Consider the following 55925-nt stretch of genomic DNA (forward strand, 5'->3'; position numbering starts at 1 on the left):
GGACAAACCGATGAACTGGATCTTGCCGCGCTGGCTGCCGCAGGGACGTTTTCGCCGCAGCTTCCTGGCCTGTTTCACGACGCTGAGCACCACGGTGACGCTCGGCATCAGCATGCAGCTGCTGTGCTATATCTTCACACGTTTGCCAGACACGTCCCGTCTGGTGCTGGATTTTGCCGATCAGCTGGTAGAGCTGACCTATTTCTCGGCGGTGATTGCCGGGCTGGGTATCGCGCTGCTGTCGAACAGCCATCCGTCGTGGCGTCTGCCGGGTATCGCCGATTCACTGGCGAAAACGCTCGCCTCGTTCCCGATCCTGCTGGCGGCGTTTATCTTTATCTTCGGCATTATCGAGCAGCTCAACGGGCTGGTCGGGTCGAGCATTGATGCAACGCTGTTCGGCAACGGCTTGTCAGCGCTGCTGGTGGCGCTCAACTGCCTGATCGCCCCCATCCGCGTTAACCGTATGCGCCGTAAAATGCGCGCCGAAGGCGAGCAAACCGAGGCGCGCTCGACGATGGCGGGGCTGATCCACCTGGTGATCAGCCTGACGGCGTTTGTCATTCTGATTGCCCTGCTGATCGGCTACATCCCGCTGGCGCGATTTGTTACCTTCGAACTGCTGTGGATTGGCCTGGTGGTCAGCTGCCTGTACCTGCTGATTCATTTCGTGGTGGATTTGTGCGAGGCCGTGTTCTCGCCCACGACCCACAGCGGCAAGATTTTACAAAGCACCCTCAGCCTCAATGAGCGCCATCTGTCGCTGGCCTCCACTCTCTTCTCTGCGCTGGGTAAAACCACGCTGCTGCTGATGGCCGTGGTGGCGCTGCTGAACGGCACTTTTGGCACCACCACGCCGCTCGAATTAGTCAGCAAAATCGCGGATATCTGGGGCGGTAAGGGCCTCGAGAGCATGAATATTATCCCGGCGCACGCAGTGAATGCCGTGGTGTGCCTGGTGGTCGGGTGGTATATCCTGCGCTCCTCGCGCCGCTGGTTGGATCACGATTTCCTGCCGAAAACCACGATGGACAGAGGGCTTCGCGCCTCGCTGGTGACGCTCTTTACCAACGTCGGCTACGTGCTCCTGATTATGCTCACCCTGTCGATGCTCGGCATTGAGTGGAACCGTCTGGCGTGGATCGTCAGCGCTCTGTCGGTCGGTATCGGTTTTGGCCTGCAGGAGATTGTGAAGAACTTTATCTCCGGCCTGATTCTGCTGACGGAACGCCCGGTGAAAGTGGGGGATCTGGTGAGTATCAGCGGCGTCGAAGGGGATATTCGCCGCATCAACGTTCGTGCGACAGAGATTCAGCTCGGCGATAAATCAACGGTGATCGTGCCGAACTCGCAGCTGATTTCCCAGAACGTGCGTAACGCTACCATGGGCAATGCGCAGGGCGTGGCGACCATCACGCTGACCTTCCCGCTGGATATCGATCCGGAGCAGGTGCGCAATTTGCTGCTGGAGGCCTATAGCCTGCATGAGTCGATTCTGGAAGCGCCCGCGCCGTCGGTCAGTTTCAAGGAACTGGGGCCGAACGGGATTGTGCTCAGCGTGACCGGGTATGTAAACAGCCCGCGCATGGTCAGCTCCACGCGCAGCGATTTGCTGTATGAGATCCTCAAAATGCTGCGTGCGGCGGGCATTAGCCTGAGCCAGACTCAAACGATGGTGCTGGAGCAGCCGCATAAAATCACGCCAGTGGAAGAGGCGTAAACTCTCATTTATCCCGTCGCAGCCTGACGGTGATAAACTTCTTCAGGGCCGGCAACGGCCCACTTTTCAATTTGTCTGTTTTTTGAATTCTGCATGGTGTGTGTTTTGTTCTTAAAAAGGGTTGTGTAATGACATCTGCTCATCTCGGTTTCCCGACGGAAACCGTTGTTGTATTCGTGGTGATGGCGGTGGGGGCGATGTTTATCGATCTCTTCATGCATCGTCACGACAAACCGGTCTCGCTGAAAAGCGCTGTGATGTGGTCCATTTTCTGGCTCATGTTAGCAATGGCGTTTGCCGGATTCCTGTACGTTCACCACGGCGCCGAAATGGCGAGCCTGTTCCTCACCGGTTATGCGCTGGAAGAGGTGCTGTCCGTCGATAACCTGTTCGTGATGATGGCGATTTTTGCTTGGTTTGGCGTACCGGATAAATACCGGCACCGCGTGCTCTACTGGGGCGTGCTCGGGGCGATTGTCTTCCGTGGAATTTTCGTGGTGATCGGCACCAGCCTGTTGAGCCTTGGGCCGTATGTCGAAGTGATTTTTGCGCTGGTGGTAGGCTGGACCGCGCTGATGATGCTCCGTCGTAACGAAGAGAGCGACGAGGTCGAGGACTATTCTCACCATCTGGCCTATCGGCTGGTTAAACGCTTTTATCCGGTCTGGCCGAAGATCAGCAGCAACGCGTTTCTGCTGACCCAGAAAGAGGTGGACGCCGAGCTGGAAAAACCGGAAAACCAGGATGTGATGGTGGGCCGCGTGAAGAAAGCGAAGCGCTACGCCACGCCGCTGCTGCTGTGTGTGGCGGTGGTGGAGCTGTCGGACGTGATGTTTGCCTTCGACTCCGTGCCCGCGATTATCGCCGTCAGCCGTGAACCGCTGATTATTTACAGCGCCATGATGTTTGCGATCCTCGGCCTGCGTACGCTCTATTTCGTGCTGGAAGCGATGAAACAGTATCTGGTCCATCTGGAGAAATCGGTGGTACTGCTGCTGTTCTTCGTGGCGTTCAAGCTGGGACTAAATGCGACCGACCACTTCTGGCATCACGGCTATAACATCACCGCGAACATGAGCCTGTTTGTGGTGTTGGGCGTGCTGGCGTTAGGGATCATTGCGAGCGTGGTGTTCCCCGGGAAACGAGCGGCCTGACGCCATTATCCCGGCTCTCTCCACAGTGAGAGGGGGCAAAAACTAAAACGGCAACCCAGGGTTGCCGTTTTGCATTTATTTAATAGGCGAATGACGTCGCGCTCTTGGCGGATGGAAATGCCGCCAGTGCGGGTCCTGCGCTGCGGCCAGCAGTTCATGATCCCCACGTGTATCGCCCCAGGCGCGCAGGTGGTAATCGTTCAGATTGCCGTAAACCCGCTCCAGCCGCGCCACTTTCTGCGCACAGCGACAGTTATGGCCGGTGATGCGGCCGGTCAGTTTCCCGTCCACCACTTCCAGCTGCGTACCAATCAGTTTAATGCCGAGCTTATCGGCCCACGGCTGCAATACCAGCGCCGGAGAGGCTGAACAGATCGTCACTTCCGCGCCGGAATTGACCTCCGCCGCCACGGCCATCACGCCTGCCGGGCGCATCAGCTTGCTCCAGTATTTCTCGCAAAACAGCTCGGCCTGCTGGCGCAGCCAGTGCTCGTCCACGCCCGTCAGGAACGTCCTCACCAGCACCTCTTTCAGCTCGTCGCGCGTCAGTTTACGGCGTACGCAGTTGATGGTAGGCAGCGCCATACGCACCAGACGCCCGGCAAAGTAGCGTTTACCAAAGGCAAAGCGCAGAAAGGGGATAAAGCTGTCGTGATGCGTCAGCGTTCCGTCAAAGTCGAAAACGGAAAGCACGCTGGATTTTGCCACTGCCTCATCGGCAATCATATTGGTCATAAATAGGTCTTTGCTGAAATACACATTCTGCACATTAGTTTACCTGCTTTACCTTCACAGTCCCGCAATCACGTACTTTTTTTTCGCAAAGTTGCGACCCGGCGGCAAAGTCCGTTTTTGGACCTCGCTGTGATTGGATGAAAAGTGAGCTGACTATATTATCGCCACCTCGAAAGCTGATTCGAGGGAACATTGCCCCCTCACGCGTAAGGAAGAATTCACTCACTTCTTAGAACCTTTATGATGTTTAGACTGCTAATTTCAACCCTGCTGTTAAGTGTTGCTTCGTTTTCCGCAATGAGTTTTGAACTGCCTGCCTCGATGTTATCGCAACAACATGAGCTGTCGTTTTCACCGGCAAAAACGTCGCTTGAGCATCAGGATACTGACCCGCTGCGTGGCCGTATGTTGACGCAATACCAAAAATGGAAAGGTACGCGCTACCTCTGGGGTGGGTCTACGCATCACGGCGTTGACTGCTCGGCGCTGATGCAACATCTGTTTAGCGATGCCGCTGACCTTTCGCTGCCGCGTACCACAGGCGAACAGATCAACCGTGGCGTGCAGGTGGCGGAATATCGCCTTAAAGCCGGGGATCTGATCTTCTTCCAGACGGGGCCGCACCGCCGTCACGTCGGTGTATATATCGGCGATCAGCAATTTATCCATGCCTCAACCAGCGCGGGGGTGACGGTTTCAACGCTGGCGAACCGCTACTGGCAGACGCACTTTATTACTGCCCGCCGGGTGACGGGCAGTGATGCCTAAATAATATCGTCCACGACGCCGCCATCCACGCGCAGTGCAGCGCCGGAGGTGGCGGACGCCTGGGTGGAACAGACATAAACCACCATATTGGCGACCTCTTCCACAGTCGACGCGCGCTGAATCACCGACGTCGGGCGATTGGCCATGACAAACTCTTTCGCCAGCTGCTCCAGCGGTTTGCCGGTTTTCTCCATTTCATCTTTCATCATCGCCGCAAACCCATCCGACATCGTCGGCCCCGGCAGGACGCTGTTCACGGTCACGCCGCTACCCGCCACGAATTTCGCCAGGCCGCGCGCCAGCGACAGCTGTGCGGTCTTCGTCACGCCGTAGTGGATCATATCCGCAGGAATGTTGCAGGCCGATTCGGACGAGATAAACACCACCCGACCCCAGCCTTTTTGCACCATGCCCGGCAGCAGGGCGCGCGACAGACGCACGCCGGACATCACGTTGGTCTGCCAGTAGCGATTCCAGGTGTCATCGTCGGTGGCGTAAAAATCTTCCGGCCCGTAAACCCCGGCGTTGTTCACCAGGATATCGACGTTCGACGCCACCTTCAGCACAGATTCCACGCCTTCAGATGTGCTGAGATCGGCGATTGTCGCCCGCACCTGTACGCCAGGCACCGCCTGCTGAAGCTGCTGAATACCGTTATTGACCGATTCCGCGCTGCGCCCGTTAATGATCACTTCGGCACCGCTTTCTGCCAGTCCGCGAGCGATGGCAAGCCCAATCCCGCCCGTTGAAGCGGTGACCAGCGCGACTTTCCCCGTCAGATCGATTTTCATGTTCTGTTCCTTATGATGATAAAAGTTCAGACCATAAAGCGTAGCAGTTCAGAGAGGAGGGGGATTTCAAACACGCGCAGTTTTGGCCGTTAATATTAAATAGAAGCGACAATGCGCTGCAAAGAAAAGTTCCCTGGAATTTATCCTTTTAATTAAAGAAAACGCCCTTTTTTGGTTTGGTTAAGCATTCGTTTACTATTTATCTTCGTCGCGTACTGAAATATATCTTTAACATGGCGTGAGCAGGGTCACATAATTAATCCTCAATAGCCTGTCATGTAACGTTATGTTATTGAAGTTATTTTATGTGATCCCTTCGCTTGTAATCCTTTTTTTATTATTCCTCTCTTAATTTTTTCCTAATAAAAGAACGTTACTTTGGGGTTAGTTGAGGCTTTGTTGACATAAACGAAGATACGACTGGATTTTATTTCGACTTTATTTAAAAAACATCCCGCACTATTTCGGTGAGTTGCCTGTAAAGACAGTCAGTTGATGATGCCTTTAATACCGCAAGGAAATTAATAATGAGTGATTTTCTGCCTTTTTCACGCCCGTCGATGGGTGCGGAAGAAATAGCAGCCCTGCAGGATGTTCTGGCGTCGGGCTGGATCACCACCGGACCAAAAAACCAGGCGCTGGAAGAGGTATTTTGCACCCTGACAGGAAACCGTCATGCGATTGCCGTTAGCTCAGCCACGGGCGGAATGCACGTCACGCTGATGGCGCTGGGTATTGGTCCCGGCGATGAAGTGATCACCCCGTCCATGACCTGGGTGTCGACGCTGAATATGATCGTGCTGTTGGGCGCCACGCCCGTGATGATAGACGTCGATCGCGATAACCTGATGGTCACGCCAGATGCGATCGAAGCAGCCATCACGCCGCGCACCAAAGCCATTATCCCGGTGCATTATGCCGGCGCCCCGGCGGACATCGACGCAATCCATACCCTTGGCGAGCGCTACGGGATTCCGGTGATCGAAGATGCTGCCCACGCCGCCGGAACTTATTACAAAGGCCATCACGTCGGCTGGCAGGGGACGGCGATCTTCTCCTTCCACGCCATCAAAAATATGACCTGCGCAGAAGGCGGGTTAGTGGTGACGGATGACGAACAGCTGGCGCAGCGCATTCGCAGCCTCAAATTTCACGGTCTTGGCGTCGATGCGTTCGACCGTCAGACGCTTGGCCGCGCGCCGCAGGCGGAAGTGATCTCTCCGGGATTTAAATACAACCTCGCGGATATCAACGCCGCGCTGGCCCTGGTACAGCTCGGTAAACTGGGCAATGCCAACCACCGTCGCGCGGAGATCGCCAGCCGCTATTTGCTGGAACTTGCCGACACGCCGTTTATGCCCCTGAGCGTACCCGCCTGGCCGCATCTGCACGCCTGGCATCTGTTCATCATTCGCGTGGACGAAGCCCAATGTGGCATTACCCGCGACGCGCTGATGGAAACCCTGAAAGCTCAGGGCATCGGCACTGGCCTCCATTTTCGCGCCGCCCACACGCAAAAATACTACCGCGAGCGCTTCCCGGATGTGTCCTTACCGAACACTGAATGGAACAGCGCGCGTATCTGTTCACTCCCTCTTTTCCCGGATATGACTCATGACGACACAACCCGCGTCATTGCCGCGCTCCATCAGCTTGCAGGACATGGACATGTTTAGCACACCGCCTGTAAAAAAAGTCTCGGTGGTGATCCCGGTTTATAACGAGCAGGAGAGTCTGCCGGAGCTGATTCGCCGGACCACAGCCGCCTGCGATACCCTGGGCAAGGAGTATGAAATCCTGCTGGTCGATGACGGCAGCAGCGACGACTCCGCAATGATGCTCACCGACGCCGCGCAGGCTGACGGCAGCCCTGTCGTCGCGGTGCTACTGAACCGCAACTACGGGCAACATTCGGCGATCATGGCCGGTTTCAGCCATGTGACGGGCGATCTGATCATCACCCTCGACGCCGATCTGCAGAACCCGCCGGAGGAGATCCCGCGTCTGGTGGCGACCGCTGACGAAGGTTATGACGTGGTAGGGACTGTGCGCCAGAATCGCCAGGACAGCGTATTCCGCAAGCTGGCCTCACGCACCATCAACCGCCTGATCCAGCGCACCACGGGTAAAGCGATGGGCGATTACGGCTGCATGCTTCGCGCCTACCGTCGCCACATTGTCGATGCAATGCTGCACTGCCACGAGCGCAGCACGTTCATTCCGATTCTCGCTAATACCTTTGCGCGCAAAGCCACGGAGATCCCGGTGCTGCACGCCGAGCGCGAGCACGGGGAATCCAAATACAGCTTTATGCGCCTGATCAATCTGATGTACGACCTGATCACCTGCCTGACCACCACGCCGCTGCGTCTGCTCAGCGTCTTCGGCAGCATCATTGCGCTGATGGGCTTTGCGCTCTCCGTTCTGCTGGTTGTGCTGCGTCTGGCCTATGGGCCGCAGTGGGCCGCGGAAGGGGTCTTTATGCTCTTCGCCGTACTGTTCATGTTTATCGGCGCGCAGTTTGTCGGCATGGGGTTACTCGGTGAGTACATCGGCCGAATCTATAACGATGTCCGCGCACGTCCGCGCTACTTTATTCAACGTGTTGTTCGTCAGGAACACACCTCCTCTCAGGAAGGAAATCACCCATGAAAGCCGTTGTTTTTGCCTATCACGATATGGGATGTACGGGGACATTAGCCCTTCTGGAAGCGGGTTATGACATCGCCGCGATTTTCACTCACCCGGATACCGCAGGCGAGAACCACTTCTTTAGCTCTGTGGCACGTCTCGCCGCCGAACGCGAAATCCCGGTGTATGCTCCCGATGACGTAAACCATCCGCTGTGGGTGGACCGTATTCAGAAGCTCGCGCCTGATGTGATTTTCTCTTTCTACTACCGCAACCTGCTGTGCGATGAGATCCTCAGCGCCGCGACCGTCGGGGCATACAATCTGCACGGTTCCCTGCTGCCAAAATATCGCGGTCGTGCGCCGCTGAACTGGGTGCTGGTGAACGGCGAAACGGAAACGGGCGTGACGCTGCACCGCATGGTGAAGCGCGCGGATGCCGGGGCGATTGCCGCCCAGCAGCGCGTGAGCATCGAAGCGGATGACATGGCGCTGACCCTGCATCATAAACTCTGTAGAGCGGCACAGACGCTGTTGAATGATGCACTGCCTGCGTTGCGTCAGGGCATTCTCAAAGAGACCGAACAGAATCACAGTGAAGCCACCTGTTATGGCCGTCGTACCCCGGAAGACGGGCGTCTCGACTGGACCAGACCGGCAGCACAGCTGCACAATCTGGTGCGCGCGGTGACTGACCCGTGGCCGGGCGCCGTGGCTTATGTGGGGGCGAGTAAATTTATTGTATGGAAATCCCGCGTGCGCGCGGACATTCCGGCGGCCAGACCGGGGACGGTCATTTCGGCTTCCCCGCTGATTATCGCCTGCGGTGAACAGGCGCTGGAGATTGTCACCGGCCAGACGGAAAACGGCGTATATATGCCGGGCACGCAGCTGGCGCAGTCCTTAGGGCTGGTGAATGGCGCACTGGTGACCAGCGCGCCGTATGTTGCCGTGAAGCGTCGTACCCGCGTGCTGATCCTCGGCGTGAACGGTTTTATCGGTAACCATCTGACCGAACGTCTGCTGAAAGATGACAACTATGAAATCTATGGTCTCGATATTGGCTCGGATGCGATCAGCCGTTTCCTCGACTGCCCGCGCTTCCATTTCGTGGAAGGGGATATCAGCATTCACTCCGAGTGGATCGAATACCACATCAAGAAATGCGACGTGGTGCTGCCGCTGGTGGCCATCGCTACGCCAATCGAATATACCCGTAATCCGCTGCGTGTCTTTGAACTCGATTTTGAAGAGAACCTGAAGATCATCCGCGACTGCGTGAAGTACAACAAGCGCATCATCTTCCCGTCCACCTCGGAAGTGTACGGCATGTGCACCGATAGCGTGTTCGACGAAGATACCTCGAACCTGGTGGTGGGGCCGATCAACAAACAGCGCTGGATTTACTCCGTCTCAAAACAGCTGCTGGACCGTGTGATCTGGGCCTATGGCGAAAAAGAGAATCTGCGCTTCACCTTGTTCCGTCCGTTTAACTGGATGGGGCCGCGCCTCGATAACCTGAACGCGGCACGCATTGGCAGCTCTCGCGCCATCACCCAGCTGATCCTCAATCTGGTGGAAGGTTCGCCGATTAAGCTGATTGAAGGCGGCAAACAGAAACGTTGCTTCACCGATATCAGCGATGGCATCGAAGCGCTGTTCCGCATCATCGAGAACAAAGACGGACTCTGCGATGGGGAAATTATCAATATCGGCAACCCGGAGAACGAAGCGAGCATCCGCGAACTGGCCGAAATGCTGCTTGCAAGCTTCGAACGCCACCCGCTGCGCGACCGCTTCCCGCCGTTCGCCGGTTTCAGCGAAGTGGAAAGCAGCAGCTATTATGGCAAAGGGTATCAGGACGTTGAGCACCGCAAGCCGAGCATCCGCAATGCGAAACGCTGCCTGAACTGGACCCCGACGGTGGATATGGTTCAGACCATTGATGAAACCCTCGATTTCTTCCTGCGCACCGTGGAGCTGTCGGAACAGGCATCATGAAAAAAGTCGGTTTACGCATTGATGTCGATACCTTTCGTGGCACCCGCGACGGTGTGCCACGACTGCTGGAACTGCTGAGCGAGCACCAGGTGCGCGCCAGCTTTTTCTTCAGCGTCGGGCCTGACAACATGGGGCGTCATCTGTGGCGCCTGTTTAAACCGACCTTTCTGATGAAAATGCTGCGTTCACGCGCGGCCTCCCTCTACGGCTGGGATATTCTGCTGGCGGGCACCGCCTGGCCTGGCAAGCGCATTGGGGCGGGTAACGAAGAGGTGATCCGCGCCGCTGCCCTGAGCCATGAGGTGGGGTTACACGCCTGGGATCATCACGCCTGGCAGGCCTGGAGTGGCATGTGGAAAATTCCCCGTCTGACCCGCGAAGTGGAGCGTGGTCTGATGGAGCTGGAAGCGATCCTCGGCCAGCCGGTTCACTGCTCTGCGGTGGCGGGCTGGCGCGCAGATCAGCGTGTGGTGCGAGCCAAAGAGCCGTTTTCATTTCGCTATAACAGCGACTGCCGGGGCAGTGGGCCGTTTTTACCGCAGCTCGGCGAGACCCGGCTCGGCACCGTGCAAATCCCGGTGACGCTTCCGACCTGGGATGAAGTGGTCGGGCGGGAAGTCACGGCGGAGAATTTTAACCGTTTTATTCTCGACTGCATCCATCGCGATACCGGCACGCCGGTCTATACCATTCACGCCGAAGTGGAAGGGATTGCGTATCAGCAGGATTTCGCCGCGCTGCTGCAACTGGCCGCCCAGGAAGGGATTCAGTTTTGCCCGTTAAGCGAGATGTTACCCGACGATCTCAGCACCTTACCCGTCGGGAAAATCGTCCGTGATGAATTGGCTGGCCGCGAAGGCTGGCTTGGTTATCAACAAACCGTGAGCCCAGCGCCATGAAATCTGCGCGTTTTAGTGTCGCTCTTTTCGTTCTGTTTGCGCTTTACTATCTGCTGCCCGTCGATATTCGTCTGCTCTGGCAGCCGGATGAGACGCGCTATGCGGAGATCAGCCGTGAAATGCTGGCCACTGGAAACTGGGTGGTGCCGCATTTCCTTGGGCTGCGTTATTTTGAAAAACCGATTGCCGGGTACTGGATCAACAGTCTCGGTCAGATGCTGTTTGGCGACTCGAATTTTGCCGTGCGCGCCGGGGCGATCTTCTCTACGGGGCTGACCGCGCTTCTGGTTATCTGGCTGGCCTGGCGGATCTGGCGTGATAAACGCGTGGCGCTGACATCGGGCGTGATTTTCCTGACTCTGCTGCTGGTCTACGGCGTAGGCTCGTACGCGGTGCTGGACCCGATGATCACCCTTTGGCTGGTCGCCGCGATGTGCAGCTTCTGGATGGCGGCGCAGGCGAATACCCGCGCAGGCAAAATCGGCGGTTACCTGCTGCTGGGGCTGGCCTGCGGCATGGGGGTAATGACCAAAGGTTTTCTGGCGCTGGCGGTGCCGGTTGTCGCCGTGCTGCCGTGGGTCATCGTGCAGAAACGCTGGAAAGAGGTGCTGTTGTACGGTTGGCTGGCGGTTCTGAGCTGCGTAGCGATCGTCCTGCCGTGGGCGCTGGCGATTGCCCAACGCGAGCCGGATTTCTGGCGCTACTTCTTCTGGGTCGAGCATGTCCAGCGTTTCGCCAGCAGCGACGCCCAACATAAAGCGCCGTTCTGGTACTACCTGCCGTTCCTGATGGCCGGGAGTTTACCGTGGCTAGCGCTGTTGCCCGGCGCATTGCGCCTCGGCTGGCGTGATGTGAAAGAGGCGCGCGGTGGGTTCTACTTGTTAGGCTGGGTGGTGATGCCGCTGCTGTTTTTCAGTATCGCGAAAGGCAAACTGCCGACCTACATTCTGCCGTGCTTCGCGCCGCTGGCGATGCTGATGGCGCGCTATGCCTGGTCGCTTGTCGGAAACGGGGTCAAGGTCCTGCGCGTCAACGCGATCATCAACCTGGCGTTTGGCGTGCTGGGCGTCGTCGCGGCGCTGATCGTCTCGCCGTGGGGACCGACCAGACATCCGGTCTGGACTTCCGTCGAGCTGTACAAAGTCTTCTGCGCGGTAGTGGCGTTTCTGGTCTGGGCGCTGGTCGGTTTGTGGACGTTACGCCGGGCGCAGCAGCGCTGGTGGCTGGCGGCGCTCTGTCCGCTGGGGCTGGGACTGTTGCTCGGGTTTGTGGTGCCGAATCGGGTGGTGGACTCCAAGCAGCCGCAGTCGCTGGTGGAGACCGTGCGACAGCCGTTAACGGAGAGTCGCTTTGTGCTGGCGAACAACGTCGGCATTGCCTCCGGGCTGGCGTGGGACCTGAAACGCAGCGATATCATCATGTTTGGTCAGAGTGGCGAGCTGAAATACGGCCTGGATTATCCTGAGGTGCAAGGACGCTACGTGGGCAAAGATGATTTTCGTCGCTGGCTGGCGGAACATCGCGCGCAGGGGAAAATTTCGCTGGTGATTCTGCTGTCGAAAAACGATGACCTCGCGCGCGCCGATCTGCCGAAACCGGACAGTCTCTATATTCAGGGACGTCTGGCTTACCTGCAGTATCTCCCGCAATGACGGTCTGGATCTGGCTGGGACTGGCAAGCCTGCTGAGCTGCGCGGGCCAACTCTGCCAGAAACAGGCCACGCGCCCGGCAAAAGACGGCGGGCGAGGGAGGCATATCGTCTTCTGGCTCGGCCTGGCGCTGCTGGCACTGGGCGTCGGCATGGTGCTGTGGCTGATGGTGCTCCAGCGTTTGCCGGTAGGGATTGCCTACCCAATGCTGAGCCTGAATTTTGTCTGGGTGACGCTGGCAGCGAAAGCGTTCTGGCGCGAGAAGGTCGCGTTCCATCACTGGCTGGGCGTGGGGCTGATCATGGCCGGCATTGTGCTGCTGGGAGGTAGCCTGTGAAGGGGGCATTCTGGGCGCTGTGCAGCGTCGTGCTGGTGAGCGGGGCGCAACTCCTGCTGCGCTCGGCGATGATGGCTTTGCCGCCGGTCGCTGAGCCGATCGCATTGCTTAGGGCATTGCAGCACTTTGCCCCTGGCAGCGGCATGTTGCTGCTGGGCTTAAGCGGTTATGTCGCGTCGATGGGCTGTTGGTATCTGGCGCTGCACCGCATGGCGCTGAGCAAAGCCTATGCGCTGCTCAGCCTGAGCTACATTCTGGTGTGGATTGCCGCTATCGCGCTACCCGGCTGGAATGACACGTTCTCCTGGACCGGGCTGGCGGGCGTTGGGCTGATTATTGCAGGGGTGTTGGTTATTTTTCGGCCAGCGGTGCAAAAGGCGAAATAGATTCAGGTGTCAGCGTAAAAGGCGTTGGTGTACAGACCGCCAGACTCAGGGACCCAAACTGAAGCTGGCTCACGGAGTGCGGCTGCTTTGCCGCGCTGTCGATGCTGACGATCTGCCAGGCACTGCCGCCGCGTTGTTTAACGATCGCTTCTTTGCGCGTCCAGATGCGCCAGAATGCCTGCAGTTTTTCCTCGGGCGTTTCGCGCTCCAGCTCATGATGTTCGGCCACGCTGAAAACGGCGTTGGCCAGCGCCTGCCAGTTATCACGCGGGCGAATGACTTCGATATCGCACCCCACTTCGCCTTCATCGCTCAGCAGCAGGGCAATATCATCGCCGCTGTGGCTCAGGTTAAACCACAGGGGTCGATCGCCCACAAACGCCGGTTTTCCCTGTTCGCCAAAAACGATTTCCGGCAACGGGGCGGGCGATAACGCACGGGTGAGCAGCGTCCGGCCCGCTAACCAGCGGGCGCGTCGGGCACCTTCGGGCGCCCTGTCTGCCAGCGCTGATGCATAGGGATCAGCGTTAAGAGTGGAAATTTTTCCCAGTACAAACTGGTACATAGTCACGCCCAGCGTTTGATGATGATCGAAGTATTGATGCCGCCAAATGCGAAGTTATTGCTTTGCAGGTATTCACAATCAATCCGGCGGGCTTCCCCCATAATATAATCTAAAGCACCGCATTGCTCATCCGGTTGTCTTAAATTGAGGGTCGGGGCGAACCAGCCTTCGCGCATCATTTGCAGGCTCATCCACGCCTCCAGCGCGCCGCAGGCTCCAAGCGTATGACCGAAATAGCTCTTTAAGGACGAAATCGGCACGTTATCGCCATAGATCGCCGCCGTCGCCAGGCTTTCAGCCATATCACCGCGATCCGTCGCCGTACCGTGGGCGGAGATGTACCCCATATCCATCGCGCTCAGTCCCGCCATTTTCAGCGACTTTTCCATGCAAATTTGCATGGTTTCACGCTGCGGCTGGGTGATGTGGGCGGCGTCGCAGTTGGTGGCGAAGCCGACGATCTCCCCGTAGATGGTCGCGCCGCGCGCTTTGGCGTGCTCCAGCTCTTCCAGAATCAGCGTGCCTGCGCCTTCGCCAATCACCAGACCGTCGCGCTGTTTATCGAAGGGTGACGGGGTGGTTTTCGGCGCATCGTTGCGCTGGCTGGTGGCAAACAGGGTATCAAACACCGCCGCTTCTGACGGGCAAAGCTCTTCCGCGCCCCCCGCGACCATCACCGTCTGATAACCGTGGCGAATGGCTTCCCACGCATAGCCAATCGCCTGGCTGCCGGAAGTGCAGGCGCTGGAGGTCGGAATCACGCGCCCGCGCAGGCCGAAGAACAGACCGGTGTTGACCGCCGTGGTGTGCGGCATCATCTGCACATAGGTGGTACCAGTGATGTTGTTGGTATGCTTTTCCGTCAGCATGGTGGCGAATTCGCTTACCGGACCGGTACTGCCGGTGGACGAGCCGTAGGCGATCCCGGTTTCACCGTTAGTCAGTACCGCTTCGCCAATCAGCCCGGCCTGCTCCAGCGCTTTTTCGGTGGCGCGCGTCGACAACAGCGACACACGCCCCATCGCGCGGATGCGTTTGCGGGTGTAATGCTCCGGCAGGATGAAATCATCAATCGGTGCGCCAAGCAGAGTGTGCAGCCCGTCATAAACCTGCCATTCGGGCATTTTGCGCACCGCATTTTCACCGGCAAGAAGTCCCGCCGAAACCGACTGCCAGTCCTCTCCAAAGGCGGTGACGCCGCCCATGCCTGTAATGACCACGCGACGTGTCATAGCATTCCTCCGTTAATGGAAATGACCTGGCGGGTCACATAGCCCGCAATGTCTGACATCAGGTAACTGGCCAGGCCAGCCACTTCGTCAGCCTGTCCCATACGTTTCATTGGGATAATGGACATCGCCTCTTTCAGAGCGGTCTCTTCCATTTCGATCATTCCGGTGTCAATCAACCCTGGTGCAATACAGTTGACGGTGATTTTGCGCTTCGCCAGCTCAATCGCCAGCGCTTTGGTGGCGCCAATGATTCCGGCTTTTGCCGCGCTGTAGTTCACCTGTCCACGGTTGCCCATCACGCCTGATACGGAGGAGAGCGTGATAATCCGCCCGCCTTTGCGCAGGCCAATCATCGGCATGATGCACGGGTGAATGACGTTATAAAAACTGTCGAGATTGGTGTGGATCACGCTGTCCCAGTCATCCTCGCTGAGGGCCGGGAACGCGCCGTCGCGGGTAATACCGGCGTTGCTGACCACGCCATACCATGCGCCGTGGGTCTCGATCTCCTGCTCCAGCACCTCGCGGCACTGCTCGCGATTGCCGACGTCAAAAGAGAGCAAACGGCCCTGGCCGCCTGCCTGCTGGATAGACTCCAGCGTCTGCTGCGCGCCCTCGGCGTCGCGGTGATAATGCACGCCCACGATAAACCCGTCAGCGGCGAGTTGTCGGGCGATAGCGCGTCCGATGCCTTTGCTGGCTCCGGTGACCAGAACGGAACGATTCATGTGGATGATTCCTGATTAAAAAGCGAAGTTAACTCTTCCGCGCTCGGCTGGAAGGTATTGACACGGCCTGTTGCCAGCGTGGTGCCGTCTGCGGCAATGGTGCATTCGAAGCTGCCAAAACGTTCGTCCTGCATCAGCAGCTTCACACTGATTGTCAGCGCGGAACCCGCCGGGAAGCGCCCCTCGGCGCACACCAGTTCACGCGCGCCCAGCACCATACCCAGCGCGATACTGCTTTGCCCCTGCTGGTGGCGATGCCAGCCGGACCAGACGCCGACGGTCTGCGCCATCAGCTCAAGGGCATACCAGCCGGGCAGATCGCCATCGGCAGTGAGAAAGGGCGCCAGCACGCTCTGAGGGCTGACACGCACGCCACACGCGGCGCTCTCTTCCGTGACGTTTTCCACCGTTTCCAGCAGCAGCATCGGTGCATCGTGGGGTAAATAGTCCACGGGCGATAAATAACTCATGACACTCTCCCCAGCAAAATGCTGGCGTTGTTGCCGCCAAACGCGAACGAATTAGACAAAATCACCGGTTTTTCCAGCGCGACGGGCTGATGCAGCACACCGCAGGGCGGCAGGGTCGGATCGGGTGCGTAGCGGGTAAAATCCTGTGCCGGCAGCGGCAGATCGCGGGTCAGGAGCAGCCAGCTGAGTGCGGCTTCCGTAATGCCCGCCGCGCCCAGCGTGTGGCCGGTCAAATGTTTGGTTGAACTGCACGGAACCGCCTCGCCGAAGAGGTCATGTACCACCTGCGACTCAATCTGGTCGTTCAGCGGCGTCGCCGTGCCGTGCAGGTTGATATAGCCAATCTCATCCGGCTTCAGGCCCGCTTCGTTAAGCGCCTGGGTGATGGCGCGAATCGCCCCTTCGCCCTGCGGATGTGGTGCCGAGATGTGGTAGGCATCGCTTGATTCGCCCGTGCCCAGCAGCGCGACGGGCTGCGGTTCGCGGGTCAGAATCATCAGCGCCGCGCCTTCGCCGATGGTGATCCCGCGACGGTCGCGGCCAAACGGCTCGCACAACGTGGTGGAGAGGGATTCGAGGCTGTGGAATCCGTTGACCGGCATCCGGCTCAGCGTATCCGCACCACCAACGATGGCGATATCCGCCAGCCCGGCGTCAATCAGACGGCGGCCGCTAATAATTGCGCGCGCGCTTGAGGAACAGGCTGTGGAGAGCGTAAATGCCGGGCCTTCGAGCTTCAGCCAGTTGGCGAGAAAGCGCGACGGATCGCCCAGCTCCTGCTGCGGGTACTGCCAGCGCGTGCTCGCTTCGCCGTTCAGGGACAGACGCACGTGTTCATCGCCCTCATCCAGCCCCGAGGTGCTGGTGCCGAGTACCACGGCCACGCGGTTGTGGCCGAAACGGGCAATCGCCTCGTCAACGGCGGGCTGGATCTGCGCCAGCGCGGCCAGCAGCAGCTGATTATTGCGCGTGCGGTGAGCGGCGGCGTGGTCCGGAATCGGCGGCAGTTCGCCCTCGACGCCGCCGAGCACGATCTCCTCACCGCCCTGAAGCCAGCCTGCGCGGCTGTGCATGCCCGGTGCGACGCCACGCGCCAGGTTTTCGGCGATCTCGTTGGCCGAATTACCCAGCGCATTCACCATGCCCACGGCAGAAATATAGATCATCTTAGTCACCCAGATATTGAATGGTGATGTGGTAGTTAAAGACGTGCTGTTGGATGCTGATCGGCTCGCGTTTGCCTTTGCGCTGCAGATAGACAATCTCGGTCACCAGCGTGCCGCTGGCGTTGCGCAGCTCGCGGCGATCGCCCTTATCCGCAAGCGTCCAGCCCTTCGGCAGCTGCGGCAGCCAGGCGCCGATCGGCCAGTGGCTGAGCATCACATCGGCCAGTACCTGACTGGCGGGCGGCAGTTGCGGCACGATAATCGACTGCTCGGTGTGAATACCTGTCTTGTCATAGGTGGCGAGAAACAGGCGGATCCCCACCGACGACAGCCCGGCCAGCGTGATTTTATCCGCGTCGGCGTTGAGCATCACCAGCAGCGATTGCGTCTGGCCGTTGAAGCTGCCGGTCAGCAATTGCTGAGAATTGACCGCCGGAGAAATCCCCGGCGCAGGCAGCGTCACTTTGGTGCCCGGCTGCAGCCAGGCCTGCGGGCGCGTGCCGTCACTGTTTTGCGTGGAGTGGCTACAGCCTACCAGCAGCAGAGTCGCCATCAGGGCGAGCGCGCGACTAAACGGGATCATCATCGTTTTCTCTCTCTTTTAGCTGGCATCGCCAGCGGAGCCAGCAGGAAGGCGGTGAAAATACCGCTGACCAGCACAATGCCGAAGCTGCTGATCGCCTGCGTGGCGCTAAAGACCAACATGCCGAGGGTCAGTAACGTGGTCATCATTGCCAGCGTAATCGCCAGCATGGAAGTAAGCGGTGTACCGCGCGGATTGCTGAAGAAGAGGGTGTAGTTAATGCCAATCCCCAGCACCAGCACGAGGGCCAGCAGCGAAAACAGATTCACCGGATGGCCGGTTACCGCCAGCGCTGCCAGACCACAGCCGAGCGACAGCACCGATGGCACCAGGCTTATCAGCCCCTTGCGCCAGCCGAGACGCACCATCGCCCCGCAGGCGATCACCGCCAGCGCGACCAACAGCAGGCCCGTCAGCACGTTGCGATACAGGGAAAACAGGCTGTCGAAGCTTGCTTTGCGATCCACCCACGCCACACCCGGATGCGCTGCCGCCAGTTGACTCAGCGCCGCGCTGTTTTTCACGCCGTCGACCGGCACCAGCACGCCGCTGTGGCCGTTGGGCAGCGTCAGCCACAGCAGACGCCAGCCTTCACTCGCCGGGCTGGCGAGCCAGGCGTCTGTGGTCACGTCCATGGCGTTCAGATCGGGTGATACGCTCGTCAGCCCCGCGCCTTGTAAGACTTTCGTCACTGCTGGCGCGGCCTTGTGCAGCAAGACAAGATCGCTTTTCTGTCGCGTCAGCGAGTTCAGGGGAAGGGTGCGGAACGCTTTTATTTCACCGGCTTTTTGCACCTGTGACAGCGCAGGGGTGAAGGCTTCCAGCCGCTCCAACGTTTGCTGGGCGGAATCACCGTAGACCACAAACCATTTCTGATCGACGCTCTGCCCGGTGAGGGCGGTAATAGTTTTCTCCTGCGCCAGAATCGCTTTCGGCAGCGCCTGGAGCTGGGCGATATCGTCATCCACCCGCAGGCTGGCGATCCCGACCACGGAGACCACGGCCAGCACCAGCGGCAGCCCAACGGAGAGCGCCTTGTTGCGCCGCCAGGCGGCCAGCCAGCGCAGCATCAGCACCATCGCTGGCACCGGGCGAACAGGCAGCCCACGGCACAGCCACGGATGCCAGAAAATCACTGTCAGGCAGGAGGCGCTCAGCCCCACGGCGGCAAACACCGCCATCTGACGAATGCCAGGGAACGGGGCTAGCATCATGATGAAGTAAGCCGCCACGGTGGTCAGCAGGGCCAGCAGCAGAGCGTTACGCACTTTCGCCAGGCTTTGCCACGGCGAATCCTGCGCGCCGTGGACCATCCGTTCGGTCAGGTAATAGAGCGTGTAATCCGCGGAAATCCCGATGATGCTCATGCTCATCACCAGCGTCATTAGATGCAATTCGCCAAAGATTGTCAGCGTGGCGACGGTTCCGGCCAGCGCGCCGATGCCGATGGAAATCAGGCATAACAGCAGCGGGCGCAGGGAGCGGAACACCGCCACAATCAGCAAAATCACCCCCAGAAGGGTGGCGACGCCGAGAGTCGAAATATCCTGTTTTGCCTGCTGGCTGGCGTAGTCGCTGTAAAACACGGTGCCGCGCGATAACAGCTGAGCCTGCGGGAAAGTCGTTTTCAGTTCACTTTCCAGACCCTGCAGCGTTGTCACCAGACGGTGCGTTTGCTGCATATCGAACGACTCCCCCGCCAGCTCGCCGTGGAGCAGATACCAGTAGTTTCCGGCAGCGTCCTGGGTCACCAGCCAGCCGTCCATCAGCCGCAGTTTTTGGCTGTTTTGCGCCAGCGCCAGCTGCGAACCGCGCATCAGCATCAGCGGGTCGTTTTGCAGCTCTTTGCCGCTGACGCCGGAGAAGGCCGAGTACAGCTGAGATAAGATCCACTGGGCCTGCGCCTCACCGCCGTTTTGCAGGCGGGCGCGGGTGGCGCTGTCGAGCAGGCCGTTACGGTGCTGCCAGAAAAATTCGCCCCAGGCTTTTTGGCTGTTGGCATCCATCGGACCTTTGACCTGGCTGAGGGCGTCCGATTTTTGCAGCAGGGTTAACCACCGCTGAGCCACGCGCGGGTCCGGCGTTTTGCCGGGGCTGACCAGCCACACCAGCTGACGGTCCAGACGCTGAATAAATCCGTCGTTGAGCGCAGGCGGGATCGCCCCGAGCGTCTGCTTGGGCAGCATCGCCAGCACGCTGCTGTTGAGTCGCGCGCCGGGCAGGAGCGACAGCAGGACGCCCAGCAGAACCAGGCATACCACACCCCAGAGCAGCGCCGGGCGCCGGGTGTTACGGTGCGGCAAAGCGTTGGCGTTCGTCATGAGTCAGGCTGGCGGGCGTCAGTTGATGGCGGGAAAGGACGATATCCGTGCGGTCGCCCTGCTTGTCGTTGAGCTGGATCGACTCCAGATAGGTCGCGCCACCCAGATTCATAGTGGCGAAAATCTTGTCCAGCGGCGTGGTGATCGGCGTGAGCACCAGCGACCAGCGGCCCGCGCCGAGATCCTTAAATTCTATGCGGAAGTTCTCTTCCAGCACGTGGCGGTCGGCCTGGAACAGGGCGCGCAGCAGATGGTTAAACTGGAACATCTGCGGGTTGTTCTCGGCGGTGATCGTCTGCGGCGGCTGGCCGTTGATCGCCTGCACCATGCGTTTGTCGTCCAACAGCAGGGTCATCGGGAACGGGGCTTTCTGATCCCACAGCAGACCGTCGTCGCGGGCGATCAGCATTTCGCCCTGCGAGCGCAACGGCTGCGGCAGGTCTTTGATGGTGCGGGTCTGCTCGAAATGCGCGCGCACCACGGGTTGCTCGGTAAAGCGCTGCTGCAGTTCATCAAGCGTAACCGCGCTGACCAGCGGGCTGACCAGCAGCGCCAGCAATGGCAACCATTTCATGGCGTAACTCCCATTCGTTCAAACAAAATCGCCGGGCTGACGAAACACAACTCCTGGCTGCTCTCTTCCACGGCCACCTGGATGGTGTACCCAGTGGTGGTTCGCTTTCCGGTTTCGGCGTCGAAAATCTGGTAGGCGATACGCAAGCGGTTTTCAAACTCTTCGATCTGCGCCCGGACGCGGATGCGCTGTTCGAATTTCACCGCATCGCGGTACTTCACCCGCGTATCGACCACCGGCCAGACGTAGCCGGATTCCTTCATCTGCCGATAGCCATAATTAAACTGGTTGAGTAGCGCCTCGCGGGCGATCTCAAAGTAGCGGAAATAGTTACCGTGCCAGACCACGCCCATCATATCCACGTCGTGGAAAGGGACGGTCAGCTCGACGTCAGTCGTAAAACGGGGATCGGTCAGCACCCTTTACTCCTTCTCTTTGGCATCCGGCAGATGCCAGAAATCGAAAAAATTAAACCAGTCGAGCGGCGACATGAGCGCGTAATGCTCGAGGCGTTGTGCATAGCGATCAACGGTCTGCTGCAACGCCTGCTGGCGCTCGCCGCGCGGCAGTAGCAGCGGATCGGCAAAAGTTTCGCAGTGAATGTGCAGCTTCTCCTGCTGGCGCAGCGCGAAGATCAGTGCCACCGGGCAGCGCAGAATAGAGGCGAGAATAAATGGCCCCTGCGGGAACGGAGCCTGTTTTCCCATAAATACGCTCCAGATCACGCGCCACTCGCCGCCGCGCTGTGGATTGACGGCGATGCGATCGCCGACGATCGCCACCCATTCACCGCGATCGAGTTTCTCTTTCAGGGCGATGGCGGTGTCCGGCCCGATATCGGTGACGGGCATCAGGTTCAGCCCGGCCTGCGGGGCCATCTCCTGCATGATCTGTTTAAAGCGCTGGGCGTTATCGCTGAACACCAGCGCGTTGATGGTTTTGCTGCCGTCGAGTTGGGCCAGTGCGCGGCAGGCTTCGACATCGCCGAGATGCGAGGCCAGTAGCAGCTTGCCCTGTGGGGCCTCAACGTTCAGCGCTTCGCGCGCGCCGGGTGCAAAGACCACATCCCGGTTCATCTTCAGCTCGCCGCGCCAGCCCGCGACTTTATCCAGCATTGAATTGCCGAAGCGCATAAAGTGGAAAAAGCTGTTAAAGCGCGGCGGCAGCGGGCGGTTTTGTGCGTGAAGCACGTCAGCCACGCGCGCCAGCCACTGCTGTGACGCCTGTCGCGCCGGGCGGGCGATCAGCCAGTAGACGCCGATCACCGGCCACAGCAGCAGGCTGAAGGCGCGGCGTCCAAAAAGCTGCCAGACGCGCAGCATCAGGCGCATGCCCCACAGCCCTTTCACTTCCTGCTGCTCGGCCCAGTGCTCGCGACGGCGACGCAGCAGAAGCGAAGGCATACGCGGCAGCATGCCGAAGAACAGGCGGGTGTGCATCAGGGAGATGCGGACGTTGTCTTTCAGGGCATCGAAATGGGACAGGCCATCGTGGGGATAGGTCACCCGCGTCGGCACAAAATAGCTGGTGTTGCCCTGCCAGTAGAGGCGGACCATCACTTCCGTATCAAAATCCATCCGCTTGCCGAGGGTGGCGTGTTCTGCCAGTTTCAGCGTGGGAGCCACGGGATAGACGCGGAACCCGCACATGCTGTCTTTCAGCTGCAGCGACAGGGTTTCGATCCACACCCAGACGTGGGTGATCCAGCGGCCATAGAGGCGCGAGCGGGGGATCGAATCATCATAAATGGGCTGGCCGGAGATCAGCGCATCCGGATGGCGTTCAGCCAGCGCTAACAGTTGCGGAATATCTTCAATGGCGTGCTGTCCGTCGGCATCCACCTGCACCGCGTGGGTAAACCCTGCGCGGGAAGCCGCCTCCAGCCCACGAATAACCGCCGTACCTTTGCCGGCATTTTCCGGCAGCCGGATAAGTGTGACCTGCGGATAGGCACCCGCCAGGCGTTCCAGCTCCAGGCGTGTCTGATCGTCACTGCCGTCATCGACGATCAGGCACGGCAGCGCGCACGATTCCAGCCGCGACAGCACGCTCGCCATCATCGCGCCGTGGTTGTAGCAGGGGATCAGCACGCAGGGGCGGAACGTCAGCGACATAACCGGATCTTCCCGCTGCTGGCGGTGTGGCGCGCGTCGCCGTCGTGACGCTGATAGCTAAAGGTGAGGATCTGGCGTTCGGCATTCCAGTTGAGCGTCAGCGTGACGGTGGCATCCGGCAGCAGCGGCGCCTGGAACTTCACATTCTGAATGCTGTGAAAACGGTATTCCGGTGCCAGCAGCGTGGTGGCGTAGTGCATCACCCAGTCGAGCTGTGCGACGCCCGGCAGCAGTGGTTGCACGGCAAAATGGCCCTGGAACCAGAACAGCATCGGGTCGAGATGCAGGACAATCTCAAGATTCTGTGGCTGCGACTGGTGGCGCTCGATTTCATGGATTTTCATGAAATAACTCCTGTAACTGCGCATAGACACGCTTGTTCATGCTGTTGACGGGCATCTCATCGATGATCCGCCAGTAGCGCGGCACTGCGACCGGTTCAAGCCACGGCAGCAGGGCGCGGCGCCAGGCAAACTCCTGCGCTTTATTGCCCTGCTGATGCAGACGCTGACGCGCGTCGTCGTTGAGCACCAGCAGCACGCCGATACCCTGGCGACCCCCGCGTGTGACGGGCAGGGCGGCGACTTCGCGAATGCCGTCCAGCGTCAGCAGACGCTGCTCAATTTCATTGAGCGAAACGCGCTTCTCTTCGATTTTGACCACCCGGCCACGACGTCCGGCGATGCTGAACGTTCCGTTATCCTCAAAGTGCAGGATATCGTCGAGCGGTAGGCCTTCGGCCTCGTGGATCAGCGGCGAGGTGACATGGCAGGTCTCCCCTTCGTGACGGAAATGCACGCCGGGGAACGGAAGCCACGGAATCGACGCCTCCTGACGATGCCGCCAGGCCAGAATGCCGGTCTCAGTGCTGCCGTAAATTTCATCCGGCCAGACGTTCATCCAGCGATGCGTGGCGGTGACATCATCCCACGGCAGCATACCGCCCGCAGAGAGCAGCATCGCCACGGGAGGCGGCGCAAGCTGGGTGTCGAGACGCTTCAGAAACGCCGGACTGCTGATAAATACGTAGCGCCGGTCATGGGGCAGCGCCGCCAGCTGTTCGGCGTAGTAGAGCATTGCCGCGTGCAGCGGCAGCCCCTGCGACAGGGGTAAAAAGATGCGGAACGTCAGGCCGTACAAGTGCTGCGGCACCACGGAGGCGACAATACTGCAGCCCGTCAGCCTCTCGCCAAAACGGTCGGCCAGCAGACTGGCTTCGCGATCGAGGCGGGCGACAGGTTTTATGATGCGTCGTGGTGCGCCGGTCGAGCCAGAGGTGAACAGCTCGACAAAACTGTCTTCGCCAATCGGCGGCAGCGGCGTGAAGGCGTCTGCGCTGCGACGGGCTGAATTCACCACAATCAGGCGGCCCTGATAGCTCAGGGTTTGATCGCTCAGCACGCCGCTGAACAGTGCGCGCTGTTCTTCGAGCAGCGACACGCGGCTGTGGCCGGGAATCACCGGCGTTTTTCCCGCATGCAGAGTCGAGAGCAGGGCGACGATAAACAGGTAGCTGTTTTCAAAGCACAGCGCCCAGCGCTCGCCCTCCTGCTGACGGAGCATGTTGGTCAGGGAGGAGACGTCGTGACGTAGCTGCCCGAGTGTCCAGGTGTGATCGTCAAGCCAGGCGATCGGCGTATCATCCGGGCGCGGCGCGTTCAGCCACTGCCCCAGAGGAAGGGGTTTAGTCATGTGCTTCACTTTTTTTAATCACCCGTTGACGCACCAGCCACTCCGTCGCCATCAGCGTCCCCATCAGGATGTACGCGATCATGCCGTTCCACAGCGTCCAGAGCTGGATATCGCCGTGGATGACGGTAAACAACGCCACCGAACCGTTCACAATGAAAAACCCGCACCACACGCGGGTGACATTGCGGGTGTAGCGAACGCCTTCCGGCGGCAGTTGGGGATCGCGCAAACGCGCCAGCCGTTCGACCAGCGGCATTGCCGTCCACAGAGAACCGCCAAACACGGCCAGCATCACCAGATTCACCACCACGGGATAGAGCAGCAGCCACTGGTGCGCTTTCAGCAGATAGCTCGCCGTGCAGAGGGCAATGCCCGCCAGCGCCACGCTTTGCACCACAAAGCGCATCGGCCCGGCGTTATGCCGCGCCTGACGCAGGCGACAGACCAGCAGTAGTGCCATCAGCGGCAGCAGCCAGTGCAGGCTGTTGTGCGTCAGCCCAAAGCCAATCAGAAATGGCCAGGCGAGCAGCATCAGCCCCGTCAGCAGCGGGATGGCCGGAAAAGATCGTCCGCCACGCATGGCGTCTTACTCTTCGCGCAGAAGCTGTTCTACAGCGTCCACCACGTCCTGAACGGTACGCACCGATTTGAAGGTTTCAGGTTTGATTTTTTTGCCTGTTTTCTTCTGCAGGTGAACAATCATGTCGACGGCGTCGATGCTGTCCAGCTCCAGATCTTCGTACAGGCGCGCCTCGGGAGAGATCGCGTCCGGTTCGATTTCAAACAGTTTGGTCAGGAGTCCGCAGACTTCCTGATAAATGGCATTTTGTTCTGTCATAGCAAATTCGTTCTCAGGCGCGTTGGGCATGGATAAATGATGCCAGCGTGGCGACGGAATAGAAGTGCTGACGCATCTCTTCGCTTTCCGCAGAGAGCACAACCCCGTACTGGTTTTTCACTGCCAGGCCAAGCTCCAGCGCGTCGATGGAATCGAGGCCCAGGCCATCACCAAACAGCGCCGCATCCGTTTCGATATCGTCGGCGGTAAGTTCGTCCAGATTCAGCGTAGAGATAATAAGATTTTTAATTTCAAGATAAAGCGCTTGCATCATTAATTCCTGACAAAGATTGAAGGCCTGATGTTAAGCGATGCTGCAGATGCCGGTTCAGCTGGCGCGCTGCCAGAGCCGGTTCTTGTTCTGTTGCATCGTAAAAATCATGAATATTGACCCGTTCACGGACATCAACCGTGAAGAAGGGTTTGCGCGGCGGTACGTCGTACCAGCGGCTGTTTTTATCGAGCAGGTGCTCGCTGCAGTGGATCACCACCACCCGCAGATCGCTGCCGCAGCGCACGGCGATATTGGCCGCACCGCGTTGCAGCGTCATCGCTTCCCCGACGCGGGTGCGCGTGCCTTCGGGGAAAATCAGTAAGGTATCGCCCTGTGCCAGACGTCGCTGGCTGGCGGCGAGCAGGGTGTCTGCTTCGCTGTTAATCAGATAATCCGCTGCGCGAATCACGCCGCTGACGAAGGGGTTACGCAGCAGGGCGCTTTTCACCAGGCAGTCGGTTTCTGGCATGACCGAGGCGAGGATCACGTAATCAATCAGCGTCGGATGGTTGGCGATGACAAGGCAACCGCGCTCGCTGCGCAGGGCCTCGAGGTTATCAATGCGGTAATCCAGCACGCCCGTCAGGCGCATGACGTTCATGAAGAAACGAAAGCTGGCGGCGATACTGCGGCGTGCCAGCCGACGGCGTTTGACGCGATCGCGCTGAACAATCAGAAGGAGATTAAACCAGACCAGCGACAGCAGCAGCCCGCCCACGCCAAACAGCGCGAAGCAGAATCCGGTCATGATCAGACGCCATAGCCGATTAATTGTGCTGGCTAACGCGTTCATGCGCGGGACCACTGCCACAGCAGGCGCTCACCGGAAACCACAAACTGCGGCTCGCCAGTAAGATAACGTTGCAGGAACATCAGGCTTTGCGGCAACGGCGGCTCTTCGCCGAGGCTGCCAGAACGGGTTTCACAGCGCAGCGCATCACCGGCTTCGATCACTAACGCCATCGCATACGGCCAGGTGGGCATGTGCGCGGGTAAATGAGGGTGGTAAAACACCGGCAGTGAACCGTCGAAATCGACCAGCAGAACGCGGGCGTAACCCGCCTGCAGCATGCACAGCACTTCACATAAGCCCTGCTGGAAGGTATCCAGCCCGGCGGAAAGGGAAGAGGAGACAATCGGCTGGCGCGCGGCGATGGTGAGATTACCTACGGAAGAGTTGTGCACAGACATGGCGAAATCGGTGGGCGACACGGCCTGATCCGTCGCCAGGGCATGCAGAATGCGGTAGTTGCGCTCCAGCTCGCCGTGACGGCTGGTGTAGACCACGGCGTCGATGGCGTGCTTGCGCAGCATCGACAGGCCGCAATCGACGGCCAGCTTGCTGCCAGAGTTGAGGCGACGCGCGGTCATCATCGGCAAATCAGTGAGTTTTGCCTGTGGCGCAGTGGGATCAATGGCGAGCGAATCGCGTGACCACGCCTGCCATTGTTCGGCATCACTGAGACCCGGCGCTCTGGCCTGCCAGTCGATAATGTTAAGTGCAAATTTCATCTACGCGCGTCCGCGATCTATCGTCATTAAATAACGGCGTCAGCCGTCAGGTATTTCACAGAATTTATTGTTCGTTTTTCTGACAAATCAGTAAGGTATGCCCTAACCCTAAATTGTCCAGTCGTTGCTCTACGTGGAAACCCGCCTGCTCCAGGTAGTGATAAAATTTCTCGGCACTATAAAAGCGGCTGTTGCCATTCGCCATGCAGGTGAAATAGAGCGAGGTCGCGTTCAGGCTGAACGAGGCCGCTTCGAATTTCTGGGCATCCCAGAACAGCTCCATAATGCATAACCGTGCGCCCGGCTTCATGACCTGAGCCACGTTTCCCAGCATGGTGACAATCTGATCGGGAGAGAAGCAGTCGAGGAACTGGCTCATCCACCACACGTCAGCTTCGCCCGGCAGTGCCGCGTTGCTAAGCATATCGACAGCATGGAACCCAATGCGATGAGATAATCCTGCAATTGCGATATTTTCCTGCGCCAGCGCTATTTGCTGCGGGAGGTCGAGGATCGTAATGGCGACATTTTCATCATAGCGGCAACAGCGTAAAGCCCATTTACCGGTATTTCCGCCTACATCGTACAATTTTGTCGGCTTGCTTGCGAATATATATGGCAAAGCGGCATCAAAAGCGGCGTCAGAATAGTAATGATCAAACGCAAACCAACTCTCTTTCGCCTGCGCCGGTAATTGCGACAATGCAGGATAGATAGTCGGCCATTCGCCAAATACCGATAATCCCGCGGGTTTTTCCTGTTTAAGGGAATCGGAGAGGTGGAATAAACCCTGATAACAAACGTCCTGGGTAAAATCCATATTTACGCGGGTCATGGTGTCATGCAGAAGAAAATGGCCTATTTTTGCCAGGTAGTACAGCCCCTCTTTATGGGTAACGATTCGTCCGCTTAATCCCATATCCAGCAGGACGCTCACTGCATATTCATTCAGTGTGCTGTTTTCAACAATCTCAGCCAGGCATGCACCCTGTTTTCCCTGTTTATCCAGCCAGGCTAAAACGCCAGAGTTACGCAGACAGAGCGCGGTTTGAAACAACATCGGAGCAAAAGCGATACGTTGTGCTTCTGTAATGGCATCCAGCGCACTGAGCGAATCCGTTTCGTACATTATTGCGTAACCTTTAACTGGTCAGAGAAATACGTTATCGGGCCGATAGCGGCCCGACTTTAAACAAATTTACTGCGCGGCGCTTCTGGCGAGATTCAGCTGAATATCTTTGTCGAGATTGCGAACCCAACGGTTGTAATTTTTATGAATCTTACCGTCGCTGGCTTTCAGGTTCAGGCTATTTTCGTAATTAATTGAATAGCTTGTGGCCGTGTACGGGATGCGCACTTCGGCGCTATGGTCGCGTGCCTGCAGGCGGCCTTTGATCACACCCGGACTGACTTCGGTCATAATCCAGTCGCGCTGAAGACCGGCTTTCAGAATCGCCGACTTAACCTGCTCCGCAGAATGGCCCGCGCTGACAGTAGAATGAACCTGATCAACCGGGGCAGTACGCGCACAGCCTGCCAGCGCACCCATAATGGCAAACGCCGCACACCATTTCACAATCTTCTTCATCAACAACTCCGTATCAATAATAGTGATTTCGTCCGCGATATTTCCGCAATATAACGATAAAGATAAACTTAAGCTATTACGAAAAATATCATTCGTGCGTTATTTCTTTTTTTTCATTGCCAATTTAACTTTAATTAACGCGATAGCAATGTAGACAACGATTTTGTTATCGGCTTTGCTAAGAGAATATTCACTTAAATATAACAATTATGCCGATTTAAAAAAATCGGCATAGAGTGTATAGACCTGATGAGGAACGTAAACCTACCCCGGTTGGTAGGTTTATGCTGAAAACGTTATCCGGGGAGTCGGCTTTTCGGACGTCCTGGTCCGAGAAGAATCGCCAGTTTCCCGCCGCCTTTCGTGGTCTCCATCCATATTTTACAGACGCTGGTCAGCGGTACCGAAAGGAGCATTCCCACGGGGCCGAGTAGCCATCCCCATATTAATAATGACAAAAAGACCACCATTGTCGACATGCCCAGACGGTGGCCCATCATGCGCGGCTCGACGATATTCCCGAGCACCATATGCACCGCCAGAAATAGCGCGCCCACCAGCATACATTCGTAAAAGCCGTTGAACAGAAACGCCTGAATCATCGGCGGCACGGCAGAGAGCACCGCGCCGATGTTAGGCACGTAGTTGAGCAGAAACGCCAGCACGCCCCACATAAGCGCGAACTGCACGCCCATCAGCGCCAGCCCCAGCCAGACAATCGCCCCGGTCCACAGGCTCAGCAGCGTTTTCAGCGCCAGATAGTGTGAAACACCCTTCAGCGCGCGGTGCAGCCCGGCGATGTGGATTTGCGGATTGTTCAGGGCGAAACGCAGTTTGTACGGTACGTGGCGCACTTCGAACAGCATAAACACCACTGTCATCACCAGCAGTAAAATGCTGGCCATCGCGCCAGAAAGCCCGGTCATCAGGGTGGTGGCGAAGGTCATGACTTTTTCGGAGTCCATGCGTCTCAGCATGCGTTCAGGGGAGATGTGCAAATTGAGAAACGGCAGCATCTGCTGCAGATCGACAATCTTGCGCGTCAGCTCTTTATTGTATTTCGGTAGCAGGGTGGAGAACTCACTCAGCGACGCCGCCAGCACGCCAAACAGCGCGGTCAGCACGATGAGCATCACAATGACTACGATGGTGATGGCAAGCGGGCGCCGCACGCCACGTCGAATAAACCAGGTAACTAACGGATTGAGAACAATGGCAAAAAAAAGCGCCAGCAACAGCTGAACGATAATATCCGCCGCCGCGTGAATGCCAGCGAGAATTACCACCAGACAGGCGAGCTTTAATAAAATGTGGAGGCCCGTCTTGTCGGGCTGGGGGGTTGTCATGCTGATTCCTTTTGTTGTGTGCCCGTTAAGTGTAGCGCCTGGAGACCGCTGCGTTTGACGCCGTTAATCTGAAAGTCACTGCTGCTTTTCGCCCCCTGACGTGGTAATAGTGAAACACTGTTGCAAAATTCCAGGTAGAACCTCATGCCCGTACCTGCCGCCGAACCGACGCTGAGCGGATTACGCCTCAATCTGCGCATTGTTTCTGTTGTCATGTTTAACTTCGCCAGTTATCTCACCATTGGGCTGCCGCTGGCGGTTTTGCCCGGTTACGTCCATGACGTGATGGGATTTAGCGCCTTCTGGGCGGGGCTGGTGATTAGCCTCCAGTATTTCGCCACGCTGATGAGTCGCCCGCAGTCGGGGCGCTACGCGGATCTGTTTGGCCCGAAAAGTATTGTCGTGGTGGGATTGTGCGGCTGTTTCCTCAGTGGCCTGAGCTATCTGCTGGCGGCGACCACCAGCGCCTGGCCGATGGTTAGCCTGGCGCTGCTGTGTCTTGGGCGTGTGATTCTGGGCATCGGGCAAAGCCTGGCGGGCACCGGCTCGACCCTGTGGGGCGTGGGCGTCGTCGGCACGCCGCATATCGGGCGCGTGATTTCGTGGAACGGGATTGTCACCTACGGCGCGATGGCTCTCGGTGCGCCGCTTGGCGTGGTGTGTTACGCGTGGGGCGGGCTGCACGGGCTGGCCATCACCATTATGGTGGTGGCGATGATTGCGATTTTACTGGCGCTGCCGCGTCCGAAAGTGAAAGCCAACAAAGGTAAACCGCTGCCGTTTCGCGCGGTGCTCGGACGCGTCTGGCCTTACGGCATGGCACTGGCGCTGGCCTCCGCCGGTTTCGGTGTGATCGCCACCTTCATCACCCTCTTTTACGATGCCAAAGGCTGGGACGGCGCAGCGTTCGCCCTGACGTTGTTTAGCTGTGCCTTCGTTGGCACGCGGTTACTCTTCCCGAACGGCATCAACCGCCTCGGCGGGCTGAACGTGGCCATGATCTGCTTTGCCGTCGAGATTGTTGGTCTGCTGCTGACGGGCATTGCCAGCGAGCAGTGGGTGGCGAAAATCGGCGTGTTCCTTGCGGGTGCGGGCTTTTCGCTGGTCTTCCCGGCGCTGGGCGTGGTGGCGGTGAAAGCCGTGCCACAGCAAAACCAGGGCTCTGCACTGGCGACCTATACGGTATTTATGGATATGTCCTTGGGCGTGACCGGGCCACTGGCCGGGCTGCTGATGGCATGGGCAGGCGTTCCGATGATCTATCTGGCGGCGGCGGGGCTGGTGGGTGTGGCGCTGTTGTTGACCTGGCGCCTAAAAAAACGGCCCCCGGCGCAAGCGACGGAGGCCGTTGAATCGTGATGAAAATTATTTGATCACGACGGTATTAATGATGTTTTCCGCAGCGGTTTGCGCCTTCTGCTGATCGTCAGCAGGCAGGGTGATTTGCATGGTCAGCAGTTTGCCGTCCACTTTACCCAGCACCACGGAGGAGTAAGCGGTCTGGCCTTTGGCAGAGATAATGCTGTCGAGCTGTTGCAGGGTGTGGCCTTTCAGTTCGATGGACTTGTTGGTCACGACCTGCAGCTGCGGATCGCGGCTACGCTGTTGATCTTCCAGACGCTTGGTCAGCACGGCCAGGTCTTCGCTGGTGTCGTCACCGACAATCACGATCACCGCTTTCTGCCCGGTGGCGTCTGAATAGACGTGCATGTTGTTCGCCTGGGTACCCAGCTTGCCGCTCTGATCGGTCATATCCGCCGGCAGAGAGAAACTGAGTTTGCCATCCATCAAATTCACCGGTTGTCCGGTGGCGTTACTTTCAGCAGACGCGCCCTGAGCAGGGGTCTTCGTATCGCTGTTATCACAGGCCGCAAGGCCCACAACCAGCAGGCCAATCCCGACATATTTAACCAGATTGCGCATTGACTTCTTCCTTTCGATAAACGGCCATAACGGCTCATTTGTCCATCTTATCACAACTGATAAAGCGAACCTTTAACCAGCCTGTAATGCAGACATTTCGGATTTATCCGCCAGCCTTTTCAGGAGCATATTCAGCAGCACGCCGTACATCGGCAGGAAGAACGCAATGCTGATCAGCACTTTGAAGCAGTAGTCCACCAGCGCGATTTCCATCCAGTGGGCGGCCATAAAGGCATCCGGGCTGCGCCAGAAGGCGATAAAGAAGAAGGCGAGGGTATCGCTGACGTTACCGAACAGCGTGGACGCCGTCGGTGCCATCCACCAGCGGTGGTTCTGTCGCAGGCGGTTAAAGACGTGGACGTCGAGGATCTGCCCTAGCGCATAGGCCATAAAGCTCGCGGCGGCGATACGGGCGACAAACAGATTGAAGTGCGTCAGGGCTTCAAAGCCCTGCCAGCTTCCCATATAGAACAGGGAAGAGATGACGTAGGAGATGAACAGCGCGGGCAGCATCACCGCGAAAATAATGCGTCGGGCCAGCGGCGCGCCGAAGATGCGCACGGTCAAATCTGTCGCAAGGAAGATAAACGGGAAACTGAACGCGCCCCAGGTGGTATGGAAACCAAAAATGGAGATGGGCAGCTGAACCAGATAGTTACTGGAGGTGATCACCAGCAGGTGAAATAGCGATAGCCAGAACAACGCTTTTACGCGCTGCGATTGAGAGAACTGCGTCATATTGTGACCTTTTTATGATTTGGGGTGAGGGAACCCAATAAAAACCTACCGGGGTAGGGTTTAAAGCCGCCGCATAATACTGCTTTTGGAGGGTATTGCAATGGCTAATTTTCGCGCAATCGTTAACCTGGTTTGCTTTGCCGAAAACGCGGCGTAAACTACAGCCGTTTTTGATGTGAACGAGAAGATGATGACCAACCTGTTTTCCAGCCCTGACCACACGCTTGATGCACAAGGCCTCCGTTGCCCGGAGCCGGTAATGATGGTGCGCAAAACCGTGCGCAACATGCAGACCGGCGAGACGCTGCTGATCATTGCTGACGATCCTGCCACCACCCGCGATATTCCGGGCTTTTGTACCTTTATGGAACACGAGCTGGTGGCGCAAGAGACGCAATCGCTGCCGTACCGGTATCTGCTGCGCAAAGGATAATCGCGTTTGCCGGGTGGCGACGACGCCTTACCCGGCCTACACCATTCTCGCGTGATTATCGCGTTTGCCCGGCGGTTATGACTTTCGACGTAACAACCGCAGAGCGTTGGCTGTCACCAGCACCGTCGCGCCCGTATCCGCCAGCACCGCCAGCCACAGACCTGTTATCCCGAGCAGCGTCGTCACCAGGAAGATCCCCTTCAGCCCCAGTGCAATCGTAATGTTCTGACGAATATTGGCGCGGGTGGCGCGCGCCAGGGATATCATCTGCGCAAGCCCGGTCAGACGGTTATGGGTAAGCGCCGCATCGGCGGTTTCCAGCGCCACGTCGGTGCCGCTGCCCATCGCAATCCCGATCGTCGCGGCTTTCATCGCCGGGGCGTCGTTAATGCCGTCGCCGACCATCGCCAGCGGTGCCTGAGCGTTCAGCCCGGTAACAGCCTGCACTTTATCTGCTGGCAACAATCCTGCCCGGTATTCCAGATCAAGCTCGCTGGCAATCGCTGCCGCTGCACGTGGGTTATCGCCGGTCAAAATCACACCCTGAATACCGAGCTTATGCAGTGCCGCCACGGCCTCTTTGGCATCGTCACGCAGGGTATCGCGCAGGGCCAGAACCCCTTTCGCCACGCCGTCGACAACGACGATCACCACCGTCTGCCCGGCCTCTTCCAGCTCGCGGATCTGCGGGCTAAATGCGTCAGCGGGGAATTTATCGGCGGCACAGATCAGCACCTGGCGTCCTTCGACCACCGCTTCGATCCCTGACCCCATTAGCGCGCGCTGCGCGCTGGCTGCGGGGATAGTCAGCCCGCGCGACTGGGCCTCACGCACAATCGCCTGCGCCAGGGGATGGGTAGATCCCTGCTCAACGGCGGCGGCCAGTGACAGCAGTGCGTCGTCGGCAGGATAAATTCCGGTAACCTGCGGTTTACCAACCGTCAGGGTCCCGGTTTTATCGAAGGCAATCTGCTGAACCTGGCTGAGCTGCTCCAGCGCGGCACCGCCTTTAATCAGCGCTCCGCGTCGCGCGGCTGCCGCCAGACCTGAGGTAATGGCCGCAGGTGTTGAGATCACCAGCGCACACGGACAGCCGATCAGCAGCAGCGTCAGCCCTTTATAAATCCAGGCCTCCCACGGGGCGCTGAACAGCAGCGGCGGAACCACCGCCACCAGCAGGGCAATCAGCATAATCACCGGCGTGTAAATGCGGCTGAAGCGATCGATAAAGCGCTCGACGGGCGCGCGGCGCTCTTCGGCTTCTTCGATAAGCTTCAGAATCCGGTCAATAGCGCTGTCGCCCGGTTCGGACAGCACCGTGAGCTGCACCAGTCGGTCCACGCTGGTGGCCCCAGCAGGGACTTTCTCGCCCGTCTCCCGTTCGACAGGAATTGATTCTCCGGTCAGGGCGCTTTCATCGAAACTGGCGTTTGCGGTGATGAGCGTACCGTCCGCAGGCAGACGGCCCCCGGCAGCCACTTCCATTACATCGCCGGGGCGAAGTGTAGTGATGGCAACAGTTTTTCGTTCTCCGTCGACCACGACCGTCGCCGTTTCCGGTTTCAACGCCATTAACGCGCTGACCCCTTTGCGTGCGCGGCTCGCCGCCCAGCCTTCAAGGCGTTCGCCAATCAGGAACAGCAGCAGGACCATCGCCGCTTCTGCCGTCGCACCAATAAACAGCGCGCCAATCGCCGCGACGCTCATCAGTGTTTCAATGGCGAACCAGCTGCCGCTTTTCATCAGGCGCAGGGCCTGACGGGCGATCGGGAACAGGCCGACCAGGGTCGTTGCGATAAACGCCAGATTGCCGAACGGATGATTAAAGTGTTCCAGCGTCCAGCTCAGCGCCATCATGATGATCAGCGTAATGAGCGGCAGATTTTCCCGCAGGGGAGAGGTTTTTTCGGCAGGCGTCTGCTCGCTGCGCAGGGAATAGCCCGCGCGGGTGACGGCTGCTTCGACTTGCGCACTGACATCTTTTTCAGCGCTGATGAGCAGCTTTTCGGTCGCGAACAGCACCTGAACGTGGTTAACGCCAGCCACCTGTTTGACGGCGTTTTCGACTTTGCGCGCGCAGGCGGCGCAGTCCATCCCGTTGATGATCCAGGTGTAGCGCTCGCCGTTTTCAGGCAGCACGGGTGCCGTCTGGGTTTCGCATCCGCTGTCGCAGCAGCAGTCGTCTTTCGCAGGCGCGGGGCTGAGTTTCAGCGCCAAGAATTGCGGCACTTTTTTCGGTGTTTCTGGAGTCGACATGGCACTCTCCGGTAATGATAATTTTCTCATTAACCGCAGCATACACTCTGGAGTCGACTCCAGAGTCAAGCACTATTAAATATACAGCGAGCGGACTATCAGGAAATGCCCGGCGAAGTAGCAGGCGGCGGCGATAGCGTTATCCGCGCGGAAACGACGGCGGTAGTGACTTCCCAGCCAGACAATATTCCCAATCAGCAGCAGGGCGGCACCAAAGAACGCCGACATCGCAGGCGAGGTTGGGCGGAAGAACCACAGTTCACCGGCCAGCCAGACCATCACCAGCGTCATGGCGATAAAGGTACAGACCGGCCAGCGCATCTCTTCCAGCCGTGTCCAGATCACCGCCACCAGCAGTGCGCCCATGACCAGTAAGATCAGCGGCAACGGCCAGAAGAAGGAGAGGGTCATCTGGCTGGCGAAGTAGATGGTATAGAGCAGATGGGAAAGGAAAAATGCCCCGATGGCATAAAGCAAACGCTGGCGCGGCAGCAGGGTAAGCGCGTCACCAATCAGCGAGGCGCACAGACCTGCGAGCACCAGATAGCTCACGGCATTGAACATTGGCGCCTGCCAGGCGAGCAGCAGCAGGAGCAGCAGTGTCACCGGTTTAAACAGCCAGCGCTGCCACGTTGGACCGCGATACGACGCATCGACATAAAGCCATGCGGAAAAACAGACAGCGATAAATGACCAAAGCATATTAACTCCCTGTATCTGTTATTTTTGAATCATACATTCTGATTCAGTGTAGTGACGCGAGCAGGCGTTTGGCAATGCCGGATAAGCCGCGGTATCCTGATTTCCGCATAATCTGATGGGATTCAACAATGAGCAAAATGCCGCTTTTCTTCGTGGTGGTGGTGGCCATCATCGTCATCGCCGCTTCGTTTCGCTTTGTGCAGCAGCGCCGCGAAAAAGCCGATAATGACGCCGCACCGCTCTTACAAAAACGGGTGGTGGTGAGCAATAAGCGCGAGAAAGCGCTTAATGAGCGCCGTTCCCGGCAGCAACAGGTGACGCCAGCAGGCGCGTTAATGCGCTATGAGGCGAGCTTTAAGCCGCAGAGCGGTGGGCTGGAGATGACGTTTCGTCTCGACGAGAAGCAGTACCATCAGCTGACGGTGGGGGATCGCGGGCTGTTGAGCTATAAGGGATCGCGGTTTGAAGGGTTTGCGGTCGAGCCGTAACTCGCCGGGTGGCCCGGTCTACAAAAGCTGTACACCGGGCTGCATATGACTTATTTCTTCGCCTGTGCTTTAAACTTTTTCATCCACACCAGCAGCTCGAACACGCCGAAAATAAAGACGCGCAGTTGCTGCCAGCCGGTCATCGCCGGCCCGTCTTTCGGCAGACCGTTTTTCAGCATCACCATCTGCAGGGCGTGCATAAAGGCGGTGAAAATCAGCGCCACGTTGACGAAAATGTTCATCGGACGTGGAAACGGATGGACGAGGTTCAGGAGCAGAAACGCCCAGACGCCCAACATCAGCAAACGGCCAAGATTAATCAGAACTGGCATCAGGCTCTCCTTCTACTTCACGGTGATACAAACGATAGGCGACCTGCCCTGCGACCTGTTCGCGGTGCAGATCCCAGTGAACGGGAACCGGCGGTAGGCCATTTTCCACTTCACTTTCGACATAAATAAGCGCGTTATCCGCCAGCCAGCCGTTGTTTTCCAGCAGCGTCAGCGTCTCTTCCAGCAGCCCCTTGCGGAACGGCGGGTCGATAAATACCACGTCGTGCGGCGTGCCCTTTTGCGCGAGGAACGACAGAGTATTGGTATTCACCACGTTGCCGTTGGTTGCTTTGAGGGTCGCCAGATTTTGCTGCAACTGCTGCGCAACGCCGCGCTCCATCTCCAGCAGGGTAGCGCTTGCGGCATAACGCGACAGCGCTTCAAGGCCGAGCGCACCGCTTCCGGCAAAACAGTCCAGGCAGCGGGCGTCAACCATCGACGGGGCCAGCCAGTTAAATAGCGTCTCGCGAACGCGATCGGTTGTCGGGCGCAGTCCAGGGCTGTCAGGTACAGGCAGTTTGCGGCCTCGCCACTGGCCGCCAATAATACGAATTTGTCCGGCCGGGCGGTTCGTTTTCTTCATTTCAGGAAAGCTCTGCTAACAATTGGCCTGCGATTCCAGGCGGTGATGTTAATTAGGTAAAGTGTTAGACTATTTCATCATTTTTATAGCTTCCATGTATATAGCACCGCGAGGAGTGTCGTCGCAGATGGCAAAACAAAAAAAACGTGGCTTCTTTTCCTGGCTGGGCTTCGGCGAAAAAGAGCAAGAAACAGAACAGAAAATCGAAGAACAGCAAGCGGTTGAAGAGCAGTCACAGCCCGAAACGCCTGTTGAAACCGCCGCGGTTGTAGAAGCGGAAGAGCCCGCGCACAGCAAAGAAGAGATCGACTCCTTCGCTGAAGACGTGGTTGAGGTAACCGAACAGATTCAGGAGATTGAGAAACCGGAGCCGGTAATTGTTCCTCAGGCGGTCGAGGCTGTCGTTGAGCCGGTTGTCGAAGAAGCGCCTCAGGCTGTGATTGAGCACGAAGAGCTGCCGCTGCCGGAAGAGGTCAAAGCCGAAGCGATCGCGCCAGAAGAGTGGCAGGCGGAAGCGGAAACCGTAGAGATCGTTGAAGCCGTTGAAGAAGAAGCGGAAAACGCGCCTGAAATCACCGATGAAGAGCTGGAAGCCCAGGCGCTGGCCGCCGAAGCCGCAGAAGACGCGGTGATCGTGGTGCCGGTCGAAGAGACGGAAGATGAGGCCCCGGCGGAAGAGATCGTTCAGGAGCAGGAAAAACCGACCAAAGAAGGTTTCTTCGCGCGTCTGAAACGCAGCCTGGTCAGAACCAAAGAAAACCTCGGTTCCGGATTTATCAGTCTGTTCCGTGGCAAAAAAATCGACGATGATCTGTTTGAAGAGCTGGAAGAGCAGCTGCTGATTGCCGATGTCGGCGTGGAAACCACGCGCAAAATTATCGCTAAACTGACGGAAAGCGCCAGCCGTAAACAGCTGCGTGATGCCGAGGCGCTGTACGGCCTGCTGAAAGACGAGATGGGCGAAATTCTCGCAAAAGTTGACGAACCGCTTAATATTGAAGGCAAAACGCCTTTTGTTATTCTGATGGTGGGCGTTAACGGCGTCGGGAAAACCACCACTATCGGTAAGCTGGCGCGTCAGTTTGAGCAGCAGGGCAAATCGGTGATGCTGGCGGCGGGCGATACCTTCCGTGCAGCGGCCGTCGAGCAGCTGCAGGTCTGGGGTCAGCGCAACAACATTCCGGTGGTTGCGCAGCACACTGGCGCAGATTCTGCGTCCGTGATTTTCGATGCCATCCAGGCGGCGAAAGCGCGAAATATCGATGTGCTGATTGCGGATACCGCAGGGCGTTTGCAGAATAAATCGCACCTGATGGAAGAGCTGAAGAAAATCGTCCGCGTGATGAAGAAGCTGGACGAAGACGCGCCGCATGAAATTATGCTGACCATTGATGCCAGCACCGGACAGAACGCCATCAGCCAGGCGAAGCTGTTTGATGAAGCGGTCGGGCTGACCGGGATTACGCTGACCAAACTGGACGGCACCGCCAAGGGTGGAGTGATCTTCTCCGTGGCGGATCAGTTCGGCATCCCAATCCGTTACATCGGTGTCGGCGAACGTATCGAGGATTTGCGTCCGTTTAAATCGGACGACTTTATTGAGGCACTATTTGCCCGAGAGGATTAACAATGATTCGCTTTGAACACGTCAGCAAGGCCTATCTCGGTGGGAGACAAGCGTTGCAGGGGGTGACATTCCACCTGCAACCGGGCGAGATGGCATTCCTGACCGGCCACTCCGGCGCGGGGAAAAGTACCCTGCTCAAGCTTATCTGTGGGATCGAGCGGCCAAGCGCCGGGAACATCTTTTTTAGCGGGCATGATATCAGCCGCCTGAAAAACCGTGAGGTGCCGTTTCTGCGTCGCCAGATCGGCATGATTTTCCAGGATCACCACCTGCTGATGGATCGCACCGTCTTTGATAACGTGGCGATCCCGCTGATCATTGCGGGTGCCAGCTATGACGATATCCGCCGTCGTGTTTCGGCGGCGCTGGATAAAGTCGGGCTGCTGGACAAAGCGAAGAACTTCCCGATTCAGCTTTCCGGCGGTGAACAGCAGCGCGTGGGTATTGCCCGTGCGGTGGTGAACAAACCCGCCGTCCTGCTGGCGGATGAACCGACCGGTAACCTGGACGATGCGCTCTCGGAAGGGATCCTGCGGCTGTTTGAGGAATTTAACCGCGTTGGGGTAACAGTCCTGATGGCGACGCACGACATCGGGCTGATTTCCCGTCGTTCGTACCGCATGCTGACCCTGAGCGAAGGTCATTTGCACGGAGGCCACGTTGAATAAGCGCGACGCAATAAACCAGATTCGGCAGTTTGGTAATCGATTCGACCGCTTCCGCAAGCCGCAGGGCGGCGGAGAGGGTAACCGTAACACGCCAAAGCGTGCGAAAGCGGCGCCGAAGCCAAACTCTCGCAAGACCAACGTCTTTAACGAACAGGTGCGCTACGCCTTCCACGGCGCGGTGCAGGATCTGAAAAGCAAACCGCTGGCGACGTTCCTGACGGTGATGGTGATCGCCATCTCCCTGACGCTGCCGAGCGTCTGCTATATGGTCTACAAAAACGTCAATGAGGCGGCCTCCCAGTACTATCCGTCACCGCAAATCACGGTGTATCTGGATAAGGCGCTGGATGACAGCGCCGCCGCGCAGGTGGTGGGGCAACTCCAGGCGGAGCAGGGCGTCGAAAAGGTGAACTACCTGTCGCGCGACGAAGCGCTGGGCGAGTTCCGCAACTGGTCCGGGTTTGGCGGCGCGCTGGATATGCTCGAAGAGAACCCACTGCCCGCCGTGGCGGTGGTGATTCCGAAACTGGACTTCCAGGGCACGGATTCGCTGAACACCCTGCGCGATCGCATCACCCGTATCAACGGCATTGATGAAGTGCGTATGGACGACAGCTGGTTTGCGCGTTTGGCCTCCCTGACGGGGCTGGTAGGGCGCGTGGCGGCGATGATTGGCGTGCTGATGGTGGCGGCGGTCTTCCTCGTCATCGGTAACAGCGTGCGTCTGAGCATCTTCGCCCGTCGCGATACGATTAACGTGCAGAAACTGATAGGTGCGACGGATGGATTCATCCTGCGCCCGTTCCTATATGGCGGCGCATTGCTCGGTTTTTCCGGCGCATTTCTTTCACTGATTCTGTCAGAAATTTTGGTGATGCGGCTCTCTTCCGCCGTCACTGAAGTGGCGCAGGTTTTCGGAACTAAGTTTGATATCAGCGGCTTATCCTTCGATGAGTGCCTGTTATTACTGCTGGTGTGCTCGATGATTGGCTGGGTGGCCGCCTGGCTTGCCACCGTACAACATTTACGTCACTTTACCCCGCAGTAAAAAATCTCTGGTATAATCTTTCCCTGCAATGAGTACTTCACTCTGCAGGGAAAGAGTCCCTGTTGGCTCTCCCCCGCAATCAGTTGTCCATGTCACAATTTGTGCGTAATTTATTCACAGCATTACATGGAACTTGTGGATAAAATCACGGTCTGATAAAAATGTGAATGTTAGTCTCACTGCTCAAATGCTTTGGCATGCTTGTTGCCTGATGGGGACAAACAAACGCCAGAAGACACTAAATTGAGAGGAATGAATGACCAAAGAAATGCAAACTTTAGCTTTAGCCCCTGTTGGTAACCTGGAATCTTATATCCGGGCTGCGAACACCTGGCCGATGTTGACGGCTGAGGAAGAAAAGGAGCTTGCTGAAAAGCTGCATTACCAGGGCGATCTGGAAGCAGCTAAGACGCTGATCCTGTCTCACCTGCGCTTTGTTGTTCACGTTGCTCGTAATTACTCGGGTTACGGTCTGCCGCAGGCGGACTTGATTCAGGAAGGTAACATCGGTCTGATGAAGGCTGTACGTCGCTTCAACCCGGAAGTGGGTGTGCGACTGGTCTCCTTCGCCGTTCACTGGATCAAAGCGGAAATTCACGAATACGTGCTGCGTAACTGGCGTATTGTGAAAGTCGCTACGACCAAAGCACAGCGCAAACTATTCTTCAACCTGCGTAAAGCCAAGCAGCGTCTGGGCTGGTTCAATCAGGATGAAGTCGAAATGGTGGCGCGTGAGCTGGGCGTTTCCAGCAAAGATGTGCGTGAGATGGAATCCCGTATGGCCGCTCAGGACATGACATTCGATATGTCTTCTGACGACGATGCGCAGGATAGCCAGCCGATGGCACCGGTTCTGTATCTGCAGGATAAAACCTCTAACTTTGCCGACGGCATCGAAGAGGATAACTGGGAAGATCAGGCCGCGAACAAACTCATCCACGCGATGGAAGGTCTCGACGAGCGTAGCCAGGCGATTATCCGCGCCCGCTGGCTGGACGAAGACAACAAGTCCACCCTGCAGGAGCTGGCCGACCGCTACGGCGTCTCAGCAGAGCGTGTGCGTCAGCTTGAAAAGAACGCCATGAAAAAACTTCGCGCCGCTATCGAAGCGTAATTCCCGCGAAGTTCCCCGATAACCCCTGGATGAAAATCTGGGGGTTTTGTTTTTTTAACGACCGCTCTGGCGAATTCCTCCCCCCTGGCAAACACTTACAGATGCGCTACGCATGCGAATCTTAGGGGGACAGGGTGAACAATCACGAGTTAAATGAACGGCGTTTGCAGGCAACGCCGCGCGGCATCGGGGTGATGTGCGGTTTTTACGCCGATAAAGCGGAAAACGCCACGCTGTGGGATATCGAAGGCAACGAAGTGATCGACTTCGCCGCCGGGATTGCGGTGCTGAACACGGGCCATCGCCATCCCAAAGTGATCGCCGCCATCGAAAAGCAGCTTCAGTCGTTTACCCACACGGCGTACCAGATTGTGCCGTACGAAGGCTATATCGCCCTCGCAGAGCGCATCAATGCCCGTGTGCCGATTGAAGGGCCAGCCAAAACCGCCTTCTTCTCGACGGGCGCAGAAGCCGTCGAAAACGCGGTCAAAATCGCCCGCGCCTACACCAAACGACCCGGTCTTATCACGTTCGGCGGCGCCTTCCACGGGCGAACCTTTATGACCATGGCCCTCACCGGCAAAGTGGCGCCGTACAAACTCGGCTTCGGCCCGTTCCCTGGTTCGGTCTATCACGCGCAATATCCCAACACGCTGCACGGCGTGAGTTCTCAGGACGCCCTGAAAAGCCTGGAGCGTATCTTTAAAGCCGATATCGCCCCGGATCAGGTGGCAGCGATTATCCTCGAACCGGTTCAGGGTGAAGGCGGATTCAACGTCGCGCCGCCCGATTTTATGCAAGGGCTGCGCGCCCTGTGCGACACCCACGGAATTTTGCTGATCGCAGACGAAGTGCAGACCGGCTTTGCCCGTACCGGGAAACTGTTCTCGATGGAACATCACTGCGTTAAACCGGATCTGATCACCATGGCGAAAAGCCTGGCGGGCGGGATGCCGCTTTCGGCGGTGTCGGGCCGCGCCGAGGTGATGGACGCCCCCGCACCGGGCGGGCTGGGCGGCACCTACGCCGGGAACCCGCTGGCGATTGCGGCGGCACTGGCGGTGCTGGCGGTGATCGACGAAGAGGATCTGTGCGCTCGCGCCTCGCACCTGGGCCATCATCTGGTGGAAGTGCTGAGCAAGGCCAAATCTGGCTGCCCGTATATCGCCGATATCCGCGCGCAAGGCTCGATGGTGGCGGTGGAGTTCAACGATCCCGAGACCGGGCAGCCCTCACCGGAATTTACCCGCCAGGTTCAGGAGCGCGCGCTGGCGGAAGGGCTGTTGCTGCTCAGCTGCGGCGTATACGGCAACGTCATTCGTTTTCTCTACCCACTCACCATTCCCGACGCGCAGTTCCGCAAAGCGCTGGATATCATCTCTGCCTCGCTGACTCGATAAAGCCCGAGCCCGGTCGCAAAACTGCACCGGGCTGGCATAGTTACATTTCAAATTAGCTATTCCAAAATCATAAAAATGGGGTATGTTTTAGCAGAGTGTGCTGAAAAAGCGCGGACGGCAGACCTATAATTGAAATAAAGCGCTACACAACAACATCACAACAATCGTAATAACCATAATAATGGGGAATCTCAGGATGAATATGAAGGGTAAAGCGTTACTGGCAGGATGTATCGCGTTGGCATTCAGCACTATGGCTCAGGCGGATATTAAAGTGGCTGTTGTCGGTGCGATGTCCGGTCCGGTAGCGCAATACGGCGACCAGGAATTTACCGGCGCAGAACAAGCGGTTGCAGACATTAATGCCAAGGGCGGCATCAAAGGCGAAAAACTGCAGATCGTAAAATATGACGATGCCTGCGACCCGAAACAAGCGGTAGCAGTGGCGAACAAAGTGGTGAACGACGGGATCAAATACGTTATCGGTCACCTGTGCTCCTCATCCACCCAGCCTGCGTCTGATATCTACGAAGATGAAGGTATTCTGATGATCACCCCGGCGGCGACCGCTCCAGAGCTGACCGCGCGTGGTTATAAACTGATTCTGCGTACCACCGGTCTGGACTCTGACCAGGGCCCAACCGCCGCGAAATACATTCTTGAGAAAGTGAAGCCGCAGCGCATCGCGATTGTTCACGATAAACAGCAGTACGGCGAAGGCCTGGCGCGCTCCGTACAGGACAGCCTGAAGAAAGCCAATGCGAAAGTGGTGTTCTTCGACGGTATCACCGCCGGTGAAAAAGACTTCTCCACGCTGGTGGCGCGTCTGAAAAAAGAGAACATCGACTTCGTGTACTACGGCGGTTATCACCCGGAAATGGGCCAGATCCTGCGCCAGGCGCGCGCGGCCGGTCTGAAAACACAATTCATGGGGCCAGAGGGCGTGGCGAACGTTTCCCTGTCTAACATCGCGGGCGACTCGGCTGAAGGGATGCTGGTCACCAAGCCGAAGAACTACGATCAGGTTCCGGCGAACAAACCGATTGTGGATGCCATCAAGGCCAAGAAACAAGATCCAAGCGGCGCGTTCGTGTGGACCACCTACGCAGCGCTGCAATCCCTGCAGGCAGGCCTGAACCAGTCAGCCGATCCGGCTGAGATTGCGACCTGGCTGAAAGCGAACTCAGTCGATACCGTCATGGGGCCGCTGTCCTGGGACGAGAAGGGCGATCTGAAAGGTTTTGAGTTCGGTGTCTTTACCTGGCATGCAGATGGTTCAGCGACCGACGCTAAATAAAAAAATGCCCGGTGGCGCTATGCTCTCCGGGCCTACAAAACCTGAGTTCCAGGCCGGGTAAGGCGCAGTCGCCACCCGGCTTTTTTTTATCGCCGCTCCCACCCATTCTCCCGCTCTGCAAACCCTGTCGCCTGCATAAAGGCGGACATCACGCTGCGGTCTTCCACACCGATATCGGACATCCACCAGGCTGACACGTCCGGATTATCGCGAATCACCTCTTCAATCAAATACTGCCCCACGCCGCGACGGCGGGTGATTTCCCGCACGCGCAGGGAGTCCAGCGCGCCATCGGTTCCGCTCAGGGTCACGCGCACTGCGCCCAGCAGACGCTCGTTAAAGCGGGCGGCATAAATTCGATGGGTTTCATCCACGGTCAGGGAGGAAGGAGAATATTCCGGCCAGATCTTGCCCAGGTCGATATGATCCTGGTCGCTAAAGGACACCAGACGAAGGATGGTCAGTTTCATTAGCTGCTTGTCCAAATCAAAAAGAGTAAAGGCAGTGTACTCAATTTATCTCTTCAGCGGCTTCCCCTTTTTTGAACCATTCTCCAGCTGATTACTTTTTTAGCAACGCGATGTGTAGCGAGAAAGAGCAGGGATCGAAAATTAAGCAGAATTTTACTCTAAAAGGCAGTGTTTTATTCGGCGCTTTGTACCGTTATTTTATGCTGCAAACTGCACTTTTATTTGTTTATCTCTGTCTGATTTCAGAATATTATCTTTGCTTAATCGCCTGAAAAATAGAGATTTTAGTCTGGTTTTTATCAAAAAACTGCGCTAAACCATTAAAGGCACTGGTAAAAATAGCGTTGTTCATTAAAAGTACAGAATGCTTTTTAACCATAATAAAACAAAATATATACATCACGTCACGAATGGGGATTCACAGATGAAAAGGAACGCGAAAGCATTGATCGCGGGAATGGTTGCATTAGCGATTTCGCAGGCAGCCATGGCGGAAGAGATTAAAGTTGCCGTCGTCGGTGCGATGTCCGGTCCGGTTGCCCAGTGGGGTGATATGGAGTTCAACGGCGCGCGTCAGGCGATCAAAGACATCAACGCCAAAGGCGGGATCAAAGGGGATAAGCTGGTTGGCGTGGAATATGACGACGCCTGCGATCCGAAACAAGCCGTCGCCGTGGCGAACAAAATCGTTAACGACGGTATTCAGTACGTTATCGGCCACCTGTGCTCCTCTTCCACGCAGCCCGCTTCAGATATCTATGAAGACGAAGGCATTCTGATGATCACGCCAGGCGCTACCAACCCGGAGCTGACGCAGCGTGGCTATCAGCACATCATGCGTACCGCCGGTCTGGACTCTTCTCAGGGTCCAACTGCCGCGAAGTACATCCTCGAGAAAGTGAAGCCGCAGCGCATCGCGATCATTCACGATAAACAGCAATACGGCGAAGGTCTCGCGCGTTCCGTACAGGATGGCCTGAAAAAAGGCGGCGCGAATGTAGTCTTCTTCGACGGCATCACCGCAGGTGAGAAAGATTTCTCTGCCCTGCTGGCACGCCTGCAAAAAGAGAACATCGACTTCGTGTACTACGGCGGTTACTACCCGGAGATGGGCCAGATGCTGCGCCAGGCGCGCGCGACCGGCCTGAAAACGCAGTTTATGGGCCCGGAAGGCGTGGGTAACGCGTCCCTGTCCAACATCGCAGGCGATGCGGGCGAAGGCATGCTGGTGACAATGCCAAAACGCTATGACCAGGAACCGGCGAACAAGGCTATCGTGGAGGCACTCAAAGCGCAGAAGAAAGATCCGAGCGGTCCGTACGTCTGGATCACCTACGCGGCGGTGCAGTCTCTGGCGACTGCCATGGAGCGCACCGGCAGCAAAGAGCCGCTGGACTTAGTGAAAGATTTAAAAGCACACGGTGCAAACACCGTGATTGGGCCGCTGAACTGGGATGAGAAAGGCGATCTAAAGGGATTTGAATTTGGTGTCTTCCAATGGCACGCCGATGGTTCTTCTTCGGTAGCCAAATAATCATCCCGCCGCCCGCGCAAAACGGGCGGTTATAAAAAGGTTTTCTTATGTCCGAGCAGTTTCTCTATTTCTTGCAGCAGATGTTTAACGGCGTCACGCTGGGAAGCACCTATGCGCTGATCGCCATCGGTTACACGATGGTTTACGGCATTATCGGCATGATCAACTTCGCCCACGGCGAGGTCTATATGATCGGCAGCTATGTCTCCTTTATGATCATTGCCGCACTGATGATGATGGGTATCGACAGCAGCTGGCTGCTGGTAGGTGCCGGTTTTGTCGGTGCGATTGTGATTGCCAGCGCCTACGGCTGGAGCATCGAGCGCGTGGCCTATCGGCCTGTGCGCAGCTCCAAACGTCTGATTGCGCTGATCTCCGCCATCGGGATGTCCATCTTCCTGCAAAACTACGTCAGCCTGACGGAAGGCTCGCGCGATGTGGCGCTGCCAAGCCTGTTTAACGGCCAGTGGATTATCGGGGCCAGCGAAAACTTCTCGGCCTCTATCACGACCATGCAGCTGGTGATCTGGGTTGTGACCTTCCTCGCGATGCTGGCGTTGACCATTTTCATCCGTTACTCCCGCATGGGCCGCGCCTGCCGCGCCTGTGCAGAAGACCTGAAAATGGCCAGCCTGCTGGGCATTAACACCGACCGCGTGATCGCCCTGACCTTTGTGATTGGTGCTGCGATGGCGGCGGTGGCGGGTGTGCTGCTCGGTCAGTTCTACGGCGTTATCAACCCATACATCGGCTTTATGGCCGGGATGAAAGCCTTCACCGCTGCGGTGCTCGGCGGGATCGGCAGTATTCCTGGTGCGATGATCGGCGGCCTGATTCTGGGCGTTGCCGAAGCGCTCTCCTCGGCGTATCTGAGTACCGAATATAAAGACGTCGTCTCCTTTGCACTGCTGATTCTGGTGCTGCTGGTGATGCCTACCGGGATTCTGGGTCGTCCGGAGGTAGAGAAAGTATGAAACCGATGCATTTTGCGATGGCGCTGCTCTCTGCCGCCATGTTCTTCGTCCTCGCGGGCGTCTTTATGGGTGTGCAGTTAGAACTGGATGGCACCCGACTGGTGGTCGATACCGCCGCGGATATCCGCTGGCAGTGGGTGTTTGTCGGCACGGCGGTGGTGTTCCTGTTCCAGCTGCTGCGCCCGGTGTTCCAGAAGACGATGAAAAACGTCTCTGGCCCGAAATTCGTGCTGCCAGCCATTGATGGCTCGACCGTTAAGCAGAAACTGTTCCTGGTGGCGCTGCTGGTGGCCGCTGTTGCGTGGCCGTTCATGGTGTCGCGCGGGACGGTGGATATTGCCACGCTGACCATGATCTACGTGATTCTGGGTCTGGGCTTGAACGTGGTGGTCGGTCTGTCTGGCCTGCTGGTGCTGGGCTATGGCGGATTTTACGCCATCGGTGCCTACACCTTTGCGTTGCTGAACCACTATTACGGGCTGGGCTTCTGGACCTGTCTGCCGCTGGCGGGCCTGGTGTCTGCCGCCGCAGGTTTCCTGCTCGGCTTCCCGGTGCTGCGTCTGCGCGGTGACTATCTGGCGATTGTGACCTTAGGCTTTGGCGAGATCGTCCGTATCCTGCTGCTCAACAACACCGAAGTGACCGGCGGTCCGAACGGCATCAGCCAGATCCCGAAACCGACCTTCTTCGGCCTGGAGTTTAGCCGCACGGCGCGCGAAGGCGGCTGGGATACTTTCAGCAACTTCTTCGGCGTGAAGTACGATCCCTCCGACCGCGTGATCTGGCTCTATCTGGTGGCGCTGCTGCTGGTGGTGATCACCCTGTTCGTGATCAACCGCCTGCTGCGCATGCCGCTGGGCCGCGCGTGGGAAGCGCTGCGTGAAGACGAAATCGCCTGCCGCTCCCTGGGGCTGAACCCGACGCGCATCAAACTGACCGCGTTCACCATCAGCGCCGCGTTTGCCGGTTTTGCCGGAACGCTGTTTGCCGCGCGTCAGGGCTTCGTCAGCCCGGAATCCTTCACCTTTGCCGAATCAGCCTTTGTGCTGGCCATCGTGGTACTCGGCGGGATGGGCTCCCAGTTTGCGGTGATCCTCGCGGCAATTCTGCTGGTGGTCTCCCGCGAGCTGATGCGCGACTTTAACGAATACAGCATGTTGATGCTGGGTGGTTTGATGGTACTGATGATGATCTGGCGTCCGCAGGGCTTGCTGCCGATGACCCGTCCACAGTTGAAGCTGAAGAACGGGCAAGCGAAAGGAGAGCAGGCATGAGTCAGCCATTATTATCCGTGAACGGCCTGATGATGCGTTTTGGCGGCCTGCTGGCGGTCAATAACGTCTCGCTGGACCTGTTCCCGAAAGAGATTGTCTCCCTGATAGGCCCGAACGGTGCGGGGAAAACCACGGTGTTTAACTGCCTGACCGGTTTCTACAAGCCGACGGGCGGGACCATTATGCTGCGCGATCAGCATCTTGAAGGGCTGCCGGGCCAACAGATCGCCCGTATGGGCGTGGTGCGTACTTTCCAGCACGTGCGCCTGTTCCGTGAAATGACGGTGATTGAAAACCTGCTGGTGGCGCAACATCAGCAGCTGAAGAGCGGGGTGTTCTCCGGCCTGCTGAAAACTCCGGCCTTCCGCCGCGCGCAGAGCGAAGCCCTGGACCGCGCCGCAACCTGGCTGGATCGTATCGGGCTGTTGCAGCACGCTAACCGTCAGGCCAGCAATCTGGCCTATGGCGACCAGCGTCGTCTGGAAATTGTCCGCTGCATGGTCACGCAGCCGGAAATCCTGATGCTCGATGAGCCTGCTGCCGGTCTTAACCCGAAAGAGACCAAAGAGCTGGACGAACTGATCGTCGAGCTGCGTAACCATCATGACACCACCATTTTGCTGATTGAGCACGATATGAAGCTGGTGATGGGCATCTCGGATCGGATCTACGTGGTCAATCAGGGGACGCCGCTGGCGAACGGCACGCCTGAAGAAATTCGACATAACCCGGACGTGATCCGCGCCTACTTAGGTGAAGCATGATGGGGGCGAGTCATAATATGGAAAAAGCGATGTTATCTTTTGACAAGGTGAATGCCCACTACGGCAAGATTCAGGCGCTACACGATGTCAGCCTGCATATCAATCAGGGTGAGATCGTGACGCTCATCGGTGCCAACGGCGCGGGGAAAACCACGCTGCTCGGCACCCTGTGCGGCGATCCGCGTGCTTCCAGCGGGCGTATCATCTTTGACGGTAAAGACATTACCGACTGGCAGACCGCGAAAATCATGCGCGAAGCCGTGGCGATAGTGCCGGAAGGCCGCCGCGTGTTTTCCCGTATGACGGTGGAAGAGAACCTGGCGATGGGCGGCTTCTTTGCCGAGCGCGAACAGTATCAGACCCGCATTAAGCGCGTGTATGAACTCTTCCCGCGCCTGTATGAGCGCCGTATTCAGCGTGCAGGCACCATGTCAGGCGGTGAACAGCAGATGCTGGCGATTGGTCGTGCGCTGATGAGCCAGCCGCGTCTGCTGCTGCTCGATGAGCCGTCCCTCGGCCTTGCGCCGATCATCATTCAGCAGATTTTCGACACCATTGAGCAACTGCGTAAAGAGGGGATGACCATCTTCCTCGTGGAGCAAAACGCCAACCAGGCGCTGAAACTCGCGGATCGCGGCTACGTGCTGGAGAACGGTCACGTTGTGCTGTCCGATACCGGCGAAGCGTTGCTGGCGAACGAAGCGGTGCGAAGTGCATATTTAGGCGGTTAAGCTGTCTGTTGCCCGGTGGCGCTACGCTTACCGGGTCAGTAAAACCTGAATCACAGGCCGGGTAGGGCGACGCCTCCCGGCTTTTTTTTGCCATGCTATCGTCACCATTCCATCATCCCCCTGACCCCGGTCTGTCATCATTCTGTAAATAAACAGTTATTTTTCTGTCATTCGAGCATGTCATGTTACCTCGCGAGCATAAAACGCGTGATATCGCGCATCCGGCACAAAAAAGAGAGATGACAATGACATCGTTACGACACACAGCTTTGGGTCTGGCAATCGGTCTGGCTTTTGCGACGAACGCAATGGCTGTCACGACCATTCCGTTCTGGCATTCCATGGAAGGGGAGTTGGGCAAAGAGGTTGATTCTCTGGCGCAGCGTTTCAACGACACCCATCCGGATTATAAAATTGTGCCGGTGTACAAAGGTAACTACGAGCAGAGCCTGAGCGCGGGCATCGCCGCGTTCCGCACCGGGAATGCACCGGCGCTGCTGCAGGTGTATGAAGTCGGCACCGCCACCATGATGGCCTCGAAAGCGATCAAACCGGTCTATGAAGTGTTTAAAGACGCGGGCATTAACTTCGATGAATCCCAGTTTGTGCCGACGGTTTCCGGTTACTACACCGATTCCAAAACCGGGCATCTGCTGTCTCAACCGTTTAACAGCTCCACGCCGGTGCTCTATTACAACAAAGACGCCTTCAAAAAAGCCGGTTTAAACCCGGATCAGCCGCCGAAAACCTGGCAGGACCTGGCGGAGTACACCCCCAAATTGAAAGCGGCAGGCATGAAGTGCGGCTATGCGAGCGGCTGGCAGGGCTGGATTCAGATTGAAAACTTCAGCGCCTGGCACGGTCTGCCTGTCGCCACCAGGAACAACGGCTTTGACGGCACCGACGCCGTGCTGGAGTTCAACAAACCCGAGCAGGTGAAACACATCGCGCTGCTGGAAGCGCTGAATAAGAAGGGCGATTTCAGCTACTTCGGCCGTAAAGACGAATCTACCGAGAAGTTTTACAACGGCGACTGTGCGATCACCACCGCCTCTTCCGGTTCGCTGGCGGATATCCGTCACTACGCCAAATTCAACTACGGCGTGGGCATGATGCCTTATGACGCCGATGCCAAAGGCGCGCCGCAGAACGCCATCATCGGCGGAGCGAGCCTGTGGGTAATGCAGGGCAAAGACAACGGCACCTACAAAGGCGTGGCGGAGTTCCTCGACTTCCTTGCAAAACCTGAAAACGCCGCTGAGTGGCACCAGAAGACCGGCTACCTGCCGATCACCAAAGCCGCTTACGACCTGACGCGCGAGCAGGGCTTCTATGACAAAAACCCAGGGGCGGATATCGCGACGCGCCAGATGCTGAACAAGCCGCCGTTACCGTTCACCAAAGGTCTGCGTCTGGGCAACATGCCGCAGATTAGGACCATCGTGGATGAAGAGCTGGAAAGCGTATGGACCGGTAAGAAAACGCCACAGCAGGCGCTGGATTCGGCGGTAGAGCGCGGAAATCAGCTGCTGCGCCGCTTTGAGCAGTCGACGAAGTCTTAATGTTTTTATGCCGGATTACCCGGCCTGCGAGGGGGACATTCTCCTCGTTGGCCGGGTCATCCGGCACTGTTCAGGAATCCAATCTCAATGTCATCCTCCCGTCCGGTATTCCGTTCGCGCTGGCTGCCCTATTTGCTGGTCGCCCCGCAGCTGATTATCACCGTCATCTTTTTTATCTGGCCTGCGGGCGAAGCGCTCTGGTACTCGGTACAAAGCGTCGATCCGTTCGGGCTTTCCAGCCAGTTTGTCGGTCTGGATAACTTTACCGCGCTGTTCCACGACAGTTATTACCTCGACTCCTTCTGGACGACGATCAAATTCAGCGCCATGGTGACGGTCAGCGGCCTCGTCGTGTCCCTGTTTTTTGCGGCGCTGGTGGATTACGTGGTGCGCGGCAGCCGTCTCTATCAGACGCTGATGCTGCTGCCCTACGCCGTCGCGCCTGCCGTCGCCGCCGTGCTGTGGATCTTCCTGTTTAACCCAGGGCGCGGGCTGATTACCCATTTCCTCGGTGAATTCGGCTACGACTGGAACCACGCGCAAAACAGCGGTCAGGCGATGTTCCTGGTGGTGTTTGCCTCGGTCTGGAAGCAGATCAGCTACAACTTCCTGTTCTTTTTCGCCGCGCTGCAATCCATTCCGCGCTCGCTGGTCGAAGCCGCCGCGATTGATGGCGCAGGGCCGATTCGCCGCTTCTTCAAACTGGCGCTGCCGCTGATTGCGCCGGTGAGTTTCTTCCTGCTGGTGGTTAACCTGGTTTACGCCTTCTTCGACACCTTCCCGGTGATCGACGCCGCCACCGCCGGTGGGCCGGTACAGGCGACCACCACGCTTATCTACAAAATCTACCGCGAAGGCTTTGCGGGGCTGGATCTGTCGGCCTCTGCCGCGCAGTCCGTGGTGCTGATGGGGCTGGTGATTGTGCTGACGGTGGTTCAGTTCCGCTATGTCGAAAGTAAGGTGCGCTACCAATGATTGAGAACCGTCCGGGGCTGACGATTTTCAGCCACACCCTGTTAATTCTCGGGATCATCGTCATCCTGTTCCCGCTGTACGTGGCCTTTGTTGCCGCCACGCTGGATACCAAAGCCGTGTTCGACACGCCGATGACGCTGGTGCCTGGCGGCCATCTTTTCGACAACATGGCGACTATCTGGACCCAGGGCGTAGGGGCCAACAGCGCGCCGTTCTGGCTGATGATGCTCAACAGTTTCATCATGGCCTTTGGCATTACGGTGGGGAAGATCGTGGTGTCGATGCTCTCGGCCTTCGCTATCGTCTGGTTCCGTTTTCCCCTGCGTAACCTCTTCTTCTGGATGATCTTTATCACCCTGATGCTGCCCGTCGAAGTGCGTATTTTCCCGACCGTCGAGGTGATCGCCAATCTCGGGATGCTCGACAGCTACGCGGGCCTGACGCTGCCGCTGATGGCGTCGGCCACCGCGACGTTCCTGTTCCGCCAGTTCTTTATGACCCTGCCGGACGAACTGATTGAAGCGGCGCGCATCGACGGCGCATCGCCGATGCGTTTTTTCCGCGATATCGTGCTGCCGCTCTCCAGAACCAACCTCGCCGCGCTGTTCGTGATCACCTTTATCTACGGCTGGAACCAGTACCTGTGGCCGCTGCTGATTGTGCAGGACGTTAATCTCGGCACCGCCGTGGCGGGCATCAAAGGGATGATCGCCACCGGCGAAGGCACCACCCTCTGGAATCAGGTGATGGCGGCGATGCTGCTCACGCTGATCCCTCCGGTCGTTATCGTTTTAGCCATGCAGCGCGCGTTCGTGCGTGGTTTAGTAGACAGTGAGAAATAAGATGGCAGGATTAAAATTACAGGCAGTAACCAAAAGCTGGGACGGCAAAACCCAGGTGATTCAACCCCTGACCCTCGACGTGGCAGACGGCGAATTTATCGTGATGGTCGGCCCGTCTGGCTGCGGGAAATCGACGCTGCTGCGCATGGTGGCGGGGCTTGAGCGCGTGACCAGCGGCGACATCTGGATTGACCGCCAGCGCGTTACCGAGATGGAGCCGAAAGATCGCGGCATCGCGATGGTGTTTCAGAACTACGCCCTCTATCCGCACATGAGCGTGGAAGAGAACATGGCCTGGGGCCTGAAAATTCGCGGGATGGGCAAAGGCCATATCGACGAACGGGTGAAAGAGGCGGCGCGCATTCTGGAGCTGGAAGGCCTGTTAAAACGCCGTCCGCGTGAGCTTTCCGGCGGCCAGCGTCAGCGCGTGGCGATGGGCCGCGCCATCGTGCGCGATCCGGCGGTGTTCCTGTTCGACGAACCGCTCTCTAACCTCGACGCCAAACTGCGCGTGCAGATGCGCCTTGAGTTGCAGCATCTGCATCGCCGCCTGAAAACCACCTCCCTGTATGTTACCCACGATCAGGTGGAAGCCATGACGCTGGCGCAGCGCGTGATGGTGATGAACAAAGGTATCGCCGAGCAGATCGGCACGCCGGTAGAGGTGTATGAAAAACCCGCCAGCCGCTTTGTCGCCAGCTTTATCGGCAGCCCGGCGATGAACCTGCTGGAAGGGCGTATCAGCAACGCGGGCACGCATTTTGAGCTGGAGAGCGGCATGGCGCTGCCGGTGAACTGGTTTTATCGCGGCTACGCCGGGCGTAAAATGACGCTCGGTATCCGCCCGGAACATATTGCGCTAAGCTCGCAGGCGGAAGGCGGCGTGCCGCTGGTGATGGACACGCTGGAGATGCTGGGCGCGGACAACCTGGCGCACGGACGCTGGGGCGATCAAAAGCTGGTGGTGCGTCTGGCGCATCAGGAACGCCCAAAGGCGGGCAGCACGCTGTGGCTGCATCTGCCGGAAAATCATCTGCACTTATTTGATGGTGAAACAGGACAACGCGTATGAGTAACTGGCCATATCCTCACATCGTCGCCCACCGTGGCGGCGGGAAACGGGCACCGGAAAACACCCTGGCGGCCATTGATAAGGGTGCGTTTTACGGTCATTCAATGATCGAATTCGACGCCAAGCTGTCGAAAGATGGCGAAATTTTCCTGCTGCATGACGATAACCTCGAGCGCACCAGCAACGGCTGGGGCGTGGCGGGCGACTTGCCGTGGCGCGATCTGCTGAACGTGGACGCCGGAAGCTGGTTTAGCAGCGAATTCAAAGGCGAGCCGTTGCCGCTGCTGGCGGAAGTGGCCGATCGCTGTCGCCAGCACGGGATGATGGCCAATATCGAAATTAAACCGACGACCGGCACCGGGCCGCTCACCGGAAAAGTGATTGCCCTCGCCGCGCGTGAACTGTGGGAAGGAATGACCGCTCCGCTGCTGTCGTCGTTTGAAATTGACGCGCTGGAAGCCGCACAAGGCGCCGCACCGGAACTGCCTCGGGGATTGTTGCTGGACGAATGGCGTGACGACTGGCGCGAGCTGACCACTCGCTTAGGGTGTGTGTCGATCCATCTCAATCATCGCCTGCTGGATGAGGCGCGCGTGAGGATGCTAAAAGACGCCGGGCTGCACATCCTGGTTTATACGGTCAACAAACCCCAGCGAGCGGCAGAGCTGCTGCGCTGGGGCGTGGACTGCATCTGTACCGATGCGATTGACGTGATTGGCCCGAACTTTAATTCTGCGGATTATTAAGCATATCGCCATTCGAACGCGGCGGCAGCATATGCTGCTGACCGCTGCTCGGGCTTGTTCCCCCGCTTAACATGCCGCCGCTGGTATTCGGCAGCGGCTGCTCTCGCACCTGGCCCTGCTGAATCATCTGCGTATTGTTGTTCATCTGCGTTTGCAGGTGCTGCTGCTGTATCTGCGTCTGGGTATGCAGCTGTTGATTGAGCATCCCTTTTTGCTGCTGCTGTTGGCCCATCATCTGGGTCTGCATCCGCTGCTGGCTGGGGATTTCATAGCCCGGCTGATTCGGGTTATTCAGGGT

At 57.8% G+C, this 55925-nt stretch carries 59 protein-coding genes (2 of these 59 cut by a window edge); 29 read left to right on the forward strand and 30 right to left on the reverse strand.

All coding sequences use genetic code 11. The features are described from left to right. Positions 1-1720, forward strand: the 3' portion of a protein-coding gene (locus F153LOC_RS15660) for a DUF3772 domain-containing protein (RefSeq protein WP_100778513.1). Its footprint begins 704 nt before the window's first position; 1720 of the gene's 2424 nt are visible here — the last part of the coding sequence; its start codon lies off the left edge, out of view; the stop codon is at positions 1718-1720. Between the two features lie 128 nt (positions 1721-1848). Next, positions 1849-2874: a TerC/Alx family metal homeostasis membrane protein gene (locus tag F153LOC_RS15665; protein WP_102105284.1), complete on the forward strand. Its 1026-nt coding sequence runs from the start codon at positions 1849-1851 to the stop codon at positions 2872-2874. A gap of 75 nt (positions 2875-2949) precedes the next feature. On the opposite strand, the gene F153LOC_RS15670 is transcribed toward F153LOC_RS15665, so the two are convergent. Then, positions 2950-3609, reverse strand: coding sequence for an HAD family hydrolase (locus F153LOC_RS15670; RefSeq protein WP_100780795.1), 660 nt, complete (start codon positions 3607-3609; stop codon positions 2950-2952). Between the two features lie 240 nt (positions 3610-3849). Between F153LOC_RS15670 and F153LOC_RS15675 the strand changes: the two genes are divergently transcribed. Then, positions 3850-4377: a C40 family peptidase gene (locus tag F153LOC_RS15675; RefSeq protein ID WP_102105285.1), complete on the forward strand. Its 528-nt coding sequence runs from the start codon at positions 3850-3852 to the stop codon at positions 4375-4377. Here the strand turns inward: F153LOC_RS15675 and F153LOC_RS15680 are convergent. Further along, positions 4374-5168, reverse strand: a complete 795-nt coding sequence (locus F153LOC_RS15680; RefSeq protein WP_100778516.1) for an SDR family NAD(P)-dependent oxidoreductase — start codon at positions 5166-5168, stop codon at positions 4374-4376. The genes F153LOC_RS15675 and F153LOC_RS15680 overlap by 4 nt on opposite strands. Before the next feature lie 527 nt (positions 5169-5695). Between F153LOC_RS15680 and arnB the strand changes: the two genes are divergently transcribed. Genes arnB through arnF form a run of 7 tightly spaced genes read left to right on the forward strand, consistent with a single transcriptional unit; the run spans position 5696 to position 13071 of the window. Next, positions 5696-6844 carry a UDP-4-amino-4-deoxy-L-arabinose aminotransferase gene (gene arnB / locus F153LOC_RS15685; protein ID WP_102105286.1) on the forward strand — a complete coding sequence of 383 codons (1149 nt, stop codon included), beginning with the start codon at positions 5696-5698 and terminating at the stop codon, positions 6842-6844. Next, positions 6837-7820 carry an undecaprenyl-phosphate 4-deoxy-4-formamido-L-arabinose transferase gene (gene arnC / locus F153LOC_RS15690; RefSeq protein WP_102105287.1) on the forward strand — a complete coding sequence of 328 codons (984 nt, stop codon included), beginning with the start codon at positions 6837-6839 and terminating at the stop codon, positions 7818-7820. Before arnB ends, arnC begins: the two co-directional genes overlap by 8 nt. Beyond that, on the forward strand, positions 7817-9799 hold the full coding sequence (gene arnA / locus F153LOC_RS15695) for a bifunctional UDP-4-amino-4-deoxy-L-arabinose formyltransferase/UDP-glucuronic acid oxidase ArnA (RefSeq protein WP_102105288.1): 1983 nt from the start codon (positions 7817-7819) through the stop codon (positions 9797-9799). The genes arnC and arnA overlap by 4 nt, the downstream gene beginning before the upstream one ends. Continuing rightward, on the forward strand, positions 9796-10698 hold the full coding sequence (arnD, locus tag F153LOC_RS15700) for a 4-deoxy-4-formamido-L-arabinose-phosphoundecaprenol deformylase (RefSeq protein ID WP_102105289.1): 903 nt from the start codon (positions 9796-9798) through the stop codon (positions 10696-10698). Before arnA ends, arnD begins: the two co-directional genes overlap by 4 nt. Next, positions 10695-12350 (forward strand): lipid IV(A) 4-amino-4-deoxy-L-arabinosyltransferase, encoded by a 1656-nt coding sequence (gene arnT, locus F153LOC_RS15705; RefSeq protein ID WP_102105290.1) that lies wholly within the window; start codon positions 10695-10697, stop codon positions 12348-12350. The genes arnD and arnT overlap by 4 nt, the downstream gene beginning before the upstream one ends. After that, positions 12347-12685, forward strand: coding sequence for a 4-amino-4-deoxy-L-arabinose-phosphoundecaprenol flippase subunit ArnE (gene arnE, locus F153LOC_RS15710; RefSeq protein WP_100778522.1), 339 nt, complete (start codon positions 12347-12349; stop codon positions 12683-12685). Before arnT ends, arnE begins: the two co-directional genes overlap by 4 nt. After that, positions 12682-13071, forward strand: a complete 390-nt coding sequence (gene arnF / locus F153LOC_RS15715) for a 4-amino-4-deoxy-L-arabinose-phosphoundecaprenol flippase subunit ArnF (RefSeq protein ID WP_102105291.1) — start codon at positions 12682-12684, stop codon at positions 13069-13071. Before arnE ends, arnF begins: the two co-directional genes overlap by 4 nt. On the opposite strand, the gene acpT is transcribed toward arnF, so the two are convergent. The 20 genes from acpT to F153LOC_RS15815 form a co-directional block, all read right to left on the reverse strand. Next, positions 13037-13636, reverse strand: coding sequence for a 4'-phosphopantetheinyl transferase AcpT (gene acpT, locus F153LOC_RS15720; RefSeq protein ID WP_100778524.1), 600 nt, complete (start codon positions 13634-13636; stop codon positions 13037-13039). The genes arnF and acpT overlap by 35 nt on opposite strands. 2 nt (positions 13637-13638) lie before the next feature. Continuing rightward, the gene (locus F153LOC_RS15725) at positions 13639-14868 is read right to left on the reverse strand and encodes a beta-ketoacyl-ACP synthase (RefSeq protein WP_102105292.1); all 1230 of its coding nucleotides are present in this window, start codon (positions 14866-14868) and stop codon (positions 13639-13641) included. Continuing rightward, positions 14865-15596, reverse strand: a complete 732-nt coding sequence (locus F153LOC_RS15730) for a 3-ketoacyl-ACP reductase FabG2 (protein WP_102105293.1) — start codon at positions 15594-15596, stop codon at positions 14865-14867. Before F153LOC_RS15730 ends, F153LOC_RS15725 begins: the two co-directional genes overlap by 4 nt. Further along, positions 15593-16066, reverse strand: a complete 474-nt coding sequence (locus F153LOC_RS15735; RefSeq protein WP_102105294.1) for a 3-hydroxy-fatty acyl-ACP dehydratase — start codon at positions 16064-16066, stop codon at positions 15593-15595. The genes F153LOC_RS15730 and F153LOC_RS15735 overlap by 4 nt, the downstream gene beginning before the upstream one ends. Continuing rightward, positions 16063-17232: a beta-ketoacyl-[acyl-carrier-protein] synthase family protein gene (locus tag F153LOC_RS15740; protein ID WP_102105295.1), complete on the reverse strand. Its 1170-nt coding sequence runs from the start codon at positions 17230-17232 to the stop codon at positions 16063-16065. The genes F153LOC_RS15735 and F153LOC_RS15740 overlap by 4 nt, the downstream gene beginning before the upstream one ends. A 1-nt stretch (position 17233) precedes the next feature. Continuing rightward, complete coding sequence (locus tag F153LOC_RS15745) at positions 17234-17815, reverse strand: DUF3261 domain-containing protein (protein ID WP_146003475.1); 582 nt, start codon at positions 17813-17815, stop codon at positions 17234-17236. Beyond that, a complete protein-coding gene (locus F153LOC_RS15750) occupies positions 17815-20136 on the reverse strand; it encodes an MMPL family transporter (RefSeq protein WP_102105297.1) in 2322 nt (773 codons plus the stop codon). The genes F153LOC_RS15745 and F153LOC_RS15750 overlap by 1 nt, the downstream gene beginning before the upstream one ends. Further along, on the reverse strand, positions 20105-20710 hold the full coding sequence (locus F153LOC_RS15755) for an outer membrane lipoprotein carrier protein LolA (RefSeq protein WP_102105298.1): 606 nt from the start codon (positions 20708-20710) through the stop codon (positions 20105-20107). The genes F153LOC_RS15750 and F153LOC_RS15755 overlap by 32 nt, the downstream gene beginning before the upstream one ends. Further along, on the reverse strand, positions 20707-21129 hold the full coding sequence (locus F153LOC_RS15760; protein WP_102105299.1) for a thioesterase family protein: 423 nt from the start codon (positions 21127-21129) through the stop codon (positions 20707-20709). Before F153LOC_RS15760 ends, F153LOC_RS15755 begins: the two co-directional genes overlap by 4 nt. A 3-nt stretch (positions 21130-21132) precedes the next feature. Further along, positions 21133-22824: a glycosyltransferase gene (locus F153LOC_RS15765; protein ID WP_102105300.1), complete on the reverse strand. Its 1692-nt coding sequence runs from the start codon at positions 22822-22824 to the stop codon at positions 21133-21135. Then, positions 22815-23168, reverse strand: coding sequence for a hydroxymyristoyl-ACP dehydratase (locus F153LOC_RS15770; RefSeq protein WP_100778534.1), 354 nt, complete (start codon positions 23166-23168; stop codon positions 22815-22817). Before F153LOC_RS15770 ends, F153LOC_RS15765 begins: the two co-directional genes overlap by 10 nt. Beyond that, entirely contained in the window at positions 23155-24516 is a 1362-nt protein-coding gene (locus F153LOC_RS15775) for an acyl-CoA synthetase (RefSeq protein ID WP_102105301.1), read from the reverse strand. Before F153LOC_RS15775 ends, F153LOC_RS15770 begins: the two co-directional genes overlap by 14 nt. Next, the gene (locus F153LOC_RS15780; protein WP_102105302.1) at positions 24509-25096 is read right to left on the reverse strand and encodes a hypothetical protein; all 588 of its coding nucleotides are present in this window, start codon (positions 25094-25096) and stop codon (positions 24509-24511) included. Before F153LOC_RS15780 ends, F153LOC_RS15775 begins: the two co-directional genes overlap by 8 nt. Positions 25097-25102: 6 nt before the next feature. Next, a complete protein-coding gene (locus tag F153LOC_RS15785) occupies positions 25103-25354 on the reverse strand; it encodes an acyl carrier protein (protein WP_100780796.1) in 252 nt (83 codons plus the stop codon). A gap of 13 nt (positions 25355-25367) precedes the next feature. Then, positions 25368-25625 carry a phosphopantetheine-binding protein gene (locus F153LOC_RS15790; protein ID WP_100778537.1) on the reverse strand — a complete coding sequence of 86 codons (258 nt, stop codon included), beginning with the start codon at positions 25623-25625 and terminating at the stop codon, positions 25368-25370. Continuing rightward, positions 25606-26421 (reverse strand): 1-acyl-sn-glycerol-3-phosphate acyltransferase, encoded by an 816-nt coding sequence (locus tag F153LOC_RS15795; protein ID WP_102105303.1) that lies wholly within the window; start codon positions 26419-26421, stop codon positions 25606-25608. The genes F153LOC_RS15790 and F153LOC_RS15795 overlap by 20 nt, the downstream gene beginning before the upstream one ends. Beyond that, positions 26418-27140 (reverse strand): beta-ketoacyl synthase chain length factor, encoded by a 723-nt coding sequence (locus F153LOC_RS15800; protein WP_102105304.1) that lies wholly within the window; start codon positions 27138-27140, stop codon positions 26418-26420. Before F153LOC_RS15800 ends, F153LOC_RS15795 begins: the two co-directional genes overlap by 4 nt. Positions 27141-27204: 64 nt before the next feature. Then, positions 27205-28269: a methyltransferase gene (locus F153LOC_RS15805; RefSeq protein WP_100778540.1), complete on the reverse strand. Its 1065-nt coding sequence runs from the start codon at positions 28267-28269 to the stop codon at positions 27205-27207. 69 nt (positions 28270-28338) lie between these two features. After that, complete coding sequence (locus F153LOC_RS15810) at positions 28339-28728, reverse strand: hypothetical protein (protein WP_100780797.1); 390 nt, start codon at positions 28726-28728, stop codon at positions 28339-28341. A gap of 296 nt (positions 28729-29024) precedes the next feature. Then, positions 29025-30074, reverse strand: coding sequence for an AI-2E family transporter (locus F153LOC_RS15815; protein ID WP_100778541.1), 1050 nt, complete (start codon positions 30072-30074; stop codon positions 29025-29027). A 144-nt stretch (positions 30075-30218) separates the two neighbouring features. On the opposite strand from F153LOC_RS15815, the gene F153LOC_RS15820 reads away from it, so the two are divergent. Then, positions 30219-31433, forward strand: a complete 1215-nt coding sequence (locus tag F153LOC_RS15820; protein ID WP_102105305.1) for an MFS transporter — start codon at positions 30219-30221, stop codon at positions 31431-31433. Between the two features lie 6 nt (positions 31434-31439). Here F153LOC_RS15820 and F153LOC_RS15825 read toward each other — a convergent pair whose 3' ends face one another. Continuing rightward, the gene (locus F153LOC_RS15825; protein ID WP_100778543.1) at positions 31440-31997 is read right to left on the reverse strand and encodes a DcrB family lipoprotein; all 558 of its coding nucleotides are present in this window, start codon (positions 31995-31997) and stop codon (positions 31440-31442) included. Between the two features lie 72 nt (positions 31998-32069). Beyond that, positions 32070-32735, reverse strand: a complete 666-nt coding sequence (locus F153LOC_RS15830; RefSeq protein ID WP_102105306.1) for a 7-cyano-7-deazaguanine/7-aminomethyl-7-deazaguanine transporter — start codon at positions 32733-32735, stop codon at positions 32070-32072. 190 nt (positions 32736-32925) lie between these two features. On the opposite strand from F153LOC_RS15830, the gene tusA reads away from it, so the two are divergent. Then, the gene (gene tusA / locus F153LOC_RS15835; protein ID WP_100778545.1) at positions 32926-33168 is read left to right on the forward strand and encodes a sulfurtransferase TusA; all 243 of its coding nucleotides are present in this window, start codon (positions 32926-32928) and stop codon (positions 33166-33168) included. 75 nt (positions 33169-33243) lie between these two features. Here the strand turns inward: tusA and zntA are convergent, their stop codons facing one another. Continuing rightward, a complete protein-coding gene (gene zntA / locus F153LOC_RS15840) occupies positions 33244-35424 on the reverse strand; it encodes a Zn(II)/Cd(II)/Pb(II) translocating P-type ATPase ZntA (protein ID WP_102105307.1) in 2181 nt (726 codons plus the stop codon). A gap of 75 nt (positions 35425-35499) precedes the next feature. Next, positions 35500-36126 (reverse strand): lysoplasmalogenase, encoded by a 627-nt coding sequence (locus tag F153LOC_RS15845; RefSeq protein ID WP_100778547.1) that lies wholly within the window; start codon positions 36124-36126, stop codon positions 35500-35502. A 128-nt stretch (positions 36127-36254) separates the two neighbouring features. On the opposite strand from F153LOC_RS15845, the gene F153LOC_RS15850 reads away from it, so the two are divergent. Beyond that, complete coding sequence (locus F153LOC_RS15850) at positions 36255-36614, forward strand: DUF2500 domain-containing protein (protein ID WP_102105308.1); 360 nt, start codon at positions 36255-36257, stop codon at positions 36612-36614. Between the two features lie 50 nt (positions 36615-36664). On the opposite strand, the gene F153LOC_RS15855 is transcribed toward F153LOC_RS15850, so the two are convergent. Together F153LOC_RS15855 and rsmD are read right to left on the reverse strand one after the other, a co-directional pair. Further along, a complete protein-coding gene (locus F153LOC_RS15855) occupies positions 36665-36946 on the reverse strand; it encodes a DUF1145 family protein (protein WP_102105309.1) in 282 nt (93 codons plus the stop codon). Further along, positions 36930-37529 (reverse strand): 16S rRNA (guanine(966)-N(2))-methyltransferase, encoded by a 600-nt coding sequence (gene rsmD, locus F153LOC_RS15860; protein WP_102105310.1) that lies wholly within the window; start codon positions 37527-37529, stop codon positions 36930-36932. The genes F153LOC_RS15855 and rsmD overlap by 17 nt, the downstream gene beginning before the upstream one ends. Positions 37530-37656: 127 nt before the next feature. On the opposite strand from rsmD, the gene ftsY reads away from it, so the two are divergent. From ftsY to livJ, 6 genes are all read left to right on the forward strand, one after another. Next, positions 37657-39156: a signal recognition particle-docking protein FtsY gene (gene ftsY / locus F153LOC_RS15865; RefSeq protein WP_102105311.1), complete on the forward strand. Its 1500-nt coding sequence runs from the start codon at positions 37657-37659 to the stop codon at positions 39154-39156. Positions 39157-39158: 2 nt separating this feature from the next. Further along, positions 39159-39824, forward strand: a complete 666-nt coding sequence (ftsE, locus tag F153LOC_RS15870) for a cell division ATP-binding protein FtsE (protein ID WP_100778552.1) — start codon at positions 39159-39161, stop codon at positions 39822-39824. Then, the gene (gene ftsX / locus F153LOC_RS15875) at positions 39817-40872 is read left to right on the forward strand and encodes a permease-like cell division protein FtsX (protein ID WP_100778553.1); all 1056 of its coding nucleotides are present in this window, start codon (positions 39817-39819) and stop codon (positions 40870-40872) included. Before ftsE ends, ftsX begins: the two co-directional genes overlap by 8 nt. A gap of 256 nt (positions 40873-41128) precedes the next feature. After that, positions 41129-41986, forward strand: a complete 858-nt coding sequence (rpoH, locus tag F153LOC_RS15880; protein WP_102105312.1) for an RNA polymerase sigma factor RpoH — start codon at positions 41129-41131, stop codon at positions 41984-41986. 134 nt (positions 41987-42120) lie between these two features. Next, positions 42121-43386, forward strand: a complete 1266-nt coding sequence (locus F153LOC_RS15885; RefSeq protein ID WP_102105313.1) for a 4-aminobutyrate--2-oxoglutarate transaminase — start codon at positions 42121-42123, stop codon at positions 43384-43386. Positions 43387-43582: 196 nt separating this feature from the next. After that, positions 43583-44683: a branched chain amino acid ABC transporter substrate-binding protein LivJ gene (gene livJ, locus F153LOC_RS15890; RefSeq protein ID WP_142503677.1), complete on the forward strand. Its 1101-nt coding sequence runs from the start codon at positions 43583-43585 to the stop codon at positions 44681-44683. 86 nt (positions 44684-44769) lie between these two features. Here the strand turns inward: livJ and panM are convergent, their stop codons facing one another. Continuing rightward, complete coding sequence (gene panM, locus F153LOC_RS15895; protein ID WP_102105314.1) at positions 44770-45153, reverse strand: aspartate 1-decarboxylase autocleavage activator PanM; 384 nt, start codon at positions 45151-45153, stop codon at positions 44770-44772. 424 nt (positions 45154-45577) lie between these two features. Between panM and livK the strand changes: the two genes are divergently transcribed. The 10 genes from livK to ugpQ all read left to right on the forward strand — a co-directional run bounded on the left by livK (position 45578) and on the right by ugpQ (position 55627). Continuing rightward, complete coding sequence (gene livK, locus F153LOC_RS15900; protein WP_102105315.1) at positions 45578-46687, forward strand: high-affinity branched-chain amino acid ABC transporter substrate-binding protein LivK; 1110 nt, start codon at positions 45578-45580, stop codon at positions 46685-46687. Positions 46688-46734: 47 nt separating this feature from the next. Then, complete coding sequence (gene livH, locus F153LOC_RS15905) at positions 46735-47661, forward strand: high-affinity branched-chain amino acid ABC transporter permease LivH (protein WP_100778559.1); 927 nt, start codon at positions 46735-46737, stop codon at positions 47659-47661. Beyond that, a complete protein-coding gene (gene livM / locus F153LOC_RS15910; RefSeq protein ID WP_100778560.1) occupies positions 47658-48935 on the forward strand; it encodes a branched chain amino acid ABC transporter permease LivM in 1278 nt (425 codons plus the stop codon). Before livH ends, livM begins: the two co-directional genes overlap by 4 nt. Beyond that, positions 48932-49699 (forward strand): high-affinity branched-chain amino acid ABC transporter ATP-binding protein LivG, encoded by a 768-nt coding sequence (gene livG, locus F153LOC_RS15915; RefSeq protein ID WP_100778561.1) that lies wholly within the window; start codon positions 48932-48934, stop codon positions 49697-49699. Before livM ends, livG begins: the two co-directional genes overlap by 4 nt. Before the next feature lie 17 nt (positions 49700-49716). Then, on the forward strand, positions 49717-50430 hold the full coding sequence (gene livF / locus F153LOC_RS15920) for a high-affinity branched-chain amino acid ABC transporter ATP-binding protein LivF (RefSeq protein WP_100780798.1): 714 nt from the start codon (positions 49717-49719) through the stop codon (positions 50428-50430). Between the two features lie 245 nt (positions 50431-50675). Then, positions 50676-51992, forward strand: coding sequence for a sn-glycerol-3-phosphate ABC transporter substrate-binding protein UgpB (gene ugpB / locus F153LOC_RS15925; protein WP_102105316.1), 1317 nt, complete (start codon positions 50676-50678; stop codon positions 51990-51992). An 87-nt stretch (positions 51993-52079) separates the two neighbouring features. Next, positions 52080-52967 carry a sn-glycerol-3-phosphate ABC transporter permease UgpA gene (gene ugpA / locus F153LOC_RS15930; RefSeq protein WP_100778563.1) on the forward strand — a complete coding sequence of 296 codons (888 nt, stop codon included), beginning with the start codon at positions 52080-52082 and terminating at the stop codon, positions 52965-52967. Next, a complete protein-coding gene (gene ugpE / locus F153LOC_RS15935) occupies positions 52964-53809 on the forward strand; it encodes a sn-glycerol-3-phosphate ABC transporter permease UgpE (RefSeq protein WP_100778564.1) in 846 nt (281 codons plus the stop codon). Before ugpA ends, ugpE begins: the two co-directional genes overlap by 4 nt. A 1-nt stretch (position 53810) precedes the next feature. Continuing rightward, a complete protein-coding gene (locus F153LOC_RS15940) occupies positions 53811-54881 on the forward strand; it encodes a sn-glycerol-3-phosphate import ATP-binding protein UgpC (RefSeq protein ID WP_102105317.1) in 1071 nt (356 codons plus the stop codon). Beyond that, positions 54878-55627, forward strand: a complete 750-nt coding sequence (gene ugpQ / locus F153LOC_RS15945) for a glycerophosphodiester phosphodiesterase (RefSeq protein WP_102105318.1) — start codon at positions 54878-54880, stop codon at positions 55625-55627. The genes F153LOC_RS15940 and ugpQ overlap by 4 nt, the downstream gene beginning before the upstream one ends. Here ugpQ and F153LOC_RS15950 read toward each other — a convergent pair. Continuing rightward, positions 55608-55925, reverse strand: the 3' portion of a protein-coding gene (locus tag F153LOC_RS15950; protein WP_102105319.1) for a DUF2756 family protein. 63 nt of this gene lie beyond the right edge of the window; only the last 318 of its 381 coding nucleotides appear in the window; its start codon lies beyond the right edge, outside the window — the gene reads right to left on this strand; it ends in the stop codon at positions 55608-55610. The two genes, ugpQ and F153LOC_RS15950, sit on opposite strands and share 20 nt — an antisense overlap.

The sequence above is a fragment of the Lelliottia sp. F153 genome, assembly GCF_002870005.1.
GTDB lineage: Bacteria > Pseudomonadota > Gammaproteobacteria > Enterobacterales > Enterobacteriaceae > Enterobacter > Enterobacter nimipressuralis.

Excerpts from the sequence above, each read along its gene's own strand:
- F153LOC_RS15665 (WP_102105284.1), top strand. The coding sequence starts at position 1,849 with ATGACATCTGCTCATCTCGGTTTCCCGACGGAAACCGTTGTTGTATTC.
- F153LOC_RS15670 (WP_100780795.1), bottom strand. The coding sequence starts at position 3,609 with ATGACCAATATGATTGCCGATGAGGCAGTGGCAAAATCCAGCGTGCTT.
- F153LOC_RS15675 (WP_102105285.1), top strand. The coding sequence starts at position 3,850 with ATGATGTTTAGACTGCTAATTTCAACCCTGCTGTTAAGTGTTGCTTCG.
- F153LOC_RS15680 (WP_100778516.1), bottom strand. The coding sequence starts at position 5,168 with ATGAAAATCGATCTGACGGGGAAAGTCGCGCTGGTCACCGCTTCAACG.
- arnB (WP_102105286.1), top strand. The coding sequence starts at position 5,696 with ATGAGTGATTTTCTGCCTTTTTCACGCCCGTCGATGGGTGCGGAAGAA.
- arnC (WP_102105287.1), top strand. The coding sequence starts at position 6,837 with ATGTTTAGCACACCGCCTGTAAAAAAAGTCTCGGTGGTGATCCCGGTT.
- arnA (WP_102105288.1), top strand. The coding sequence starts at position 7,817 with ATGAAAGCCGTTGTTTTTGCCTATCACGATATGGGATGTACGGGGACA.
- arnD (WP_102105289.1), top strand. The coding sequence starts at position 9,796 with ATGAAAAAAGTCGGTTTACGCATTGATGTCGATACCTTTCGTGGCACC.
- arnT (WP_102105290.1), top strand. The coding sequence starts at position 10,695 with ATGAAATCTGCGCGTTTTAGTGTCGCTCTTTTCGTTCTGTTTGCGCTT.
- arnE (WP_100778522.1), top strand. The coding sequence starts at position 12,347 with ATGACGGTCTGGATCTGGCTGGGACTGGCAAGCCTGCTGAGCTGCGCG.
- acpT (WP_100778524.1), bottom strand. The coding sequence starts at position 13,636 with ATGTACCAGTTTGTACTGGGAAAAATTTCCACTCTTAACGCTGATCCC.
- F153LOC_RS15725 (WP_102105292.1), bottom strand. The coding sequence starts at position 14,868 with ATGACACGTCGCGTGGTCATTACAGGCATGGGCGGCGTCACCGCCTTT.
- F153LOC_RS15730 (WP_102105293.1), bottom strand. The coding sequence starts at position 15,596 with ATGAATCGTTCCGTTCTGGTCACCGGAGCCAGCAAAGGCATCGGACGC.
- F153LOC_RS15735 (WP_102105294.1), bottom strand. The coding sequence starts at position 16,066 with ATGAGTTATTTATCGCCCGTGGACTATTTACCCCACGATGCACCGATG.
- F153LOC_RS15740 (WP_102105295.1), bottom strand. The coding sequence starts at position 17,232 with ATGATCTATATTTCTGCCGTGGGCATGGTGAATGCGCTGGGTAATTCG.
- F153LOC_RS15745 (WP_146003475.1), bottom strand. The coding sequence starts at position 17,815 with ATGATCCCGTTTAGTCGCGCGCTCGCCCTGATGGCGACTCTGCTGCTG.
- F153LOC_RS15750 (WP_102105297.1), bottom strand. The coding sequence starts at position 20,136 with ATGACGAACGCCAACGCTTTGCCGCACCGTAACACCCGGCGCCCGGCG.
- F153LOC_RS15755 (WP_102105298.1), bottom strand. The coding sequence starts at position 20,710 with ATGAAATGGTTGCCATTGCTGGCGCTGCTGGTCAGCCCGCTGGTCAGC.
- F153LOC_RS15765 (WP_102105300.1), bottom strand. The coding sequence starts at position 22,824 with ATGTCGCTGACGTTCCGCCCCTGCGTGCTGATCCCCTGCTACAACCAC.
- F153LOC_RS15770 (WP_100778534.1), bottom strand. The coding sequence starts at position 23,168 with ATGAAAATCCATGAAATCGAGCGCCACCAGTCGCAGCCACAGAATCTT.
- F153LOC_RS15775 (WP_102105301.1), bottom strand. The coding sequence starts at position 24,516 with ATGACTAAACCCCTTCCTCTGGGGCAGTGGCTGAACGCGCCGCGCCCG.
- F153LOC_RS15780 (WP_102105302.1), bottom strand. The coding sequence starts at position 25,096 with ATGCGTGGCGGACGATCTTTTCCGGCCATCCCGCTGCTGACGGGGCTG.
- F153LOC_RS15785 (WP_100780796.1), bottom strand. The coding sequence starts at position 25,354 with ATGACAGAACAAAATGCCATTTATCAGGAAGTCTGCGGACTCCTGACC.
- F153LOC_RS15790 (WP_100778537.1), bottom strand. The coding sequence starts at position 25,625 with ATGCAAGCGCTTTATCTTGAAATTAAAAATCTTATTATCTCTACGCTG.
- F153LOC_RS15795 (WP_102105303.1), bottom strand. The coding sequence starts at position 26,421 with ATGAACGCGTTAGCCAGCACAATTAATCGGCTATGGCGTCTGATCATG.
- F153LOC_RS15800 (WP_102105304.1), bottom strand. The coding sequence starts at position 27,140 with ATGAAATTTGCACTTAACATTATCGACTGGCAGGCCAGAGCGCCGGGT.
- F153LOC_RS15805 (WP_100778540.1), bottom strand. The coding sequence starts at position 28,269 with ATGTACGAAACGGATTCGCTCAGTGCGCTGGATGCCATTACAGAAGCA.
- F153LOC_RS15810 (WP_100780797.1), bottom strand. The coding sequence starts at position 28,728 with ATGAAGAAGATTGTGAAATGGTGTGCGGCGTTTGCCATTATGGGTGCG.
- F153LOC_RS15815 (WP_100778541.1), bottom strand. The coding sequence starts at position 30,074 with ATGACAACCCCCCAGCCCGACAAGACGGGCCTCCACATTTTATTAAAG.
- F153LOC_RS15820 (WP_102105305.1), top strand. The coding sequence starts at position 30,219 with ATGCCCGTACCTGCCGCCGAACCGACGCTGAGCGGATTACGCCTCAAT.
- F153LOC_RS15825 (WP_100778543.1), bottom strand. The coding sequence starts at position 31,997 with ATGCGCAATCTGGTTAAATATGTCGGGATTGGCCTGCTGGTTGTGGGC.
- F153LOC_RS15830 (WP_102105306.1), bottom strand. The coding sequence starts at position 32,735 with ATGACGCAGTTCTCTCAATCGCAGCGCGTAAAAGCGTTGTTCTGGCTA.
- tusA (WP_100778545.1), top strand. The coding sequence starts at position 32,926 with ATGACCAACCTGTTTTCCAGCCCTGACCACACGCTTGATGCACAAGGC.
- zntA (WP_102105307.1), bottom strand. The coding sequence starts at position 35,424 with ATGTCGACTCCAGAAACACCGAAAAAAGTGCCGCAATTCTTGGCGCTG.
- F153LOC_RS15845 (WP_100778547.1), bottom strand. The coding sequence starts at position 36,126 with ATGCTTTGGTCATTTATCGCTGTCTGTTTTTCCGCATGGCTTTATGTC.
- F153LOC_RS15850 (WP_102105308.1), top strand. The coding sequence starts at position 36,255 with ATGAGCAAAATGCCGCTTTTCTTCGTGGTGGTGGTGGCCATCATCGTC.
- F153LOC_RS15855 (WP_102105309.1), bottom strand. The coding sequence starts at position 36,946 with ATGCCAGTTCTGATTAATCTTGGCCGTTTGCTGATGTTGGGCGTCTGG.
- rsmD (WP_102105310.1), bottom strand. The coding sequence starts at position 37,529 with ATGAAGAAAACGAACCGCCCGGCCGGACAAATTCGTATTATTGGCGGC.
- ftsY (WP_102105311.1), top strand. The coding sequence starts at position 37,657 with ATGGCAAAACAAAAAAAACGTGGCTTCTTTTCCTGGCTGGGCTTCGGC.
- ftsE (WP_100778552.1), top strand. The coding sequence starts at position 39,159 with ATGATTCGCTTTGAACACGTCAGCAAGGCCTATCTCGGTGGGAGACAA.
- rpoH (WP_102105312.1), top strand. The coding sequence starts at position 41,129 with ATGACCAAAGAAATGCAAACTTTAGCTTTAGCCCCTGTTGGTAACCTG.
- livJ (WP_142503677.1), top strand. The coding sequence starts at position 43,583 with ATGAATATGAAGGGTAAAGCGTTACTGGCAGGATGTATCGCGTTGGCA.
- panM (WP_102105314.1), bottom strand. The coding sequence starts at position 45,153 with ATGAAACTGACCATCCTTCGTCTGGTGTCCTTTAGCGACCAGGATCAT.
- livK (WP_102105315.1), top strand. The coding sequence starts at position 45,578 with ATGAAAAGGAACGCGAAAGCATTGATCGCGGGAATGGTTGCATTAGCG.
- livH (WP_100778559.1), top strand. The coding sequence starts at position 46,735 with ATGTCCGAGCAGTTTCTCTATTTCTTGCAGCAGATGTTTAACGGCGTC.
- livM (WP_100778560.1), top strand. The coding sequence starts at position 47,658 with ATGAAACCGATGCATTTTGCGATGGCGCTGCTCTCTGCCGCCATGTTC.
- livG (WP_100778561.1), top strand. The coding sequence starts at position 48,932 with ATGAGTCAGCCATTATTATCCGTGAACGGCCTGATGATGCGTTTTGGC.
- livF (WP_100780798.1), top strand. The coding sequence starts at position 49,717 with ATGGAAAAAGCGATGTTATCTTTTGACAAGGTGAATGCCCACTACGGC.
- ugpB (WP_102105316.1), top strand. The coding sequence starts at position 50,676 with ATGACATCGTTACGACACACAGCTTTGGGTCTGGCAATCGGTCTGGCT.
- ugpA (WP_100778563.1), top strand. The coding sequence starts at position 52,080 with ATGTCATCCTCCCGTCCGGTATTCCGTTCGCGCTGGCTGCCCTATTTG.
- ugpE (WP_100778564.1), top strand. The coding sequence starts at position 52,964 with ATGATTGAGAACCGTCCGGGGCTGACGATTTTCAGCCACACCCTGTTA.
- F153LOC_RS15940 (WP_102105317.1), top strand. The coding sequence starts at position 53,811 with ATGGCAGGATTAAAATTACAGGCAGTAACCAAAAGCTGGGACGGCAAA.
- ugpQ (WP_102105318.1), top strand. The coding sequence starts at position 54,878 with ATGAGTAACTGGCCATATCCTCACATCGTCGCCCACCGTGGCGGCGGG.